The organism is Xanthomonas euvesicatoria, from assembly GCF_013112235.1.
Classification (GTDB): domain Bacteria; phylum Pseudomonadota; class Gammaproteobacteria; order Xanthomonadales; family Xanthomonadaceae; genus Xanthomonas; species Xanthomonas euvesicatoria.
In genome coordinates, this window is the sequence record NZ_JABFFS010000001.1 from 3,495,168 (window position 1) to 3,552,838 (window position 57,671).

Annotated in this window: 43 protein-coding genes, 1 other RNA gene and 1 pseudogene (2 of these 45 cut by a window edge); 30 read left to right on the top strand and 15 right to left on the bottom strand. The window is 65.9% G+C overall.

Annotation, left to right across the window (positions count from 1 at the left end):
* On the top strand, positions 1 to 3,120 hold the final stretch of the coding sequence (locus tag HLH45_RS15035) for an autotransporter-associated beta strand repeat-containing protein (RefSeq protein ID WP_046931943.1). Its footprint begins 7,074 nt before the window's first position; 3,120 of the gene's 10,194 nt are visible here — the last part of the coding sequence; the start codon falls outside the window, past its left edge; its stop codon occupies positions 3,118 to 3,120.
* Between the two features lie 299 nt (positions 3,121 to 3,419).
* On the opposite strand, the gene HLH45_RS15040 is transcribed toward HLH45_RS15035, so the two are convergent.
* The 6 genes from HLH45_RS15040 to HLH45_RS15065 form a co-directional block, all read right to left on the bottom strand.
* On the bottom strand, positions 3,420 to 4,031 hold the full coding sequence (locus HLH45_RS15040) for a response regulator transcription factor (protein ID WP_008571961.1): 612 nt from the start codon (positions 4,029 to 4,031) through the stop codon (positions 3,420 to 3,422).
* The gene (locus tag HLH45_RS15045; protein WP_046931953.1) at positions 4,028 to 5,050 is read right to left on the bottom strand and encodes a sensor histidine kinase; all 1,023 of its coding nucleotides are present in this window, start codon (positions 5,048 to 5,050) and stop codon (positions 4,028 to 4,030) included. Before HLH45_RS15045 ends, HLH45_RS15040 begins: the two co-directional genes overlap by 4 nt.
* A gap of 118 nt (positions 5,051 to 5,168) precedes the next feature.
* Positions 5,169 to 6,653 (bottom strand): efflux transporter outer membrane subunit, encoded by a 1,485-nt coding sequence (locus HLH45_RS15050; RefSeq protein ID WP_033478596.1) that lies wholly within the window; start codon positions 6,651 to 6,653, stop codon positions 5,169 to 5,171.
* Positions 6,650 to 9,742: an efflux RND transporter permease subunit gene (locus HLH45_RS15055; RefSeq protein ID WP_008571964.1), complete on the bottom strand. Its 3,093-nt coding sequence runs from the start codon at positions 9,740 to 9,742 to the stop codon at positions 6,650 to 6,652. The genes HLH45_RS15050 and HLH45_RS15055 overlap by 4 nt, the downstream gene beginning before the upstream one ends.
* Positions 9,735 to 10,850 (bottom strand): efflux RND transporter periplasmic adaptor subunit, encoded by a 1,116-nt coding sequence (locus HLH45_RS15060; protein WP_046931942.1) that lies wholly within the window; start codon positions 10,848 to 10,850, stop codon positions 9,735 to 9,737. The genes HLH45_RS15055 and HLH45_RS15060 overlap by 8 nt, the downstream gene beginning before the upstream one ends.
* A 487-nt stretch (positions 10,851 to 11,337) precedes the next feature.
* The gene (locus tag HLH45_RS15065) at positions 11,338 to 14,073 is read right to left on the bottom strand and encodes a S8 family serine peptidase (protein ID WP_008571929.1); all 2,736 of its coding nucleotides are present in this window, start codon (positions 14,071 to 14,073) and stop codon (positions 11,338 to 11,340) included.
* Between the two features lie 1,103 nt (positions 14,074 to 15,176).
* Here HLH45_RS15065 and HLH45_RS15070 point away from each other — a divergent pair.
* From HLH45_RS15070 to HLH45_RS15080, 3 genes are all read left to right on the top strand, one after another.
* Positions 15,177 to 15,452, top strand: a complete 276-nt coding sequence (locus HLH45_RS15070; RefSeq protein WP_008571932.1) for a hypothetical protein — start codon at positions 15,177 to 15,179, stop codon at positions 15,450 to 15,452.
* Positions 15,453 to 15,648: 196 nt separating this feature from the next.
* Positions 15,649 to 16,638, top strand: coding sequence for a sensor histidine kinase (locus tag HLH45_RS15075; RefSeq protein ID WP_223866276.1), 990 nt, complete (start codon positions 15,649 to 15,651; stop codon positions 16,636 to 16,638).
* Between the two features lie 139 nt (positions 16,639 to 16,777).
* A complete protein-coding gene (locus HLH45_RS15080) occupies positions 16,778 to 17,386 on the top strand; it encodes a LytR/AlgR family response regulator transcription factor (protein WP_008571934.1) in 609 nt (202 codons plus the stop codon).
* A 144-nt stretch (positions 17,387 to 17,530) separates the two neighbouring features.
* Here the strand turns inward: HLH45_RS15080 and HLH45_RS15085 are convergent, their stop codons facing one another.
* Positions 17,531 to 18,904 (bottom strand): serine hydrolase domain-containing protein, encoded by a 1,374-nt coding sequence (locus HLH45_RS15085; RefSeq protein WP_008571935.1) that lies wholly within the window; start codon positions 18,902 to 18,904, stop codon positions 17,531 to 17,533.
* Positions 18,905 to 19,299: 395 nt separating this feature from the next.
* Here HLH45_RS15085 and HLH45_RS15090 point away from each other — a divergent pair, with 395 nt between their 5' ends.
* The 3 genes from HLH45_RS15090 to HLH45_RS15100 all read left to right on the top strand — a co-directional run bounded on the left by HLH45_RS15090 (position 19,300) and on the right by HLH45_RS15100 (position 22,303).
* The gene (locus HLH45_RS15090; protein WP_011347345.1) at positions 19,300 to 19,716 is read left to right on the top strand and encodes a hypothetical protein; all 417 of its coding nucleotides are present in this window, start codon (positions 19,300 to 19,302) and stop codon (positions 19,714 to 19,716) included.
* Positions 19,713 to 21,026, top strand: coding sequence for a PQQ-dependent sugar dehydrogenase (locus HLH45_RS15095; RefSeq protein WP_008571937.1), 1,314 nt, complete (start codon positions 19,713 to 19,715; stop codon positions 21,024 to 21,026). Before HLH45_RS15090 ends, HLH45_RS15095 begins: the two co-directional genes overlap by 4 nt.
* Before the next feature lie 242 nt (positions 21,027 to 21,268).
* Positions 21,269 to 22,303 carry a Gfo/Idh/MocA family protein gene (locus HLH45_RS15100; protein ID WP_008571938.1) on the top strand — a complete coding sequence of 345 codons (1,035 nt, stop codon included), beginning with the start codon at positions 21,269 to 21,271 and terminating at the stop codon, positions 22,301 to 22,303.
* Between the two features lie 316 nt (positions 22,304 to 22,619).
* Here the strand turns inward: HLH45_RS15100 and HLH45_RS15105 are convergent, their stop codons facing one another.
* The 3 genes and pseudogenes from HLH45_RS15105 to HLH45_RS15115 form a co-directional block, all read right to left on the bottom strand.
* Positions 22,620 to 22,898 carry a hypothetical protein gene (locus tag HLH45_RS15105; protein ID WP_008571939.1) on the bottom strand — a complete coding sequence of 93 codons (279 nt, stop codon included), beginning with the start codon at positions 22,896 to 22,898 and terminating at the stop codon, positions 22,620 to 22,622.
* Between the two features lie 134 nt (positions 22,899 to 23,032).
* A pseudogene (locus HLH45_RS15110) lies at positions 23,033 to 23,200 on the bottom strand (DedA family protein); the annotation flags it as partial.
* 27 nt (positions 23,201 to 23,227) lie between these two features.
* Positions 23,228 to 24,190 (bottom strand): hypothetical protein, encoded by a 963-nt coding sequence (locus HLH45_RS15115; protein WP_033478586.1) that lies wholly within the window; start codon positions 24,188 to 24,190, stop codon positions 23,228 to 23,230.
* Positions 24,191 to 24,873: 683 nt separating this feature from the next.
* Here HLH45_RS15115 and tssB point away from each other — a divergent pair.
* From tssB to HLH45_RS15230, 23 genes are all read left to right on the top strand, one after another.
* The gene (tssB, locus tag HLH45_RS15120; protein WP_033478592.1) at positions 24,874 to 25,380 is read left to right on the top strand and encodes a type VI secretion system contractile sheath small subunit; all 507 of its coding nucleotides are present in this window, start codon (positions 24,874 to 24,876) and stop codon (positions 25,378 to 25,380) included.
* On the top strand, positions 25,373 to 26,890 hold the full coding sequence (gene tssC / locus HLH45_RS15125; protein WP_033478588.1) for a type VI secretion system contractile sheath large subunit: 1,518 nt from the start codon (positions 25,373 to 25,375) through the stop codon (positions 26,888 to 26,890). The genes tssB and tssC overlap by 8 nt, the downstream gene beginning before the upstream one ends.
* Positions 26,891 to 26,989: 99 nt before the next feature.
* Positions 26,990 to 27,493, top strand: a complete 504-nt coding sequence (locus tag HLH45_RS15130) for an Hcp family type VI secretion system effector (protein ID WP_008571946.1) — start codon at positions 26,990 to 26,992, stop codon at positions 27,491 to 27,493.
* A 32-nt stretch (positions 27,494 to 27,525) separates the two neighbouring features.
* Complete coding sequence (locus HLH45_RS15135; RefSeq protein ID WP_033478590.1) at positions 27,526 to 28,359, top strand: type VI secretion system accessory protein TagJ; 834 nt, start codon at positions 27,526 to 27,528, stop codon at positions 28,357 to 28,359.
* Complete coding sequence (gene tssE, locus HLH45_RS15140; RefSeq protein ID WP_008571949.1) at positions 28,347 to 28,850, top strand: type VI secretion system baseplate subunit TssE; 504 nt, start codon at positions 28,347 to 28,349, stop codon at positions 28,848 to 28,850. Before HLH45_RS15135 ends, tssE begins: the two co-directional genes overlap by 13 nt.
* A 2-nt stretch (positions 28,851 to 28,852) precedes the next feature.
* Complete coding sequence (gene tssF, locus HLH45_RS15145; RefSeq protein WP_008571950.1) at positions 28,853 to 30,730, top strand: type VI secretion system baseplate subunit TssF; 1,878 nt, start codon at positions 28,853 to 28,855, stop codon at positions 30,728 to 30,730.
* Positions 30,694 to 31,704 (top strand): type VI secretion system baseplate subunit TssG, encoded by a 1,011-nt coding sequence (tssG, locus tag HLH45_RS15150; protein WP_008571951.1) that lies wholly within the window; start codon positions 30,694 to 30,696, stop codon positions 31,702 to 31,704. Before tssF ends, tssG begins: the two co-directional genes overlap by 37 nt.
* A 32-nt stretch (positions 31,705 to 31,736) precedes the next feature.
* Positions 31,737 to 34,439 carry a type VI secretion system ATPase TssH gene (gene tssH, locus HLH45_RS15155; RefSeq protein WP_046933272.1) on the top strand — a complete coding sequence of 901 codons (2,703 nt, stop codon included), beginning with the start codon at positions 31,737 to 31,739 and terminating at the stop codon, positions 34,437 to 34,439.
* An 11-nt stretch (positions 34,440 to 34,450) separates the two neighbouring features.
* Positions 34,451 to 34,900, top strand: coding sequence for a hypothetical protein (locus HLH45_RS15160; protein ID WP_008577830.1), 450 nt, complete (start codon positions 34,451 to 34,453; stop codon positions 34,898 to 34,900).
* Positions 34,901 to 35,091: 191 nt separating this feature from the next.
* Complete coding sequence (locus HLH45_RS15165) at positions 35,092 to 35,640, top strand: hypothetical protein (RefSeq protein WP_008577831.1); 549 nt, start codon at positions 35,092 to 35,094, stop codon at positions 35,638 to 35,640.
* A gap of 206 nt (positions 35,641 to 35,846) precedes the next feature.
* Positions 35,847 to 36,389 (top strand): hypothetical protein, encoded by a 543-nt coding sequence (locus tag HLH45_RS15170; RefSeq protein ID WP_008577832.1) that lies wholly within the window; start codon positions 35,847 to 35,849, stop codon positions 36,387 to 36,389.
* A 164-nt stretch (positions 36,390 to 36,553) separates the two neighbouring features.
* On the top strand, positions 36,554 to 36,727 hold the full coding sequence (locus tag HLH45_RS15175; RefSeq protein ID WP_008577833.1) for a hypothetical protein: 174 nt from the start codon (positions 36,554 to 36,556) through the stop codon (positions 36,725 to 36,727).
* A gap of 210 nt (positions 36,728 to 36,937) precedes the next feature.
* Positions 36,938 to 37,477 carry a toll/interleukin-1 receptor domain-containing protein gene (locus HLH45_RS15180; protein WP_223866238.1) on the top strand — a complete coding sequence of 180 codons (540 nt, stop codon included), beginning with the start codon at positions 36,938 to 36,940 and terminating at the stop codon, positions 37,475 to 37,477.
* 175 nt (positions 37,478 to 37,652) lie between these two features.
* The gene (locus HLH45_RS15185) at positions 37,653 to 39,590 is read left to right on the top strand and encodes a type VI secretion system Vgr family protein (RefSeq protein ID WP_008577835.1); all 1,938 of its coding nucleotides are present in this window, start codon (positions 37,653 to 37,655) and stop codon (positions 39,588 to 39,590) included.
* 8 nt (positions 39,591 to 39,598) lie between these two features.
* Positions 39,599 to 40,138: a DUF6931 family protein gene (locus HLH45_RS15190; RefSeq protein ID WP_008577836.1), complete on the top strand. Its 540-nt coding sequence runs from the start codon at positions 39,599 to 39,601 to the stop codon at positions 40,136 to 40,138.
* On the top strand, positions 40,135 to 41,520 hold the full coding sequence (gene tagH, locus HLH45_RS15195; RefSeq protein WP_008577837.1) for a type VI secretion system-associated FHA domain protein TagH: 1,386 nt from the start codon (positions 40,135 to 40,137) through the stop codon (positions 41,518 to 41,520). Before HLH45_RS15190 ends, tagH begins: the two co-directional genes overlap by 4 nt.
* Positions 41,517 to 42,854 (top strand): type VI secretion system baseplate subunit TssK, encoded by a 1,338-nt coding sequence (tssK, locus tag HLH45_RS15200; RefSeq protein ID WP_008577838.1) that lies wholly within the window; start codon positions 41,517 to 41,519, stop codon positions 42,852 to 42,854. Before tagH ends, tssK begins: the two co-directional genes overlap by 4 nt.
* A 1-nt stretch (position 42,855) precedes the next feature.
* Positions 42,856 to 44,172, top strand: a complete 1,317-nt coding sequence (gene icmH / locus HLH45_RS15205; RefSeq protein ID WP_046932557.1) for a type IVB secretion system protein IcmH/DotU — start codon at positions 42,856 to 42,858, stop codon at positions 44,170 to 44,172.
* Positions 44,173 to 44,175: 3 nt separating this feature from the next.
* Complete coding sequence (gene tssM, locus HLH45_RS15210; RefSeq protein WP_008575763.1) at positions 44,176 to 47,634, top strand: type VI secretion system membrane subunit TssM; 3,459 nt, start codon at positions 44,176 to 44,178, stop codon at positions 47,632 to 47,634.
* Positions 47,631 to 48,284, top strand: a complete 654-nt coding sequence (gene tagF, locus HLH45_RS15215) for a type VI secretion system-associated protein TagF (protein WP_008575762.1) — start codon at positions 47,631 to 47,633, stop codon at positions 48,282 to 48,284. The genes tssM and tagF overlap by 4 nt, the downstream gene beginning before the upstream one ends.
* A complete protein-coding gene (locus tag HLH45_RS15220; protein ID WP_008575760.1) occupies positions 48,281 to 49,003 on the top strand; it encodes a PP2C family protein-serine/threonine phosphatase in 723 nt (240 codons plus the stop codon). The genes tagF and HLH45_RS15220 overlap by 4 nt, the downstream gene beginning before the upstream one ends.
* Positions 49,000 to 51,903 (top strand): bifunctional serine/threonine-protein kinase/formylglycine-generating enzyme family protein, encoded by a 2,904-nt coding sequence (locus tag HLH45_RS15225; RefSeq protein WP_008575758.1) that lies wholly within the window; start codon positions 49,000 to 49,002, stop codon positions 51,901 to 51,903. Before HLH45_RS15220 ends, HLH45_RS15225 begins: the two co-directional genes overlap by 4 nt.
* A complete protein-coding gene (locus HLH45_RS15230; protein ID WP_008575757.1) occupies positions 51,900 to 52,226 on the top strand; it encodes a hypothetical protein in 327 nt (108 codons plus the stop codon). Before HLH45_RS15225 ends, HLH45_RS15230 begins: the two co-directional genes overlap by 4 nt.
* 25 nt (positions 52,227 to 52,251) lie before the next feature.
* On the opposite strand, the gene HLH45_RS15235 is transcribed toward HLH45_RS15230, so the two are convergent.
* The 5 genes from HLH45_RS15235 to HLH45_RS15255 all read right to left on the bottom strand — a co-directional run.
* A non-coding RNA gene (locus HLH45_RS15235) (sX9 sRNA) lies at positions 52,252 to 52,336 on the bottom strand.
* Between the two features lie 58 nt (positions 52,337 to 52,394).
* Positions 52,395 to 53,423, bottom strand: a complete 1,029-nt coding sequence (tssA, locus tag HLH45_RS15240) for a type VI secretion system protein TssA (RefSeq protein ID WP_033479012.1) — start codon at positions 53,421 to 53,423, stop codon at positions 52,395 to 52,397.
* A gap of 8 nt (positions 53,424 to 53,431) precedes the next feature.
* Positions 53,432 to 54,415: a LysR family transcriptional regulator gene (locus tag HLH45_RS15245; RefSeq protein ID WP_008575755.1), complete on the bottom strand. Its 984-nt coding sequence runs from the start codon at positions 54,413 to 54,415 to the stop codon at positions 53,432 to 53,434.
* A 113-nt stretch (positions 54,416 to 54,528) separates the two neighbouring features.
* Complete coding sequence (locus HLH45_RS15250; protein ID WP_008575752.1) at positions 54,529 to 56,988, bottom strand: two-component system VirA-like sensor kinase; 2,460 nt, start codon at positions 56,986 to 56,988, stop codon at positions 54,529 to 54,531.
* Positions 56,985 to 57,671 carry the 3' portion of a cytochrome-c peroxidase gene (locus HLH45_RS15255; RefSeq protein WP_033479007.1) on the bottom strand. The gene runs 306 nt beyond the window's last position, so only the last 687 of its 993 coding nucleotides appear in the window; its start codon lies off the right edge, out of view; the stop codon is at positions 56,985 to 56,987. The genes HLH45_RS15250 and HLH45_RS15255 overlap by 4 nt, the downstream gene beginning before the upstream one ends.

Consider the following 57,671-nt stretch of genomic DNA (forward strand, 5'->3'; position numbering starts at 1 on the left):
CCCGGCGTGACCGGCACCATCGACGTCGCCATCGGCGGCAGCGGCACGCTGCAAAAGCTCGACACCGGCACGCTGGTCCTGACTGGTGCCAACACCTATACCGGCGGCACCGCGCTCGGCGGCGGCAGCCTGGTGCTGGGCAATGCGCAAGCGCTGGGCACCGGCACGCTGACTGCCGCAGCGGGCACCACGCTCGATACCGATCAAGCATTGGCGCTGGCCAATGCGGTGGTGCTCGACGGCGCGCTGACGCTGCCGGGCAGCAACGACCTGGCATTGACCGGTGCAATCAGCGGTGCAGGCAGTTTGATCAAGAACGGCACCTCCACGCTCACGCTCAGCGGCAACAACAGCTATGCCGGCGGCACGACGCTCAGCGATGGCACGCTGGCGGTGGCCAGCAACACCGCCCTGGGGAGCGGCACCTTGTCGGTCACCGGCGATGCGGTGCTGAGCAATGCCATTGCCGCGGCATTGGGCAACGCGGTCACGCTGGGTGCGGCGCTGACCGTCGACAACCCGGCCGACCTCACCCTTGCCGGCAACATCAGCGGCAGCGGTGCGTTGATCAAGACAAACACCGGCACCCTCACGCTGGACGGCAGCAATACCTACAGCGGTGGCACGACGCTCACTGCGGGTACGCTGGTGGGCGACAGCGCAAGCCTGCAAGGCGCCATCGTCGATAACGCAACATTGGCGTTCAACCAAGTAGCCGATGGTGTGTTCAACGGCTCGATCACCGGCACCGGCACCGTGGTCAAGGATGGTGCCGGCGCGTTGTTGCTCAACGGTGCCAATGGCTACACGGGCGGCACCAGCATTGTGGCCGGCACCCTGATCGGCGACACCGCCAGCGTGCAGGGCGATATCACCAACAATGCAGCATTGGTGTTCAACCAGACCACCGGTGGCGTGTATGCCGGCGCGGTCAGCGGGACTGGCTCGCTGGAAAAGACCGGCAGCGGCGTGCTGCAATTGCTTGGTGCCAATACGTATACCGGCGGCACCGTCATCAGCGCCGGCAGCTTGGTCGGCAATACCACCAGCTTGCAGGGCGATGTGGTCGACAACGCGACGTTGATCTTCGATCAGGCCAGCGACGGCGTGTTCGCCGGCGCGGTCAGCGGCACCGGTAGCGTGATCAAGCAAGGTGCCGGCGCGTTGACCTTGGTGGCGCCCAACACCTACAGCGGCGGCACCACTATTGCCAGTGGCAGCCTGATCGGCACCACCGACAGCCTGCAGGGCAACATTGTCGACAACGCAGTGCTGGTGTTCGACCAGGCGACCGATGGGACCTACGCCGGCAACGTCACCGGCAGCGGCGTGCTGGTGAAGAACGGCACCGGTACGCTCACCCTGGACGGCGTCAACGGTTACCTGGGCGGTACGACCGTCAACGCGGGCACGCTGGTTGGCAACACCGCCAGCCTGCAGGGCGACATCACCAACAACAGCACGCTGACCTTCCTGCAAAACAGTGCCGGCAGCTATGCAGGCAGGTTGTTCGGGGTCGGTCGCTTCATCAAGCTGGGGACCGGCACGCTGTTGCTCACCGCCAACAGCAGCACCTTCACCGGCCCGACCGAGGTCAACGCCGGCACCCTGAGTGTCGGCAACCTGGCCAACCCGGGCGCGGCGCTGGGCGGGCCGGTCACGGTGGGTCCGGGCGGCACGCTCGCCGGCAGCGGCAGTGTCGGCAGCCTGGTGTCATCGGGCACGGTCGCCATCGGCGGTGCCGGTGGCACCATCAGCGTCGGCGGCAATGCCACGTTTGCACCAGGCTCCACGTTGCAGGTGACGCCCGGCGACGGCGGTGTCGTCACGCCGGTGGCGGTGGGCGGCGCAGCCAGCGTGGCAACCGGCACCACGCTGGCGCTGGTGCGGGCGACCGACTTGCCGCTGTTTACGGAAATTCCGGTGATCAGCGCCGGCGGCGGCCTCACCGGGCAGTTCACCAACGTCATTTCCGACTACGCGTTTATCGAGCCGGATGTCAGCACCACCGCGACCGGATTGTCGGTGACGTTCGGGCGCAATACGGTGGGCATGGTGGACGCGGTCACCACGCCGAACCAGCAGTCCACGGCGGCGGCCGTGGACGGCTTGCCGAACACCAGCCCGATCTATCAGGCCGTGGTGCGTTTGCCCGACGACCCGGAGGCGGTGCGCACCGCGTTTGCCTCGCTGTCGGGCGAAAGCCATGCCAGCACTGCGACCGCCTTGCTGGACAGCCGTTTCCTCAACAGCGGCATCGCCAACCATCTGCGTGGCGACAGCCAGGACACGTTGGTCGGCGACACCATGGTGTGGATCACCGGGCGCAGCCTGCCCACCCGTGTCGATGGCGATGCCAATGCGGTGTCGGTACGTCGCGAGGACAACGGCGTGATGGCCGGTGCGGAACGCCGCTTCGGCGAACGCAGCGTGGTGGGCATTGCGGTCGGCAACCAGGATATCGAGAGCTGGTCGCGCGAATGGGGCGACCGTGCCGATGTGGATGGCACGCATGCCGGCGTGTATGGCCGGGCCGATTGGTCTGCGTTCTCGCTGCAGGGTGCGGTGGACTACGCCAGCTATCGCGTCGACAGCACGCGCCGGGTGATGTTGCCCGGCGTGCTCGAAGAGCGCATGGACAGCCGCTACGACGCCACCGCCGTAACGGTGTCGCTGGAAGCGGCCTGGAATCTGCGCACCGAAGGTGCGGTGTACAGCCCGTTCATTGCGGCCGATTACACCCGCCTGAAGACCGACGGGTTCACCGAACGCGGCGGCATCTCCGCGCTGTCGGTGGACAGTGCCAGCGACACCTTCAGTACCGCCACGCTGGGCGTACGTGGTGATTGGGACCTCGGCCAGAAGGCGGCGTTGTATGCGTCGGCAGGCTGGCGGCATGCCTTCGGCGACCGTTCCGTGCAGCGCTCGGCCGGCTTCGTCGGCACCGCCTCGGAGTTCTCGGTGCAAAGCGTCACCCTGGCCAAGAATGCGGCCATCGGCGAGCTGGGCGTGAGCCTGGTCACCTCGCCACGCAGCCGGCTGGCACTGTCGCTGCAAGGGCTCAGCGGCGACGGGCAGACGGCGTACGGTGGTCAGGTGACCTGGGGAGTGAGCTTCTGAAGTCTTGTCTTGCGGCATGCCTGACACCGGAAACAAAAACGCCCCGGATACCGGGGCGTTCTTTTGCCCGCATTCCCGTGTCTGTCGCGCGCGTCGCAAGATACGCACCGGAGCGTCAGGTGCGTTGCGGTGACCAGGTCAATGCATGACATCGAGAGCCGAAAAAGCGCTGCGTGGGTGCTGCGTCATGGCGCTGTCATCCTGGAGCACGCAGGCCGTCACGGCGGCTGGATGCCCGCCGATGGCGCGTGCGCGGGCAGCTAGCACAGCACGCCCGCGCACCGGTCACACAGCGTGCATCACAGCCCGATGCGTTCGGCCAGGCGCACCAGTTCGGCCAGCGAGCCAGCCTGCATCTTGCGCATGGCCTGGCCACGCCGCACTTTCACGGTGATCTCGCTCAGGTGCAGGCGCGCGGCGATCTGCTTGTTCAACAGACCTTGCACCACCAATCGCGTGACATCCTGCTCGCCGCTACTCAGCGACTCCCAACGTGCACGCAATTGCGCGGCCACCGCCTCGCTCTGGCGGCGCGCACGGTCACGCCGGATGCCGTCCTGAATCGCATCCAGCAGGGCCTGATCGCGGAACGGTTTGGTCAGGAATTCGATCGCGCCGTTCTTCATCGCCTCCACGCTCATCGCGATATCGCCATGGCCGGTAATGAAGATGGTGGGCAGGGCAACGCCGGATTCGACCATGCGCCGATGGAACTCCATCCCGCTCTGGCCCGGCATGCGAATGTCCAGCACCAGGCAGGCGGGTGCCTCGTGCAACCGGTGCGCGAGGAATTGATCGGTGGAACCGAACGCGTAGACCTGCAAGCCGACCGAGGCGAACAGATCCTCCAGTGCAGCGCGCATCGAGGCATCGTCGTCGATGAGATACACCACCGGGGCCGGCTCGCTCATGGCCTGCGCTCCGTTTTGACCAGGGGCAGACGCAGGCCGAAGCGCGCGCCGCGTACACCGGCCGGCTCGGCCCAGATCTGCCCGCCGTTGGCTTCCATGATGGTGCGGCTGATGCTCAAGCCAATGCCCATGCCATCGTCCTTGGTGCTCCAGAATGCTTCGAATACATGCGCCAGTGCGTCATCGGACAGGCCTGGGCCGGTGTCGTCGATGCACAGGCATGCCCACCCACCATCGGTGTGCGAGCGTACATGGATGCTGCGCGCCTCGTCCGGCAAGGTCGCCAGTGCCTCCACGGCGTTGAGCAACAGATTGCCGATGACCTGCTGGATCTGTACGCCATCGGCCAGCACCGCGGGCAGGGCAGGGTCCAGCTCCAGCGACAGCGCGATGCCATGGCGCTCGGTTTCGCCACGGGTGAGGGCAATCATGTCGAGCACGGTGCGGTTCAAATCCAGCGGCTGGCGTTGGCTGGCTTCGCCACGCGCCAATGCACGCATGCGCGCGATGATGGCGCTGGCGCGGCCGGCGTCGGCGAGCATGCGCTCCAGTGCTGCATCGGCCTTGGCCAGGTTGGGCGGTTGCTGCGCCAGCCAGCGCTGGCAGGCATTGCCACTGGTCACGATGGCGGCCAAGGGTTGATTGACTTCGTGGGCGATCGATGCGGCTAGCCCGCCCATGCTGCCGCTGCGGGTGAGCCGCAACAGCCGTGCCTGTGCGGCATGTGCGCTCGCCTTGGCCGCTTCCATCTGCACCGCCAGATAGGTGGTGACCGCCACCACCACCGCACTGATGCAGGAGTTGATCACGCCCACGCGGTAGCTGCCGGCCGGGGTGAGATGGAAGCTGAGCACGATCAGCGCCAGGCAGGTGGCCGCCAGCAGCACTACGCCCGTGCGCGTCAGCAGGCGTACCGACAGCAGCACCACCAACGTATAGAACAAGGCTGCCGCCACCGCATAGTCGGTGAAGGTATCGGCCACGAAGATCGCTGCCATGCCCGCCACCAGCCCGACCATGCTGAGCAGGTCGGTACGCGTGGGTGGCGAGCGGAAGAGAGAGGTCATGCGCATGGCGGCGATTGTCTCAGCTGGCGGCGCCGCCGTTACACAACCGGCGCTGGCTGCGGTGCGTGATTCATGGAGCCGCGGGCTTGGGCGTCTGGGCCGCTGGCGACCACCACGGCCCGCCACCCAGGGCCTGATACAGCGCCACGGTGTCGGTGTAGCGGGCGGCTTGTGCCTGGACCGTGGCGGCCTGCGTGCTTTGGTAGGCCTGCTGCGCCTGCAGCAGATCCGCCATGCCCACCGCACCGACCGTCTGTTGACGTTGCGCCAGCGCCAGCGTGCGCTCCGCCAGGGCCTGCGCATCGGCACAGGCGCGCAGGCTCTGCGCATCGCTCTGCAGCGCGGTGAGCGCGTTGGAAACCTCGCCAAATGCGTTCAGCACCACGCTGCGGTATTGCGCCATGGCCTGCGCGTAGCCAGCTTCGGCCGCCCGTTGCTGATGCGCGAGCGCGCCGCCATGGAACAGCGGTTGCAGCAGGCTGCCGGCCACCGACCATTGCGTATTGCCGGCCGCGAACATGCGTCCGACACTGGATGCAGAGCCGCCGCCGGCCACACTCAAGGTAATGGATGGCAAGCGCGCAGCGGCCGCCACGCCGATCAACGCGCTGGCAGCATGCGCCTGCGCTTCGGCGGCGCGGATGTCCGGGCGGCGATCGACCAACCGCGAGGGCAGCGATAACGGCAATTGCGCCGGTAATTTCAGCGTGTCCAGCGTAAACGGCGCACCCGCAGCGTCGCCAGGCAACTGCCCGCCCAGAATCGCGAGCAGGGTCCGTTGCTGTTCCAGCTGTTTTTCCAGCCCCGGCACCGCGGCCTGTGCCTGTGCCAGCGCAGTGCGTTGGGCCAGCACCTGCGCTGCACCGAGCGCGCCAAGCGTCTGCTGGCGTTCGGTGAGCGTGCAGAGCTGCTCGGCGATGGCGACCTGCGCGCGCGCAGCCTCCAGTTGCGCGCGCACGGCCGCCTCGCCAATGGCCGCGTTCACCACGTTGGCGGTGAGGCTCAGGTACGCCGCATCGCGCTGATCGCGCTGGGCCTGTGCCTGCGCGCCGGCCGCTTCCACTTGCCGCCGCGTACCGCCAAAGACGTCCAGCGTGTAGCTGACGCTGAGTTGGGCGGTGCGTAGCGCATACGGTGTGTCGATGCCGGCATCTGGCGCCGGCACCACCGAATCGCGTTGCCGGCTGGCATCCACATGCAGATCCGCTTGCGGTAGCCAGGCGCCGCGTTGTGCGGCCAGCGTCTGCTGCGCCTGCCGGAGCGCTGCGTCGGCGGCCTGCAGGTCTGGATTGGCACGTAAGGCCCGCTCCACCACAGCATTGAGTTGCGGCGAGCCGAAGGCGCGCCACCAGGCGGCCGGCACGTCCTGCCCGGGCTCGAACTGCTGCGCACCACCATGTGCTGCGTCGGCGGCCACGGTCGTTGCCGGTAACGCATTGGCGGTATAGCGATCGGCAGCAGGTGGAGCGGGGCGCTGAAAGTCCGGTCCCACTGCGCAGGCGGCGAGCGATACCGCCACGGCACTGGCGAGCAATGCATTGCGAACGTCGGTCATGCGGTCGTCTCCGGGCGGCCCTGGCGCGTTGCGACGAAGGCTTCCATCAGGTAGTAAAGCGATGGCAACAACACCAAGGTGAGCACCGTGGCGGTGACCAAGCCGCCAACCACCACGGTGGCCAACGGGCGCTGCACATCGCTGCCCAGGCCAGTGGCGAGCATTGCCGGTGCCAGGCCAAGCGCTGCCACCGTCGCGGTCATCAGTACCGGACGCATGCGGCTCACCGCACCGGCCACCACCGCCTCGCGCAAGGACATGCCCACGTCCTGGCGCAGCCGGTTGATCTGCGCGAGCATCAGCACCGCGTTCAGGACCGCCACCCCGAACAGGGCGATGAAACCTACCGCGCTGGAGACATTGAGCGTCATCCCGCGCAGGTGCAATGCAGCCAACCCGCCGATCATGGCCAGCGGCACGGCGGCAAGCACCAATGTCGGCTGGCGCAGGTTGCCGAATGCGCCAAACAGCAGCACGAACATGATGCACAACGTGGTTGGCAGCACCACCAGCAAGCGCGCCTGGGCACGCTGCAGGTTCTCGAACTGGCCACCCCACACCAGCTGCATGTGCTGCGGGTCGAGGTGCACTTGCCGCGCGAGCGTGGCCTGCGCATCGCTCAGGAAACTGGACAGGTCGCGGCCGCGCACGTTGAGCCGCACGATGATGTTGCGCCGGCCCATCTCGCGCACGATCACGCTCTGGCCACTGGTGGTGGTGATGCTGGCCACCGCCGAGAGCGGTATCTCGGCGCCGGCAGCGGTGCGCAGGCGCAACGCGCCGATGGCCTGCGGATCGTTGCGATACCGTTGCGGAAAGCGCACGGTGAGGTCGTAGCTCTTCTCGCCGATGTACATCTGCCCGATCGGGTTGCCGCCGATGCCGGTGGAAATCAGATCCGACACATCGGCCGCATTGATGCCATAGCGTGCTGCCGCCGCGCGGTCGAAACGTACCTGCAGGTTGGGCAGGGGCGGCTCTACATCCACGGCGATGTCCGCAGCGCCCGGCACCTTGTGCAAGGTTGCAGCCACCTGGTCGGCAACGCCGCGAACCTGCTGCAGATCGTCGCCGAACACCTTCACGGTCAGATCGCTGTGCGCGCCGGAGAGCTTGTCCTGCACGCCGTCGATCATCGGCTGCATCATGCTCACCGTGTAACCGGGCATCCGTGCATAACGTGCGCCGAGCGCAGCGATCAATGCCTGCTTGTCCATGCCGGCCGGCCAGTCTTTGTAGGGACGCAGGCCAACGCTCGCTTCGATATGCGAAGGCGTCCAGTAGTCGGTGCCATCGTCGTTGCGCCCGGTCTGGGTCACCACGTACGAAACCTCGGGAAATTCCAGCGTGGCCTTGCGCAAGGCATTGGCCATGGTGGCGGCCTTGTCCAGAGTGATGCCTGGCGGCATCTGCACCTGCAGCCACAGCGATCCTTCGTCGATATACGGCAGGAAGTCGCGGCCGATGCTGCCCCCCAACACCGCCAGCACGCACAGGGCCAGCGCCGCGCAAGCCAGCAGCCAGCCGCGTCGGCCCACGCTGCGTTCCAGCAATGCGCGGTAGCGCTGTCCCAGTGTTTCCAGTACGCGGTTGTGCATCATCTTGCGCGGCTTGCGAAACGCCAGCCACGCCAGGCCAGGAATCAGTGTCAGCGCCACCAGCAGCGCACCGATCAAGGCCGCGCCCACCGCATAGGCCATCGGCGAAAACAGCTTGTATTCGATGCGTTCGAACGCCAGCAGCGGCAGGTACGCACAGCCGATCACGGCCATGCCGAAAAAGATCGGCCGCGCCACCTGCAGGGTGGCGTCGATCGCATCGCGCGCCGTCAATGCACGCTGGCTGTTTTCTTCGCGCAGGCGCAAGACGTTTTCCACCAGCACCACCGCGCCATCGACCAGGATGCCGAAGTCGATCGCGCCCAACGACAGCAGATTGGCCGGAATCTTGAGGTGGTGCATGAAGATGAAGGCGATCAGCAACGACAGCGGGATGGTCAGCGACACGATCGCCGCCGCACGCGGGCTACCCAGGAAGATCAACAGCACCACGCACACCAGCAGCATGCCTTCGGTCAGCGTGGCGCTCACCGTATGCAGCGTGGCGTCGATCAACGCGGTCCGATCCAGGTACGGCACCACCTTGACGTCCCTGGGCAGCACGCCGTTGTTGAGCTCCTCCACGGCGCTGTGGATGCCTTGCAAGGCCACCGACGGGTTGCTGTCCTTGAGCAGCAACGCGATGCCTTCGATCGTGTCCGGGTTGCCGTCCTTGCCCAGAATGCCGCGTCGCTCGACATTGTCGTAGCGCACCTGGCCCAGGTCCTTGACCAGGACCGGTACGCCATTGCTGCTGCTCACCACCACATTGCCGATGTCCTGCAACGAATGCAGCAGGCCGATGCCGCGGATCACGTAACTTTGTTCGCCACGATCCATCACGCTGCCGCCGCCATCGGCGTTGTTGCTGGTGATGGCGCTCTTGACCTGCTGCAACGACACCCCGTACCGGGTCAGGCGGTCCGGCTCCAGCGCCAGCGAAAACTGCGTGGTGAGGCCGCCGAAATTGGTCACATCGGCCACGCCTGGCACTTTCTGCAGGCGCGGAATCACCGTCCAGAATTGCAGGTCCGACAGCTCGCGCAGGCTGCGTGTTTTCGATTCCAGCGTATAGCGATAAATCTCGCCGGTGGGCGAGGTGTATGGGTCGAGCCCGGGAATTGCGCCATAGGGCAGGGTGACCGCCTGGATGCGTTCCAGCACACGCTGGCGCGCGAAGTAGCCTTCGGTCCCATCGTCGAAGACCAGCGTGATCAAGGAAAGGGCGAACAGGCTGCGCGAGCGCAACACATGCAGGCCGGGCGTGCCCATCAACGCACGTTCCAGCGGCACGGTGATCTGCTGTTCCACTTCTTCTGCACCCAGGCCCGGGACCTGCGTGACCACCTGCGAGGTGACATCGGCGATGTCCGGGTAAGCCTCCACCGGCAGCTGCGTCCAGCTCCATGTGCCGTATAACGCAATGAGTACGAAGACCAGCCAGACGATGCCGCGACGCTGGAAGCAGGTGGTGATGATCGCCTCAATCATTGAGCAAGGCTCCGTCCTTGATCACCACACGCTCGCCGGCCTTCAAGCCGGACAGGATTTCGGTATAGCCCTCCATTGCGCGGCCGGTGGCCACGATGCGCGAGCGATAAGCGAACGGCGCGGTTTCGACAAACACCCGCGTGTACAGTCCCATCTGCAAGAGCGCGCTATCGGGCACCACCAATGCCTGCTGCGGGCGCGACTGGAAGTGGGCGCGCGCAAACATGCCCGGCTTGAGCAGGCCGTCGCGGTTATTCAGGGCCACCCTGACTTTCAACGTGCGGGTGGCGGGGTCGAGCAAATCGTCCAGGTGTTGCACGTGGCCGACGAAGCGTTGGCCAGGATAGGCATCCAGGCTGGCAGTGACCGGCTGACCTTCGAAGACCTGGCCAATCTCGCGTTCCGGCACGCTGGCGGTGAGCCACACCTGCGAGATATCGGCCACCGTCATCAGTGACGCCGACGTGTCGTTCCAGAAGCCGCCCAGCGCAGCGCTCAGCTCCGCCACGCGGCCGGCAATGGGCGCACGCACGACATAGCGCCGGTGCGATCTCGCCTGCGTAGCCACACCCAGCTGGGCCAGGCGATCGCTGGCCGCCCGTGCATCGTTCTGCGCGCTGTCGAAGGCCTGCTGCGCCGCCTGCAGATCGCGTGCAGCGGAAATGCTGTCCGCTGCCAGCGCCTTCTGCCGGGCCAGTTCCAGGCGCGCCTGTTCCAGCGTGGCGCGCGTCTTGCCGGCATCGCTGTAGGCACTGGCGAGTTCGGCAGAATCCAGCACGCACAGCACATCGCCCGCATGCACGGTGTCGCCCAGGGTCTTGGGCAGTGCGACCACGCGCCCGGCCAACGGCGGCACGACGCGCACCAGGCGCTCGGGCAGCACGTCGATCACCGCCGGCATCTGCAGCAGCGGGGCGATGGGTTGGCTGCGCACCGCCTGCACGCGCAGGCTGGCACGCAGGGGCGAGTGCGCCGGCACCATCACCTGCGTGTTGGTGTGGATCAGCAGCGGCGAGGGAGCAGCCGGCGGCGGCGTGGCTCCGCAGCCGGCCAGCAAGCTGCACACACAGGCAGCTGCCAGCGTAGAACGCAGGAAGGGGGACGACATGCGATGACTCGTACGGGGAGAGGGAAGGCGTTGCACCCGCAGCCTGCGATGCGCGAACGCAGGCCGCGGTTGCATCGGCGATGGATCTACGCGCGCTGCCGGCAGCGGCGTACATCGGCATCGCCTGGCACCCATGGCGCATCGCCACAGGTGTGAGTTGCGCGCCAGCCATCCGGGCCGGCGCAGTTGCAACGCGTGCTGCAGCCGCGTCGATGGCGTGCATGGTGCCAGCCGTCAGCGCGCGAAACCAGGGGTTTTCGGGCGTTTTCGCCAGTCCATGGACATCGCATCGATATACTTTCGTATCGTCTGCGCGGGGCCGGCACGCAAGACGCCGTGTCAGCCAAGCGCTTGGCGGTTTCGCCATTGGCACGCGGCCGTCAACGAAAAGGCCCCGGACATGCCGGGGCCTTCTTTTATCTGTCACGCAGCAGTGTGCGTGACATCGTCACGTGCATCGCCTGCAGCACCGCTGCATCGGCTGCAATCAGAACTGCCAGCGCAGACCGATGTTGGCGTTGATGCTGTTGGTGTCCGAACGAGCGCGCTCGGCACCCACGTTGCCGTAGATGGAGAACGCATCGTTGAGCTGGTAACGCAGGCCAACCGAGGCGCGCAGCGACTGCTTGGACACCGGCTCGCCGGCGACAGTGAAACGCGCTTCCGGCAGGCCGGTGAACCACGCCGAGAAGTCGGCATCCGGGTTGCCCAGCAGCGAGCGATACGCCACCAGACCATCGAAGCTCCAGTTGCCGCGCGCCAGATGGCCACGCACACCCACCTCGCCGTACCCTGCGCGCAGGGTGTCGCTGTTCGCGCTCAGGCCCAGGCCCGTCACCGAGGCTTCGCTGAAGGCATCCTGGGTCTGGCTCACCACACCGGCGGCCACGAACGGCGACAACCCGGCATGCGGCATCAGGCCGATTTCCGCGCGCGCCGACCAGTTGGTGTCGTGGCGACGGTCCTGCAAGCGCTCGCCGATGCTGCCGGCCTGCACGTTGCGTTCGGTCTGGACGTTGCTCATGCCGTACGAACCGATCGCCGACAGATACGCCTGGCCGATCGGCTGGTACAGGTACGCGGTCATCGCATACCGGTCCGAGCGCAGACGGCTCGAAGACGCGGCGATGTGCGCACGGTCCTGACCGGAGGTCACGGCCGCACCGACGATGGTGCCGCCGCTGCCCATCGGCAGATCCACGCCGAAGGTGGTGGCCTGCTGGGTGTAATCGGCCGAAGCGAAACCGCTACGGCCCAGATTGCCGTCCAGGTAGCTGCCCTGCATCCAGGTGGTCAACGTGGTGGTGTCGGCCAGGTAGGGCAGGCGGTCGGCGGCCACACGTGCGTCGTTGAGCGCGGACTGGAAGCCCAGCGTGCGCTCGATGCCGTGTACCTGGCCGGTCAGGGTCGGCAGCGACGCGGCAACCTGCGCATCGGATGCTGCAATCAGCGAACCGGTGGCGCTGATCAGGCCACCCAGGTTGTCGGTGTCGCCCGAGGCGACCCGGGTATCGAGCACCTTGACCAGCGCGTCGGCCTGGTTGGCACCGTTGACCACCGACTGCGGTGCACCGGCCGCCTGTGCGCTGGCCGCGGAGGCATTGCGGGTCAGGGTTGCGGTGACGGTGGTCGGGTCGTAGGACAGTGCCGCGGTCCAGAAGAAATTGTTGGCGTACTGCACGCGGTCGAACGTGCCTTGCAGGACGCCGGCCTTGACGATCTTCTCGGTGCTGCCGACGGTGTAACCGGCCGCTTCCGGTAGCAACAGCAGATTGCCCTTCAAGCTGGCCCGGCCGGTGACGGTGAGGCCCCTGCCCAACTCGAGCGCGGTGGTGCCGGTGTTGTTGACCAGGCTGTAGTTGCCGTTGATCACACCGCCGCGCGATTCGAACGTGGCCGAGTTCAACACGATCACATCCGAACGCAGGCTGCCGGACAGTGTGAGCACGCCGTCGCTAATGCTGGTGCCGCCGGTATAGCTGTTATTGCCGCTCAGGGTGAGCTTGCCGGCCCCGTTCTTGGTCAGGCTGCCCGCGCCGGAGATGTCGTTGCTGAAGGTGCTGTCGTAGCCAGCGGTCACATTGGCCGCCCAGTTGCTTGCGAACTGGCCCGGGCCCTTGATCGCCTTGGCCGCATTGACCAGGCCCCAGCCGTACAGCGCGTCCACGCCCGGGTCGCCCAGGTCGGTGGCGGTGGTCAGCAGGGTTTGCTGCAGGTTGGAAGCGCTCATCCACGGATACACGCCCAGCACCTGCGCGGCGACACCGCTGACGGCGGCGGTGGAGAACGAGGTGCCGGCAATCTGGCCCTGCAATTCGGTGCCGGCCAGGGCCGGGGCGGTGTAGCTGCCCGGCGCGACCAGGCACCACTGCGCGGCGGCGCCGCAGTGATTGGAATAGCTGGTCAAGCCGGCGGCGTTGCCGGCGCTATCGATGTTGATCGCACCGACGGCCAGCCAGTTGTTGCGCACACTGGCTTCCTGCACCGGCGTTGCCGCCGGGTAGGAAGCTTCTGCCGCGCCTTCATTGCCGGTGGATGCCACGATCAGCGCATCGGCCTGCACCAACGGGGTCAGTGCGTATTTCCAGGCCAGCGCAGCGTTGGCACTGGAGGCGGCATCGGGGTAGGAGGCACCGATGGAGAGATTGGCGATCCGCACGCCAGCCGCGGCCAGGTCCACCGCCGCACGACGGGTCTGCTGCGTGCCGCAGGAATTTTCGGCGCAGATGCGCGCATAGAACAGGTCTGCATCCGGCGCGACACCACCGGCGAAGCCGTCCTGCGCGGAGCCCAGCACCAGCGCAGACACAATCGTTCCGTGGCCGCGCAAGGCATTGGCCGACGACTCGGGCGTGCCTGGGCTGGCGGTGTAATCGTTGAAGCTGTCGACCTTGCCGCTGATCGGTGCGTAGCTGGGCACCAGGTTGTCGTCCAGCACGGCCAGCTTCACGCCCTGGCCCCGCGCGCCCGCCTGCTGCGCCAGATCCGCGTTGGTCGGCACCAGCAGATTGCTGCCCACGCCCTGATAGCGTGGCGGGGCCGGCGTCGGCGCGGGCGTGGTCTTGGGCAGCGGGTCCGCTGCCGGCGGCGGGGTCGTCGGTGTCGGCGCGATCACCGTGGTCTGCGGTGCGTCGCTACGCACGTTGCCGCCACCGCCACCGCCGCCACAGGCGGTCAGGACGAGGCAGGAGGCGATGGTGGTTGCCAGTAGCGAGCGATTCATTGGTTGGTCGGTTCCAGTTATTGAGTGCGCCGCTACTGCTGGTGATTCAAATTTGGCGCAGAAGGACCCCGCGCCGGCGATCGCCAGCGAAGGCATTAATTTCACGCGTTATTCATTTCTCGACCGCTGCGCCTCTTCCCCACGAGTGCGCCCGCGGAGCATCTGAAAAATACGTTTCGTATTACTCAGTGCTTGCGAGATTGTTTAACGGCGCTATCTGAGATCTCTGAAATCTGAATGGACAGTTGCTATTCAGAGAAAAATCGCCTAAATAGGATTTGCCGATTTAATCCATAGCCAAAACGAATTAGAGGCGCATAGCAGGTGAGCCTGCAGATTATTGTCGGAGCGTACTCAACAATAATGCGTCACAAATCTCGCGGGGCGACAATCCTAAATGCGACTGCGTTCTTCGTGAATCAGGGAATCGCATCCGCCTTGTCGGTGAAATCACTACGCTGGGTAGCGAATTCAAGCGCGAGTTAGCGGATCTAACGGGCTCTAGCGCAGGGCGTTCGTGGCCGGACTGATACGGGCAAAATTATACTAATTTGCTCATTCACTCTTGCCGATTCGTCGAATATATTTACGGGAATATAATAAGCAAGGTCAGGCGCAAACCCCCATTGTGCGTAATCCAGCACTTCAGGTGGGTCAAATTCACCAGTTCGCCACCTTGCTTGAACACCGGGCAGCAATTTCGAATAAATCTCGCAGCCTCAGGTCGTTGATCTTTCAGACGGGGGCGCAGCTGAATGGCGCGTGTTTTTTTCCTGTGTGTGGATTTAAATTCCGACACGCGCAGCTGCATTCCCCGACGGCAGGCCGGGTCAAACGCCAGCGATGACGCTTACCGTCATGGGCGGGAAGCGCATCGCCTGCCGCTGCGCGGCTGCGTCCGGTGTCGCCGTTCGGCGCACGCTGGTGGCCAGGTTCTGCCAGGCCCCATCGCGGTTCCACATCACACAAGGCCGATCGCCGCGCAACACCACCTGTGCGGGCGACAGGTTTGGCGATGCTCGCTGCAGCGCAGACTGCGGTCGCGTAAACGGTTCAAGGTGTGCTGCTGCCGCGCTGACCGATCGTCGCTATGCTCGCTGGGGATGAGCACCACATCGCCCGAGGATCTGCTGACGATGGAAGGCACGCTGCATGGCATTGCCTATGCCGTGGTGGCCCGTCAGCTAGAGCGCCAGCGCGTGGTACTGGACACCTTGCAGGTAGGCGGGCAGTCGGTGCCGTTGACGGGCTCTCCCACCTTCGGTTCGCTGCAGGCTGCAGTGGACATCGGCAGCAAACTGGCCCGGCAATACATCGGCGAACTGCTGAAGAAGCAAACGCGCCCGCGCTCGACCCCGCCCGGCAACGCACAGGGCTAGCGCGCAGACGCCAGCACACGGCCACTGCGTTGTCGCCCGGTGCGATCAGCGATGCAGCGAGAAAGCATCGGCGGTCATCCACATCGTGCAATCGCCTTCACTCGGCCCTATTCTCTGCCCGGGCATCGGTGGCAACGCGTCGCTGGCATGCCGGACGGAGATGAGGCTGCGTGACAGAGGCAAGGAAAGACCCGGCATGCGCGGAGTAGGGCGCATGTTCTGGCTGATGCAGGCATTGGGCTGGTCGCTGTTCCTGGCGATTGCCTACGTGGCTCGGCCTAGCGAGGAAGCGGTGCCCGATGGGCTGCAGTTGGCCGCAGTGGCTGGCTTCAGCGTGGGCGGGTTGCTGGGCAGCCTGCTGCTGCGCCGGCTCTATCGAACACTGCAAGCCGATGGCTACGGCGAAGTGCGTTGGCTGGGCCTGTTGCTGGTCGCCAGCCTGCTGGCGGCGCTGGGCGTGGATGTGGCGGTCCACGGCTTACTGCTGGGCTTGCGCGGCTTCTCCCCGGGGTTGATGGCGCTGTCCGAGGCGCAGCCGATGATCGCGGGCACGGCCCTGCTATGGCCGGCCTACATTGCCTGGAGCCTGCTCTACCTGTCGATCAGCAGACAGACGCGGCTAGCCGAAGCGACTCGCCACCAGAACGATCTGCGGCTGGCGCTCAAGGAGGCGCAGTTGCAACGTCTGCTCGGCCATATCAGCCCGCATTTCACCTTCAACACGCTCAACAATATTCGAGCGCTCATCCTCATCGATCCAGAGCTGGCACGCGAACAGATCACCCGCTTCGCCAGCACGCTGCGCTACCAGTTCACCGGCGGCGAAGAAGCCCTGGTGACCGTGGACGAAGAAATGGCGGTCGTGCGCGACTATCTGGGCTTGGTCGGCATGCAACTCGGCAAGCGCCTGCGCTATGCCGAACACGTGGATGCAGCCGCATTGCTGCGACGGGTACCACGATTCTGCGTGCAGCTGCTGGTGGAAAACGCGATCAAGCACGGTCTGGGGCTCAGCAGCAGCGTCGGCGATCTGCAGGTAGGCATTGCCGTGCAGGATGATGCGCTGCATATCCATGTGCGTAACAGCGGGCAATTGCAAGCCGGCGGCAGCGGCGGCACGGGCCTGGCGAACCTGCGGCAACGCCTGCAACTCTCGTTCGGATCATGCCGGCCTGCAATTACATGAAGAAGGCACGTGTGTGGTGGCACATGTATGGATTGGAGAGGGCGCGTGATTGAAGCGGTGATCGTGGAAGATTCGGAGCTGGCCCGCTTCGAACTGGAGCATCAGCTCAAGGGTTACCCGCAGCTGCGTGTGCTGGGCCATGCCGATGATGTGGACAGTGCAGCAGTTGATCGAATCGGCTACGCCGGACGTGGTCTTTCTGGATATCGACCTTCCCGGTGGCAACGCGTTCGATGTGCTGGAGCGCCTGAGTCGGGTACCGCGCATCATCTTCACCACCGCCTTCGACGCGCATGCGCTCAAGGCGTTCGGCTACAACACGGTGGACTACCTGCTCAAGCCAATCGAACCGCAGCGGCTTGCCCAGGCGATCGAGAAACTAGGCGACGCGGTTGCCGCCCCACCGGTGCGGCGTGCGATGGACAGCGCCATCTTCATCAAGGACGGCGAGCACTGCTTCCTGGTCAAGCCGCGCGATGTGCGGTTGATCGAGGCGGTCGGCAACTACAGCCGGGTGTACTTCCAGAACCACGCGCCACTGCTGTATCGGCCGCTCGGGGCGATTGAAACGCAGCTGGCGCCGGACAAATTCTTCCGCGCCAGCCGCAAGTACATCGTCAATCTGGACTTCGTGGAGCAGGTTGCACCGTGGAGCAACGGCGGCCTGATGCTGACCCTGCGCGGTGGGCTGGAAGTGGAAGTGTCCCGCCGCCAGAGCGCACGCTTCAGAGAGCTGCTCAGCCTTTAGCTTTCGGCGGTTTCTGGGTGGCTGGCAACGTGGGGGCAATTTGCCAGATCAGTGCCGATGGCGCACGCGAGCCACGGGGCATGCGTGTGGCATATGCCCACTCTGTGCACCGATTCCGCCGGAGGGCAGCCGCGCAGCCGCTTGTCAGTTGTCCCCGGTCGGTTCGCGGGTGCCGCTGCTGTCACCCATCAAGCGATCGTGCATGGTCATGACTGCGTTGCCATTGCCGTCGTTGTTGAAGCTCAACGCATCCAGGCTCTCGTCCAGGTAGTAACGGCCGTCGGCATGCGGCAGCACGGCAACCGGGTCTTCTCCCTCGCGCTGCAGTTGCAGCGCGCCGTCCACTTCCGCAAGCACGCGTACATCATCTGCAGCAAAGCGATAACGGCCCAGCCATGCGCGGTCCTGGCTGCGCAGCGCGACCGTCGCCGCATAGGCATGCCCGGCGGCGATGGCGGCCAGACGCACGCTCAGGTTGGTCGGATCCAGGAACTCGGCATTGGTCAACACGGTCACGAAGACGTCCGGCTGCGTCACCCGCACCACATAGCTGTTGAAGCCGTTGATGAAGCCGCCATGCTCCACGTCGGCCATGCCGTTTACCTGGCCGATGATCCAGCCGAAGCCGTAGGGCGAGGCGCTGCCATCGGCCAACGTGGTCGTGCGCATCGCCTGCGCCAGCAGCGATGCCGACACCGGCAAGCCGTCGCGCAATGCGCGGTGCCAGATCGCCAGATCGTCCACCGTGCTGATCAGACCGCCCGCGCCTTGCGGCTGCGACATGCTGATGAAGTCGGCGTTCTGCAACTGGCCCTGAGCGCGGCGATAGCCGTGCGCGCGTTTGGCGATCACGGTGAGATGGTCATCGTAGCGGGTATGCAGCATGCCCAGCGGCTGGAACAGCGACTGCTGCATATAGACCGGGTAGGGCTGAGCGGTGATGCGTTCGATCAGATAGGTCAGCACGATGTAGTTGGAGTTGCTGTAGCGAAAGCGCGTGCCCGCAGCAAACTCCAGCGGCAGGTCCTTGAAATAGTTCATCAGGCTCCGCGCATCGGTGTCTTCCCGTCGCGCGGCGCGCGAGGCAGCGATGCTGCTGACATTCTTGATGCCGGAGGTATGCGTGAGCAGTTGCTGCACGGTGACCTTGGCGAGCGGGCCGCTCAGCGCCGGGTCCACTGACTCCAGGCAGGTATCCAGTTGCAGCTTGCCCGCCTGCACCAGTTGCAGTACCGCCATGGCGGTGAACTGCTTGCTGACCGAAGCCAGCCGCATTGCCGCGTCCGGTTGCATGGCCACGCCATTTTCGATGTCCGCCATGCCGTAGGCCCGGCGCAGCAGCACCTGATCGCCGCGCGTCACCAGCACCACGCCGCCCGGCTGGCTGTCCTTGAAAAACGCAGCGGCCTCGCGCGCCAATTCGGCCGTGGCTGACGCCGGCGGTGTGGTTCCCGTCGCGCGGGCCGTGCCGGCCATGCTCAGCGCGGTAGCCAGCAGCATCATCGCAATTGTCTTCATACACCTGCTCCTTCAGTGGATGGAGCGCAGCTTGGAAGCGGAGCCGTGCATCGCCCAGCGATGCATGACGTGCGGTCGAGACAGGCATCGAACGGTCGACGGAGCGGATGAGCGGGAGCCGTAAGTGACGGTCTGCGCTGCACGTGGCCCGGCATCGCGTGGGGTCAGGGCGTGGGCGCTATGGACATGCGGTGGCACTTCCCAGGCAGCCCGGCAGCAGGCTGCCCAGGCATCGAACGCGACAATAGATGCAGCCTGCGTGCGTTCGAAAGGCACTAGGCAGCGCCAGCTTCGGTTATCTGCACGGGCACGAATTGCGCGAATATCACGCTGCTCATCACATGCAAGCTGTCAGCATCGGGGCACGTTTCGCCATTGCCCCCAATGAGTCCGCTATGAATTCAACGACCGTTCCGGCCCGTCCATGGGCCGTCCACCCGTTCCACGCAGCCGTGCTCGGCGGTGTGTGGCCGCTGTTTCTCGGCGCCTTGCTCAGCGATTACGCCTACTGGAGCAGCTACCAGATCCAGTGGAGCAACTTCGCATCCTGGCTGCTGGTAGGCGCGATGGTGTTGACCACGATTGCGCTGGTGTGCGCCATCGTCGCGTTGGTGCGCGGAAGCCGTAACCTGATCTACATCATTGCGCTCATTGCTACGTGGATCGTGGGCTTTTTCGACGCCTTGCATCATGCCCGCGACGCATGGGCCGTCATGCCGGCAGCCCTGGCGCTGTCTGCGATTGCGACGTTGTTCGCATTGGTTGCGACCTGGGCAGGATTGTCCGGTCTGCGCGTAGGAGGTGCACGATGAAGCGTCAGACCACCAGTCTCATCACCGTCTCCATTCTTGCTGCAGCGCTGGCCGCATGCGGCAAGGCACCGGAGGTCAGTCAGCGCGGCGCAACCCCGGAACTGCCGGAGCCGGATCGCGGCTTGCTGCCCGACATGAAGATTGCCGAGCCAACCGCCTGGAACGAGCGCAAGCCCACCGTGCCGGCAGGCTATCGCATCACCGCGATCGCCAAGGATCTTGGCATTCCGCGCCAGACACTGGTGCTGCCCAATGGCGACATCCTGGTGGCAGAAGGCCGTGGTGGCGGCGCGCCAAACCTCAAGCCAAAGGATGTCATTGCCGGCGCGATCAAGGCCAAGGGCACCTCCAAGGCCAAGAGCGGCAATCGCCTGACCTTGTTGCGCGATGCTGATGGCGATGGCACCTACGAACTGAAAACGGTGTTTGCCGACAAACTCAACGCGCCCTACGGGCTGGCGCTGATTGGCGAGGCGCTGTACGTAGCGAACCAGGATGCGTTGGTACGCTTCGAGTATCGGCAGGGCCAGACCCAGGCGAGCGGGGCGCCCACCAAGGTGACCGACCTGCCGTCGGCCATCAATCATCATTGGACCAAGGCGCTCACAGCCAGCGCGGATGGCCGCTATCTGTATGTGGCCATCGGCTCCAACAGCAACATCACCGAACGTGGCATGGCCGTCGAGCTCGACCGTGCGCAGATCTGGCAGGTGGATGCCGCAACCGGCGCGCACAAACCGTACGCGACCGGTATCCGCAATCCCACGGCGCTGGCCATCCAGCCGGGTAGCGGTGCGTTGTGGGCAGTGGTCAACGAGCGCGATGAAATCGGCCCCAACCTGGTGCCGGACTACCTCACCTCGGTACGCGAAGGCGGTTTCTACGGTTGGCCTTACAGCTATTGGGGCAAGAACGTGGACGCGCGCGTCATGCCGCAAGATCCGCAGAAGGTGGCATCGGCGATCGTGCCGGACTATGCCCTGGGTTCGCATGTCGCCGCACTTGGCGTTGCGTTTTCTTCCAGCGCAATGGGCGCCAAGTTCGCCGATGGCGTCTTCGTCGGCGAGCACGGTAGCTGGAACCGAAATCCGCCGGTTGGCTACAAGGTCGTGTTCGTGCCGTTCCGCAACGGTCGACCAGCAGGCGACCCAATCGACTTCGTGTCCGGCTTCCATGGCGAAGATGGCAAGACCCGCGGCCGGCCGGTGGGTGTCACGGTCGATCCGCGTGGTGCATTGATCGTTGCCGATGATCTGGCCAACATCGTCTGGCGCGTCACACCAGACGCCGCGGCCGCTGCGCCCCAGTAGGCAGGACCAGCCGCGCAGTGACGATCCCGGTGTTGCAGCTCCGGTATCGTCGCTGCAGTCGGCGATGCTGATTGCTGCTTCCAATGGGGCGCGATGTCGATTGCGTGCACTGTCATGCCATGAAGACTTCGCGCTCACTCAGGTGTCGATGCCCTGCAAGCGACGCATCCTGGGGAGCATCGTCGTTGACATCGTCGGCGCTTTGCTAGCATCACCACACCATCGATGCAGAGCACATCCTCATGCTACCGACCACATTCCCGACGCCGGACCTGTTCTTGCCAGGCCAGGGCGAACCGGCATTGCGCTGGGGCGTGCTGGGTCCCGGCAAGATCGCATCCGCATTCGTCGATGCCTTGCGTCGCAATACGCGCCAATGTCCATTCGCGGTGGCCTCGCGCAGCCGCGAACGTGCCCAGACGTTCGCCGAAACCTGGGCGATGGAACACGCCTGTGACAGCTATGAGGCGCTCGTCCATCACCCGGACGTCGACATCGTCTACATTGCGACCCCACACAGCGAACATCTGGAACATGGCCTGCTCGCACTTCGTGCGGGCAAGCATGTCCTGATCGAAAAGCCCATGACCACCTTCGCGCAGGACGCCCGCATCCTGGTGCAGGAAGCGCGTGCGCGCGGACTGTTCCTGATGGAGGCCATGTGGAGCCGTTATCTTCCACACACCTCGGTGGTGCGCAAGCTATTGGCCGATGGAGCGCTGGGCGATGTCCGCCACGTGTTCGCAGACCTGAGTCAGTCGGGGCCTCGCGATCCACTGCATCGGCAACGCAATGCTTCACTCGGGGGCGGGGCGTTGCTCGACCTGGGCGTCTATACCGTGCAGTTCTCCTCGATGGTGTTGGGCGCACCTAGCGCAATCACGGCCGTGGGCGCGCTCACCCAGACCGGCGTCGATGCCTATTCGACCGTGGTGCTGTCGCATGGCGGGCACGCGCAATCCACCCTGGTCAGTTCCATCGTGGCCCGTAGCAGCTCCACCGCCTATGTCACCGGTAGCGCCGGCCGCATCGATCTGGCAGGCGATTTCCATAACCCGACCACGCTGCGTCTGGTCGGCAACGGCGACGCCATCGAACCGTTGCTCTGGACCGACCCCACCGGTGTTGACGGCTATCGCGCGCTCTCCTGGCAAGCCACTGCAGCTGCTCGCTACATCGGCCAGGGATTGATGGAATCGCCGCTGCATCCGCTCGACGAAGTCATTCAGATCATGACGACTTTGGACGTGGCGCGCTCGCAGCTAGGGATGGTGTAGGACCGCGTCACCCGGTACGACGCGCGGGCAGGGCGGCCATCCATCCAGGAAGAATCTGCTTTTGGAGGACTGCAGGCAGAGGATCGCAGCACGTACCTCTGGCCAATGGCCGCGCATTCCCTGCACGCAAGCATTGGCCATTCAGCCAAGAAAAGTGTAGAACGGCCTGTGATTGTCCTGGTGGCGACGAGAAAGCGTCTGGCGCATGTCACGCATTTCAAGATCATGAAAAAGGCGCCCCCACCAACGCAGGGGCGCCAGTCCAGTTGCACGTTGCAGTGAGTCAATATTGCGGTGCAAGCAAATGAAACCGGACTTACTGCGGCAGATCGCACTTGAGTTTGCCGTCGACGTAATACGGCTTGGGAACATCCGGATTCTTGCTGGTCTTCTCGAACACCACTTCAAACGAGCCGAGATCTGGCGTGCCGTTGCGCGATGTGCAGGCGTCCTGCAATTTCTTCTTCACCGCCGCGATGCCTGCATCGCGATTGGCGCCTTCGGCGCTGTTGGTCAGGTTGGCAACTTCGGCGTAGGCCATCGAGCTTAGCCCCATCAGGCAACCAGCCAGGATCATCGTCTGTAGCTGCTTCATACAATCTCCTTTGTCGTGTCGCTCATGCGCTGCAGCTACCCTGCAGCGCCGACAGCATAGGCGGTTCGCGTTAAGCGCTCGTGGGCACTGGAATCTGGCGCTTTCGGGTCAGCAGCATCAGCAACGGCAGGCAGTCATCGCGCAACCGCAAGCGTCGCCCATGCAACCACGGCATAGCGTGCGGTCTTGGCAATGACCAGCAGAGGCACCACCGCACGCAGCGACTCGCGCATGACCCCAGCGGCGAGCGTGAACGGGTCGCCGATGACCGGCATCCAGCTCAGCAGCAGCGGCCATTTGCCATCTCCTAAGTTAGATGGGTCAAAGCCTCACGGCCGCTCTAACTTCATGAGGAGCGCATTTGCCTCGGCCATGCGCGCTTGGACCGATGTCGAGGCGAGTGGGTCGAACCGCGCAACGACATTGCCGGAGCTGTCGCGTATCCAGATCGTTAATCCGACACCGAAACTCTGCGATAGCTCGCGCCAGGCGATAAGCTCCGCAAAGTCTTCGCCTGCCGAAGCGGTGGAGTACAACGACACAAATGGAGATTCGGCCAGAGCCCGATAAAGCATCGGTGCCTGTGACAGGGGCTGAGCTGGTTTGCGCCGGTAGACGGAGGACGCAAGCGGGCCGCGATCGAGTGGAGCGGCCAAGCTGCGGTAGTCGGTCCATATCTCGCGGAAAGGGCCGCCGTCGGCGGTGATCTTCAAGGTGCTGTCGACGACGTGAGTTGCTTCGTGCAGCAGCAGATACTCCAGAGCAGGAACCGCACCTGCATCCAGTTGAATGCGATATCCCGACGCGTCTGTAGTGAAGAGGCGGGCATCCTTGCCGGTCAGAAAGTCGCTGAGCGAGGTATCGAGGACATCTCCACGCACGGTAATCTCGAAGAGCGGTTTGCCATCGGCGCCGTCGTACTCGCGTGTCAATGCCGTACCCGGGCTCCAGGGCGCATCAACGAAGCTCAGTCGCGCCAGACGCTGTTGCAGGATCTGACGGTGCAACGCAGGCAATGCGTCAATCGCGCGTTCGACCAAGGCCCACTCGCGGTCGCTTAGCTGATGCGCCTGTGCGCGCTGATCGGTACCAGAGAAGGCGTTCAGGCTGTCTTCGTGTGCAGGCTGGACCCGCGCGCGCAAGGACGTGCTGGACAGATCGACGTCCGCCTTCGGTGGCGTACCCGAGACCGGCGAGGGTGCGCCAGCCCAACCGACATTCGCACACATCAATAAAGACGCCAACAGGCAACCTGCCAATGGGCCAGACGTGTAGTTCGGCAAATCAGACATGAGAGGCACCCGACAGAGACGGTGTTGCATCCGTATGTAGCGGACAAGTGATGTAGTGCCCGTGGATCGTAGCCTAGGCGGCACGAGGTGAGGTCGTATGGCACCTATGCACGCATCCGATTGAAGCTATCTGCCCCGCAATAGTGCACTGATCATCTTGATGCCCAGTTCCATGTCCGCGTGCCTGCATGCAGGCAAGCGGACATTGCGCAGCGTGATCAGCGTCTTCGCCGCCATGCCATGACGCATGCTCGCATCGTGCCGCCTGCTCGCACGGTCCAACCATGGCGCGTGCCACGCGTGTCCATCTCGGAAATATGCCAGCGATTCGCTGTGCGCAAGATCCGACTCCCATCGAAGGCTGCGCGGACTGCGATTACCTGAACGAATGCGTGGCCGTGGGGATTGCCTCGCCGCTTGACGCAATGGGCAGCGGCTAGCCAGCGATTGGATGCCGCACGGAAGAAGCCAGCGCATTCGAGTGCTCCGCCGGCGTGCGCTGTGGTTGTCATTGGATCCTGCGGGAAAGCCCATCACGCACACCCATACCTGCCATCCCGGCGTTCGATTTCATTCCGCCGACGGCAACGCACACGATGCACATCCGGTGCAAGGGATACGCCTTTGCCACACGGCCGCTGCAACCGCAGCGTCCAGCAACCACGCAGATCATCGGAGGCCGCATGTCCGTTCGCAGCAGCAGTCAGAAGTTCATTGCCAGGAATCGCGCGCCTCGCGTGCAGATCGAATACGACGTCGAGATCTACGGCTCGCAGAAGAAGGTGCAGGTTCCGTTCGTCATGGGTGTGTTGTCGGACCTGTCCGGCGCCAATACAGAAAACCTGCCGGCGCTGGAAGCACGCGATGCAGTGGAAATCGATATCGACAATTTCGACAGCCGGCTGCGTGCCATGCAACCGCGGGTGGCAATGAGCGTTTCCAACACCCTCACCGGCAGCGGCGAATTACCTGTCGATATCACCTTCGACAGCCTGGACGATTTTTCGCCCACCGCCGTGGTGAAAAAGGTGGCACCGCTGGCCGAGCTGCTGGAAGCGCGTACCCAACTGGCCAATCTGGGCACGTATCTCGACGGAAAGGCCGGCGCCGAGCGCTTGATCGCCGATGCGATCAAGGATCCCACCTTGCTGCGCTCGCTGGTCGCGGCCCCCAAGTCGACGGATGAGTAACCCCATGGCGACCCAGAATTCTTCCGCTACCCAAGACCTTGCCGATGCCCAGCCGCTAACCAGTCAATCCGACGACTTTGCGGCGCTGCTGACCCGCGAATTCCGTCCACGCAGCGAACGCGCCGGCGAAGAAGTGCGGTTGGCTGTGCGCACCCTGGCCGAACAGGTGCTGGAACGCAGCGACATCATCAGCGACGACCTCGCGCAGACCATCAATGCGTATGTTGCCGAGATCGACCGCAAGATCACCGAGCAACTCAACCTCATCCTGCACGCACCGCAGTTCCAGGCGCTGGAGGGTGCATGGCGCGGCCTGCATTATCTGGTGAGCAATACCGAATCGGACACGCAGTTGAAGATCCGCGTGCTCAACGTGTCCAAGAAGGAGCTCGCCAAGAACCTCAAGCGCTTCAAGGGCACCGCCTGGGACCAAAGCCCGGTGTTCAAGAAGATCTACGAAGCCGAGTATGGTCAGCTGGGTGGCGAACCGTATGGCTGCCTGATCGGCGATTACCACTTCGACCACAGCCCGCAGGATGTCGACACGTTGCGCGGCATCAGCCAGATTGCGGCCGCTTCGCATGCGCCCTTCATCGCCGCTGCGGGTCCCGGACTGATGGGGATGGAAAGCTGGAGCGAGCTCTCCAACCCGCGCGATCTGGCCAAGATTTTTTCCACCCCCGATTACGCGGCATGGCGGTCGTTGCGCCAGAGCGAGGATGCCAAATACCTGGCGCTGGCCATGCCACGCACGCTGGCACGGCTGCCGTACGGCGCCAAGACCGATCCGGTGGAAGCGTTCGACTTCGAAGAAGACACTCAGGGCGCCGATTCGTCGCGCTACACCTGGCAAAACGCAGCCTACGCAATGGCGGTCAACATCAACCGCTCATTCAAGCAGTACGGTTGGTGCACGCGCATTCGCGGCGTGGAGTCGGGTGGGGCGGTGGAAGGCCTGCCGACGCATACCTTCCCGGCCGACGATGGCGGTGTGGACATGAAGTGCCCGACCGAGGTCGCCATCACCGACCGCCGTTCGGCGGAACTGGACAAGATGGGCCTGATGCCGCTGGTGCATCGCAAGAACACCGACATGGCCGCCTTCATCGGTGCACAGTCGCTGGGCAAGCCCGAGGAGTACGACGACCCGGATGCCACCGCCAACGCAGCGCTGAGCGCACGGCTGCCGTATATGTTCGCCTGCTGCCGTTTCGCCCACTACCTCAAGTGCATCGTGCGCGACAAGATCGGCTCGTTCAGCACGCGCCAGCAAATGCAGAGCTGGTTGACCGATTGGGTGATGAACTACGTCGACGGCGACCCGGCCAATTCCAGCGAAGAAACCAAGGCACGCAAGCCCTTGGCCGCCGCCGAAGTGGTGGTCGAAGAGGTCGAGGGTAACCCCGGTTACTACACCTCCAAATTCTACCTGCGCCCGCATTACCAGCTCGAAGGCCTGACGGTATCGCTACGCCTGGTCTCGCGCTTGCCATCGGCGCAAGCCGCCTGACCGCTTTCAGGCTTGGCTTTCAACACTAACGACCTGCGGCTGGCATAGCCGCCGGGTCGGCTCTCCCTTTCCTGCACCACCCACCACTGGAGAAGTTCCATGGCTTTCGATATGCATCTCAAATTCGGCTCGGGCGACGTCGAGATCAAGGGCGCGTCCAACCATTCCAAGCACAAGGACGAAGTGCCGATCATTGCCTGGTCGTGGGGTACCAGCAACACCGGCAACCTGCACACCGGCGCTGGCTATGCGGCCGGCGGCAAGGCCAACGTGCAGGATATTTCCGTCACCAAGTACGTCGACAGCTGCTCCAACGCCTTGCTCAATGCCTGCTGCACGGGTGCGCGTGTGGATTCGGCCACGCTGTACGTGACCAACGCCACCGGCGAGCAGACCGACTACGTCACCATCGAGCTGAGCGAGGGCGTGATGATCACCTCGGTGTCCACCGGCGGCAGCGGTGGCGAAGATCGTCTGACCGAAAACGTGACGCTGCATTTCGGCAAGTTCAAGTACTCGTTCCAGCCGCAGGACGACAAGGGCAAGAAGCAGGGCGGCACCAAGGACTTCACCTTCAACATGCAGGAAGTGAAGAAGTCCTGAGCCAACGCAGTCCGACCGGAGCGCCAATGTCGATGTCCATCATCCATCCCGAACATGCCTGCGCCCGCCTGATCAAGGCAGACAATCCCGAGGCCTCGTTGGCGACCGCCAAGGAGTGGGTGCGGCAATGCCCGGCCGATGCCCAAGCGCGCATCGGCTTGTTCCAGCTGCTGGCCGTGGTGGGCGACTGGGAGCGGGCGCGGCAGCAGTTGCTGCTGGCGGCAGACCTGGATCAGGCCTGGATCGGCGTGGCTGGCGCGTATGCGCGCATCCTCGACGCCGAACTTGAGCGCGAGCAGGTGCTGGCCGGTCGGATGATGCCACTGATGCCTGGTCAGGTACCGCAGTGGCAACACGATCTGCTGCAGGCATTGCAACACGATCGCGACGGCGAGCCAGCGCAGGCCGCACGACGGCGTGCGCTGGCGCTGACTCAAGCCGATGCCATCGCGGGGCACGTCGATGGCGAACGTTTCGACTGGTTGGCGGACGCCGATCCACGGTTTGGGCCTTGCCTGGAGGTCATCCTCGAAGCGGGCTACGCCTGGCTGCCGTTCGCCCAACTGCGCAGCCTGCGTTTCGAGGTGCCTGGCAGTCTGCGCGACATGCTGTGGCAATCGGTGGAAATTCAATGGCGCGACGGCACGCACAGCCGTGGCGTGGTGCCTTGTCGTTACCCCGGCAGCCACCACAGCGACGACGGCGCGATCCGTCTCGGCAAGCGCACCACCTGGCAGGGCGAAGACCTGTCTGCCTGCGGTCTGGGGCAACGCCTGCTGGCCGGCAGCGAAGACGACTACCCCTTGCTCGATATTCGCCATATTGCATTCGACACCGCCGCGGTGGCAGCGCCATGGCCGAACTGACCCAACAAGAGCGGCTGCAGCCCTCGCTGCTGGACCGTTTGATCGACGACCGTCGGCATGAGCTGGCCGAGAGCCGCGACGCGCGCGCGATCGGTCCGGCCAAGCTGCGCGACTGCGTCATGCGCGACCTGACCTGGTTGCTCAACTGCACCCGCCATTGGCATGAGGACGCGCTGCAAGCGTATCCGCATGTCGCCACCTCGGTGCTCAATTACGGCATTCCCGATCTGGCCGGCGCGCGCCTGGCCGGACTGGACGTGGTCGAGCTGCAGAACCGCATCCACGCCGCCATCGTGGCGTTCGAGCCGCGGCTCGCTGCGGCCAGCCTGCAGGTCACCGCCAAGGTCGATACCGGGCGCATGGACCGCATGTCGCTGTCCTTCGTCATCGACTCCGAACTCTGGGCGCAGCCATTGCCATTGGCGCTGTATCTGCGCACCGATCTCGACCTGGAAACCGGTCGCTTCAGTCTGTCGTCCGGAGCGCACTGAGCATGGATCCGCGTCTGCTCCACCACTACAACCGCGAGTTGCAGCATGTGCGCGAGATGGGCGCGGAGTTCGCGCAGGCGTATCCGAAGGTGGCCGGCCGGCTCGGCATGAGCGGTATCGAGTGCGCCGACCCGTATGTCGAACGCCTGCTGGAAGGGTTCGCGTTTCTGTCCGCGCGCGTGCAACTCGAATTGGAGGCACAGCAACCGGTATTCGCCCAGCACCTGATGGACATGCTGTATCCGCACTTCCTGTCGCCGGTGCCGTCGATGGCCGTGGTGGAGCTGCAACCGGAGCAGGGCGAGGGCATCGGTCCGGCGGGGCATCTTGTGCCGCGTGGCAGCGCGCTGCGCTCGTTGATCGGGCACGGCGACCGCACGGCCTGCGAGTATCGTACGGCGCATGCGGTGACGCTGTGGCCGCTGCGTCTGACCGCCGCCAGCTACCTGGCCTCGCCGGCGGCGCTGGCCACGCTTGGCGTGCCGGTCGAGTCGCGCGCGCGCGCCGGCCTGCGGTTGGTTTTCACTGTGAATGCCGGGCTGCGTCTGGACATGCTGGCGCTGGACACACTGCCGATCTTCATCACCGGCGCCGACGGACTGGCCGGCAGCCTCTATGAGCAACTGCATGCCAATGCGTTGGGATTCGTGGTGCGTGCCCGCGCCGCGGATGGGCAGGTGCTCAGTCGCAACTTCGGCCCCGAGCATCTGCAGCCACAGGGCTTCGACGATGAGCAGGCATTGCTGCCGCGCAGTGAGCGCTCCTTCAGCGGCTATCGTCTGTTGCAGGAATACTTCGCCTGCCCGGAGCGCTTCCTGTTCGCCGCCTTCGATGGCCTGGCACAGGTGCTGCCGCGCGCGGCCTGCACCGAGTTCGAGATTGTGGTGTGGTTCGATCGTGCCGTCGAACGGCTCGACAATGCCGTGGATGCGAGCAATTTCCGCCTGCATTGCACCCCGGCCATCAACCTGTTCCCCAGGCGCGGCGATCGCATCCATCTGCAGCCCGGCATCTGCGAGCATCATGTGCTGGCCGACCGCACGCGGCCGATGGACTTCGAGATCCATGGCGTGGAGCAGGTCGAGGGCTTCGGCGATGGCAATACGCCGATGCAGCGTTTCGAGCCGTTCTATGGCGCGCAGCCGCGTAGCTGGCATGAGCGGCGCTCGGCGTTTTATGCGCTGCGGCGTCAGCCGCGGCGGCTGTCGACCGGGCAACGCCGCACCGGGCCGCGCTCGAGCTACGTCGGCAGCGAAGTGTTCCTGTCGCTGGTCGATGGCGATCAGGCGCCGTATCCGCATCAGCTGCGGCAATTGGGCATGCAGCTGTGGTGCAGCAACCGCGATCTGCCGCTGCATATGCCGGTGGGCAAATCCAGCACCGACTTCGTGCTGGACGATGGCGGCCCGGTGGCGGCGATCCGCTGCGTGGCCGGTCCAACGCGACCGCGCTCGGGCGTGACCGCCGGCGATACCCGCTGGCGCCTGATCAGCCATCTTCAGTTGAACTATCTCTCGCTGCTGGAGGCCGGCGACGACGGCGCCACCGCAGTGCGCGAGATGCTCACGCTCTACCACGACCCGCACGATGCCGCGGCGCGGCGCCAGGTCGAGGGCGTGCGCCGCATTGCCTCACGCCCGATCGTGCGCCGCATTCCGGTGCCGGGCCCGGCCACCTATGGCCGCGGGCTGGAGATCACCTTGACCTGCGACGACGCCGCGTTCGAAGGGCAGGGCGTCTACCTGCTCGCCTCGGTGCTGCGGCATGTCTTCGCCCGCCAGGCATCGCTGAATTCCTTTACCGAAACCGTGCTGTGCACGCTCGAACGTAACGAGGTCGTCCGATGGCCAGCCCATCTCGGCAATCGGCCGATCCTCTAGCGTTGCTGGCGCACCTGGAGGCGCAGCCGCAGGACTTCGAGTTGTTCGAAGCGTTGCGGCGGCTGGAGTGCGAGCATCCGGCGCAACCGCGTCTGGGCCAGGCAGCACGGCCGTTGGAGGAGCCGGTGCGCTTGGGGCAGCGCGCCTCGCTGGAGTTCCCGCCGCGCGATATCGACAGCCTGCAACCGGGCCCGGACGGTCTTCCGCCGACGCTGCGGACGCTGGCCTTGGGTTTGTTCGGCCCGCATGGCGCGCTGCCGCTGCATCTGACCGAACACGCGATCGAACGCGAAGGGGCTGGTGACCCGACCTTCGCCGCCTTCGCCGACATCTTCCACCACCGCATGATCGCGCTGTGGTACCGCGCCTGGGCCGATGCGCGCCCGACCGTGCAGATGGATCGTCCGGGCGAGGACCGCTTTGGCGCGCGGCTGGATGCGCTGACCGGCGTGGACCAACCCGCGCTGCGCGGCCGCGATGCGATGCCGTTGGCCGCACGCCGGCACTTCGCTGGCCGCTTCGTCGCCCAGGCACGCAATGCCGAAGGCCTGCGTGCGGTGCTGATCGGCCTGTTCGATGTCGCCGTGCAGGTGCAGGAATTCGTTGCCAACTGGTTGCCGTTACCCGAAGAAGGACGGCTGCGGATGGGACGTGCTGCTGCGCGCATGGGGCGTGACGCCACGCTCGGCGCATCGGCGCGCAACGCCCAACACCGCTTTCGCCTGCGGATCGGTCCCTTGGAGATCGCCCGTTACCGCGAGTTCCTGCCGGGCGGCCAGGCCCTGGAAGTACTGACCGCCGCAGTACGCGGCTACGTCGGCGACGAGCAGGCCTGGGACCTGCAATTGGTGCTGGCGCGCGAAGACGTCCCGCTGCCGCTGATGGGGCAGGGCCAGCGCATCGGCCTGTCGCTCTGGCTCGGCCACTATCGCCGCCCGCGCGATGCCGACCAGCTTGTACTCGCACCGTCCTGATCGACCTCTGTATCCACTTTTCTGGAGTTCCCATGGCAGACATCAGTCGCGCCGCCTTGTTCGGCAAGCTCAACAAGACCACGTATCGCGGCATCGAATCGGCCACCGCCTTCTGCAGGCTGCGTGGCGACCGCGAGGTGGATCTGCTGCATTGGCTGCATCAGTTGCTGCAGGCGCAAGACGGCGACCTGCATCGCATCGTGCGTCATTTTTCGCTCGATGCGGCGCGACTTGCGCAGGACCTGACCGCAGCGCTCGATCGGCTGCCGCGCGGCGGTGGCGGGCATTTCGATCTGTCGGCCAGCGTGGAAGAAGCAGTGGAACGCGCCTGGGTGCACTGCACGCTGCGCTACGGCCGGCAACGCATCCGCGGCGGCGACCTGCTGGTGGCGATCCTGCATACGCGCAGCCTGCGCAACGGCTTGCTGGCCATGTCCAGCGAGTTCGGCAAGCTGCGCGCAGAGGCGCTGGCCGACGATCTGGACGCCATCGTCGCCGGCTCGCCGGAGGACGATGCCACCGATATTGCGGCGGCCAGCGCTCCCGCCGGACCAACCGCCGCTGGTGGGACTGCTGCGCTCGCGCTGTATACGGTCGATCTCACCGCACAGGCACGCGAGGGCAAGCTGGACCCGATCATCGGCCGCGACGACGAGATCCGCCAGGTCGTCGATATCCTGATGCGCCGCCGCCAGAACAACCCGATCCTGGTTGGCGAGGCCGGTGTCGGCAAGACCGCGGTGGTGGAAGGCTTCGCACAACGCATCGCGCGCGGCGATGTGCCGCCCGCGTTGAAGGACGTGCAGCTGCGCACGCTGGATGTGGGCCTGCTGCAGGCCGGCGCCAGCATGAAGGGCGAATTCGAGCAGCGTCTGCGCGCAGTCATCGACGAAGTGCAGGCCAGCCCCAAGCCGATCATTCTGTTTGTGGATGAAACCCACACCCTGGTCGGCGCCGGTGGCGCGGCCGGTACCGGCGATGCGGCCAACCTGCTCAAGCCGGCACTGGCACGCGGTACCTTGCGCACCGTAGGCGCGACCACGTTTGCCGAGTACAAGAAGTACATCGAAAAAGACCCCGCATTGACGCGGCGCTTCCAGGCCGTGCAGGTAGACGAGCCGGACGAAGCCAAGGCCGTGCGCATGATGCGCGGCGTCGCTTCGATGATGGAACAGCACCACCGTGTGCAGATCCTGGACGAAGCGCTGGAAGCGGCAGTCAAGCTCAGTCACCGCTATATCCCCGCGCGGCAGCTGCCGGACAAATCGGTGAGCCTACTCGACACCGCCTGCGCGCGCGTGGCGGTGAGCCTGCACGCTACGCCTGCGGAAGTGGACGACAGTCGCCGCCGCATCGAATCGCTGGAGACCGAACACGCCATCATCGAACGCGAGCGTGCAATTGGTATCGTGGTGGAGGAGCGTGCTGCCGCTTGCGCCAACCTGCTGGAAAGCGAACATACCCGCCTGCGCGAGCTGGAACAGCGTTGGGTTGCCGAAAAGGCGTTGGTCGATGAGCTGTTGTCGCTGCGCGCCCAACTGCGGGCCGGCAATGCGCCGGTGGAAGGAACTGGCAGTGGGTTGGAAGCGGAGGCCGAACAGAGCGCGCCTGGCGATATCGCCGTGCTCGATGCACCGGTGCAGGTGGATCGCGACACGCTGTTAGCACGCCTGCAACTGGTACAGGCCGAACTGGCCGCACTCCAGGGCGAATCGCCTTTGATCCTGCCAACCGTCGATTACCAGGCTGTGGCCGCCGTGGTCGCCGACTGGACCGGCATTCCGGTCGGGCGCATGGCGCGCAACGAGATCGACACCGTGCTGCGCCTGCCCGACCTGCTGGCCAAGCGCGTGATCGGCCAAGACCATGCCATGGAGATGATCGCCAAGCGTATCCAGACCAGCCGCGCCGGTCTGGACAACCCGGACAAACCGATCGGCGTGTTCCTGCTGGCCGGCACCTCCGGCGTGGGCAAGACCGAAACCGCACTCGCGCTGGCCGAAACCTTGTACGGCGGCGAACAAAACCTGATCACCATCAACATGAGCGAGTACCAGGAAGCGCATACCGTCTCCTCGCTGAAGGGTGCACCGCCGGGCTATGTGGGCTACGGCGAAGGCGGCGTACTGACCGAAGCGGTGCGACGCAAGCCGTACTCGGTCGTGTTGCTGGACGAAGTGGAAAAAGCCCACCCGGACGTGCACGAACTATTCTTCCAGGTCTTCGACAAGGGCTGGATGGAAGACGGCGAAGGCCGCCGCATCGACTTCCGCAACACCTTGATCATCCTGACCAGCAACGCCGGCACCGACCTGATCGCCAGCCTGTGCAAGGACCCGGAACTGATACCCGACCCGGAAGCCATGGCCAAGGCCATCCGCGAGCCGTTGTTGAAGGTGTTTCCGCCGGCATTGCTCGGGCGGCTGGTGGCGATTCCGTATTACCCGCTGAGCAACGACATGCTCGGCCAGATCGTGCGGTTGCAGTTGAATCGCATCAAGAAGCGCATCGAGGAGCGCTACAAGATTCCGTTCGAGTACGACCACTCGGTGGTGGAGCTGGTGGTATCGCGGTGCACTGAAAGCGAGTCGGGCGGACGAATGATTGATGCGATTTTGACTAACTCGATGTTGCCGGAGATCAGTCGGCAGTTTCTCACTCGGGTGATTGAGGGCAAGAAAATCAATCATTCGCGCGCATCGGCCGTGGCGGATGGCTTTTTCTACGAATTCTGAGGGCAGAAAACATGGTGGCCAAGGCGACGGTGTATCTGAATGGTATCGAGTACGGCAGCAGCGATGCCGCCATGGGTGGTGGGAGGCGGGGAGGGCCGGTCAACGATCTCGCCGATCACGCCGAACGCAAAGCCTGGCGAGCGGCATGGCCAAGGATCTGTCGTGAAGTACGGGCGACCGCGGACGGAACGCCATTCGAGATCACCATCGAAGTCAACATGACGATCTGCGCGGACTGCCAGAAATGGATGATTGTTGAAGTTCGTCGCCATCTCGGCCAGTTGGGTCGAGCTTTTACCTTTTATGCCACGGTGGGAAAGGAAAAGCCGGTTGTCGTGGCGCGTGACACGGTATGGAACGCGAAGGTCGGTCAATGCCGACTTTGGAAGGCTGATCGAAGCGATCTGCAGATGGGTCGTGTACGAAGAGACGAGGTGATCTATGAAAAGACGCGAGGATAGATGCGTACTCATTTGATCGCCGGCCGTGCATGCAATTGCAGAAAAGCTGCGATCCGAGGACGTCCGCTGCCAGACCCAATCGCGCAGCGCGCATCTGACGCGAAACGTCGGTTCGCGTCTAGTGATAGTTGGCTGCAGAAGGTGTGCTTCGACGCTTCTCCATCGCTGCATCAACAAGAACGGGATCCGAAATGGTCAATGCAAAGTACATCACGGAAGAAACCGCAGCCCATGGTCGCGTGCTGGCCTTTCCGAACGTCAGTTCATGCGTGGCGGTAGTCGTCGTGTTGCCGGATGAACTCGTCGGTTGGCACGTCACGGTGAAGACGCTCGACTCGATCGACAAGGGCATGGCCGCGCAGGGGGCCGCAAAGTTTCTTGACTATGCCAGAAGCGGGACACCCCGCAGGCTGCTCATCGTGGGTCACGTCACCCACCATGACCCCACGGCGCTGCGCGATTGGGTGCGGGCTCAGCTGGCTGTCGACCTACCCACGCAGTCTTTCGATATCACCAGGCACCGCAAGGCAGAGACGAATGTCGCGTACCACCTCTTCTTTGAGCATAACGGCCACGACATTCCGCAGATCACCTTCAAGAATTCGACGAAGGTGGGAGTAAGCAACGTCACCAATGGCGAGAGCGGAGTGCCGAATGGAGGGCTGCCCGTTCACTACCGCAGTGCGGACTTCACGGTCAGTCGCTGGCACAGGCTGCGGCGTCATTTCGTCGACGTATGACCTCCGGAGCTAGCAAGACAAAGAACGCGCCAGCGGACATGCATCGCATCTTCCCGCCGCAGAGAGAGCGATACCGCAAAGCGCCCTCCGGAAAACTTGGGTCAGAGTGAACTTCCTTTAGCTCGGTGGACGACATTCATTGATAGCTGCCAGGCAGGGCGATACCCCGCGACAAAGAACACATGTGCACATGAGAGGAGGCTTACATGTTGGAAAAGAAGATCAAGGTTGGCGATGACGCCAGCTGGCTTCCTAGAAAAGAAGGGGAGCTAACAGGCAGCGGTGGCTTGATAGAGGTGCCCGGCACGGTACTGGAGGGGTACGCCACGAAGTACCTTCCTTTCATCCCGAATGCCATCAGTGCAGTCCATTCGGGAGGACTGGATGTGATCAGTTACAACTTTAGCGGCTGCTTGATGGCTGCCTACACTGCTCAGGACGGGCGGAGAATGGTTTGCCACGTGTCGACGGGTGAAGGAAATGATTGCAAGAGCGCCTGGGACCAAATTAGGAGTACTTCGACGAACGTCCTTGAGTTTCGTCCATCCGATTACATCGACACCAAGGGGCGTTCCTTGGCCGGGTGCTACGGACTGATCACAAACGATGATCGGAGTCTGGCCATTACCGTGGTTTCAGGTAAAGACCCGAGCTCAAGGTTCATCTCTGCAATTACCGTGGTTTCAGGTAAAGAGCCGAACTCAAGGTTCATCTCTGCGATTAAAAAGATGAGGTTCTGGCGGGATTAATGCGTTCCGCCCCTGGCGTGATGCGCAGAGTGAGGGCGATGCGTGGATCGACAGTTCGCGCAACGACAAGAAGATGCTGCCGTTCGTGGCGCTGAACACGGCACTGTTCAAGATGGCGACACAGACACAAGGATCTGATCACGCAGAGCCAGTACGACGCGGGCATGGCGCAGATGGGACTGCCGAAGGACTTCAGCTCGCGCTATGTCGAGGAGTCCGGCTATGCGCCGAGCAGCGAGGACGGCCTTGTGGAGGAGTGGATCAAACCCGGCCTGCGCGCGGAAGGCAGCGTCTGGCGGCGGCACGTGCTGAATCCGATCGGGGCATTCCTCGGTTGATGCGTTGCACGATTCAACGACTATTACGGAGAACGACATGGACAACGCAGTGACAGGGGCGCACGGCCAAGCCGGCTTGCATTGGGTAGGCCATGTAGGCCATGGACGAGTTGGATTCCGGGAGCACTGTGGAGCAATGCTGCGATCGCGCGTGCAGGATCCTGCAAGGCGGTTAAGCGCATGAGCTGCAGAATCCTCACCAGCTTCGCCATGGCCAACCATGGCTCGACCTTCATGCACTGGCTGCGTAGCGAGTTGATGAAGAGCCTTGGGCTCTACGACATCGATGCGGTGTATGTCGATTCGATCGTGTCGCGGTCGATCGACGATCGTGCCACGGTCGCTCCCGATACCCGCGCGCACATGCGTTCGCCGACGGGCGCAATGCCCATCGGTGCGATGCGCGAGGACTGGAATGCGCTCTATCAGGCGGCGATGCGCCAGGCGCAGTTGATGTTGTTTTGCTACACGGACGAGTTCAGGGACAGCCAGTGGTGCCGGCAGGAATGGGACCAGTTCATCGGTCAGAAGGCGGGGCGTCCTGCAGATCGACCGCTACGCGGGCTGATGCTGGAATTCACCACCGATGCATGCACGCTGCCTGGGAGTCGTGGTGATGGCGTGACCCGGATACCGGTCGCCAAAACCGATGGCGGGCGCTGCGGGCTGGCCTGGGACAAAGGGGACTACATCCTGTCGAGCACGGATTATGCACGGGTGCTCGCCCAGATCCAGCAGCTGATCCGTTGAGAGGGCATGCCGGGCATCGAGGCGATGCCATGGCGTGGGCGGGAAGACCTACTCGTCGCCGGTATGTGTGGCATCGCGATTTTCGATTTCCTGCGAGCCAGCGCGGCCGGCAAAGTCATCGCATGCCATCGACCTCCGCGCCGATGTACCGCAAGACCACTCCGGGAGCCTGATCATGGCCCACGCCATCACCCTGCAGTCGCCGCTGGGCAAGACGCTGCGCTTTGTGCGGATGAGTGCGCACGAGGCGCTGGGGCGCCCGTATGCGTTCGCCTTGCATGGCATCAGCCGCGATGTGGCGATCGACCTGCGCGCTCTGCTGGGCAAGCCGATGGCGGTCAAGGTCACTTCGCCTCAGGGCTATGTGCGGCACTATCACGGCATTGTCGCCGAAGCCGAGCAGACCGGTTTCGAGCAGATCGAGGGGCTGCGCTACGCCACCTATGCCTTCTCGCTGGTGCCCAAGCTGTGGTTGCTCGGGCAGCGCCGCGATTGCCGGATCTACAAGAACAAGAGCGTGCCGGAGCTGGTGCGCGCATTGCTGGCCGACGTTGGCTGCACCGACGTCAAGTTGCGCCTGAGCGCGAGCTACCGGCCGCGCGAATATTGCGTGCAGTACCGCGAGAGCGGGCTGGACTTCGTCAGCCGGCTGATGGAGCAGGAGGGCATCTACTACTACTTCGAACACAGCGCCAGCACGCATACGCTGGTGCTGGCCGATAGCCTTGGCGGCCACGAGGCGGTGGCGCCGTTCGCGCAGATTCCGTACTGCCCGCCCGGACAGAAGGGCAGCCGGATGAAGGACGCAATCACCGACTGGTCGCTGGCGCGCAGCGCGCACAGCACGCGCGTGCGGTTGGACGACTACGACTATCTCAAGCCCAAGGCGTCGCTGCGGGTGAACGAGACCCCGGCCGAGTCCTCCGGACCGGCGTTGGGTGAGCTGGAGGTGTTCGACTATCCCGGCGAGCATCTCGATGTCGCCGCCGGCCGCCGCCACGCACAGGTGCGTGCCGAAGCACTCAACGTGGCGCAGGCGCAGTACCAGGGCTGGACCGATGCCTGCGGTTTGCAGGTGGGCGCGTTGTTCAAGCTACGCGACTTCCCGCTGGCCGAGCACAACCAGGAATACCTGGTGACCAGCGCGAACACCGAATTGGTCGAAGTGGATTATGTGTCCGGTGGCGAAACGGTTGCCGAGCCGTTTGCGTCCACGTTCCGTGCGCTGCGCAGCCGGCAGCCTTACCGCAGCCCGCAGACCACACCGCGTCCCAGCATCGCCGGATTGCAGACCGCGGTGGTCGACGGCAAGACGCCCGAGGACATCGCGGTCGACCAGCACGGCCGCGTCCAGGTGAATTTCTTCTGGAGCCCGCCGGGAACGCCGAACGCCGACTGTTCGTGCCCGGTACGTGTGGCGCAGGCGTGGGCGGGCAAACGCTGGGGCGCGCAGCACATTCCGCGTGTTGGCCAGGAGGTGGTGGTGAGCTTTCTGGAAGGCAATCCGGATCGTCCGCTGATCATCGGCAGCGTCTACAACGCCGACCAGATGCCGCCGTATGCACTGCCCGAGCACCGCACCCGCAGCGGAGTGAAGAGCCGCAGCTTGTTGGGCGGCGCCGAGGACTACAACGAGATCCGTTTCGACGACAAGAAGGGCAACGAGGAGCTGCTGCTGCATGCGCAGCGCGATCTGCGCCACGAAGTGGAGAACGACCATTTCGTCACTGTCGACCGCAACGAGACCGCGGAGGTCAAACGCGAACGCAGCCACACCGTGGGCGGCAACGACCGTCTGGAGGTGGGCAAGGCGCTGCGCATCCAGGCCGGCAGCGAGATCGAGCTGGTGACCGGCATGGCCCGCCTGCAGCTGAAGGCCAGCGGCGAGATCGTGCTCAGCGGCACCCGGCTCACGCTCGATGGACGCGTCAGCGTCGGCATCCAGGGCGGCGTCAGTGTCGATGTCAGCGCGATGGCCAACCTGACCCTGCGCTCGAATGCGTCGGTGCTATTGCAATCCAACGCCGTGACCACCGCGCGCGCCAACGCGGCGCTGCTGTTGCAGTCGTCCGGTCCGGCCGTGCTCAAGGGCACTCCGCCCATCATCGCCTGAGGACCGCCATGTTGCAGATTCTTCCCGCCGCGCGGCAGATGCGGCTCTCTCCCTGCGCGCATGCCGCCCTGGCGCCGGACATGGCGCCGGAGACTGCCGTGCGCGAATTGCTGGCGCGCGGGCTTGCCCAGGACGCGTTGCCGTTGGCGTTGCGCTTGTTGCCCAGGCCGTATGCGGTGGCGTGGTTGTGCCAGTGCATGCGCGCGCAAACGCTCAGCGGCCACGACAGCGAAGGTCTGCGGTTGGCGCAGGCGTGGGTGCAGCAGCCGGGCCCCAGCCAGCGCGAGAGCGCACGTGCATTCGCCGCCGACGACGACTATCAATCGGTCGGCGCCTGGCTGGCGGCGGCCGCGGCCTGGAGTGATGGCAGCCTGAGCGAGGAGGACGGCCCGCCGGTGGCCGATCACCTGACTGCGGCGGCGGCAGTGGCGGCGTTGCTGCATCTGGCTGGGCGCGAGCCTGCAACCTTCGAAGCGCAATTGGTGCGCTGGAGCGAAGATGCCGCACGGCTGCTGTCCGGATTGCGCGTGCGCGAGCGTACGCCATGAGCGCGGCGTCGCCCAGACTGACGCTGACGGTGCGCGATGCGCAGGCGGTGTCGGGCAGCAGGCCGCCGCAGGCCAGCTTCGCGGCAGAAGGCGGGCGCATCGGCCGCGACGCCTCCTGCGACTGGGTGCTGGAAGGCGAAGGCGTATCGCGTCTGCATGCCAGCGTGCGCTATCTCGACGGCGTGTATTTCATCGAGGATCACAGCACCAACGGTGTCCTGCATAACGGCGTGCCGCTGCGTGCCGGCTTCCCGGTGCCGCTGCATGCCGGCGACGCCTTGCGCATCGATGCCTTCGAGATCGACGTGGCGGTGGAAGGCGCAGGCGTCACCGCTGTTCCGGCGGCCACGCAGACCTGGAATCACGCCGAGCCGTGGACACTGTCGCCGACGCCACCACCGCAGCCATCCCAGCAACCGCCGCTGGAGCGCGAGCGCGATGTGTTTGCCGAACTTGGGGCAGCGTCGACGCAACCGGCCGACACCGACCCGCTGGCCTTGTTCGCCACTTCGTTCACGCTGGCCGGCAGCCAGGGCGATGCGGCGGCGTTCGGGCTGGGGCATGCGCCGGCAACGGCTGACGCCTACCGTGCCCCCGTGGCCGTGTCGGCTGCCGCTGGCGTCGTGTTGCCCGAGCATTGGGATCTGACACGCAGCGAATTCGCGCTGCCGCCGGCTATCGATGCAATCGCGGCCGTGCCAACGCCGTTGCAGCCCGCGCCAGTTTCCATCGTCGCCGCGGCGCCAGCACCGACACCGACACCAATGCCAATGCCGGCCTCGGCAAGCGAAGTCGCGCCGGCATCGACGTCCACCACGGTCCCCACCGCGGCGCAGCCGGTCGTCGCACAGTCGCCGGATGCACCCGAACTGCCTGCGCTGTTCGCCGCCATGACCGCAGGCCTGATGGATGTATTGCGCGCACGCGCCGAGCTGAAGAACAGCCTGCGCCTGCCGGTCACGCTGATCCAGCGCACGGAGAACAATCCCCTCAAGTTCGCCGCCACCGTGGACGAAGCGGTCGCTCGCCTGTTGGCGCCAGCAGGCCCCGGCTATCTGACCGGTGCGGCTGCGATCGACGAAGCCATGGAAGACATCGGGCGTCACCAGGTGGCCTTGCTGGCCGGCATGCGTGCGGCCTTCGAGCATGTGTTCACCCAGTTCGATCCGGCGCGCTTCGAGGCAGACGCCGCCGGCCATTCCGCGCTCGCCGCCTGGGGCAATCGGCCCTGGCGACGCTACGCGCAGCACTACCGCGAGCTGCTCGGCGATCCTGACGAGCGCTTCCGCCGCCTGTTCGGCGAAGAGTTCGCCCGCGCCTACGAACAACAGCTGGCCCGCGCCAAGACGCAGGCCCAACCCGCAGACGGCGACCGAGCATGACCCCCTACAACAAGGTGATCTGGAGCGAGGGCCTGTTCCTGCGCCCGCAGCACATGCAACAACAGGAGCGCTATCTCGAGCGCTACATGGAACTGCAGGCGGGTGCGCTGCGGCCGCATGCGTGGGGATTCAGCCAATTGGAGCTGGAGCCGGAACTGCTGGCCATCGGCAAGCTCGGCATCCGTCGCGCCCGCGGTTGCTTTCCCGATGGCACGCCGTTTTCCATTCCCGATCGCGATCCGGCGCCGCCAGCCTTGGACGTGCCGGCCAACTGCCGCGACCAGGTGGTGAGCCTGGCGCTGCCGCTGCGCGCAACCGCCCAACCCGATAGCGCCTGGCCTGATGGCGATGGCAGTCGGCTGGCGCGCTATCGCGTGGGCGAAGCGGAAGTCGGCGATGCCTCCGGCAGCATCGCCGGTACCGTGGTGCTGGAAGTGGGCGTGTTGGCCAGTCGCCTGCGCCTGCAGTCCGAACCGGGCGAAGGGCTGGTGGAGGTGCCGATGGCGCGCATCGTCGAATGCCGCGCCGATCGACGGGTGATTCTCGATGACGCCTTCATCCCGACCGCCAGCCGGATCGAAGGCGCAGCGCGCCTGTCTACGCTGCTGGCCGAGTTGCTGGGACTATTGCACCAGCGCGGCCAGGCGCTGGCCGAACGCGTGGCCGGCAGCGACCGGGGTGGCGTGGCGGAAATCGCCGACGTGCTGATGCTGCAGGTGATCAACCGCTACCAACCGCTGGTGGCGCATTGGGCGAGCGCGCCGCTGGAGCATCCCGAAGCGCTGTACTGCGTGCTGCTGGGGATGGCCGGCGAACTGGCGACCTTCACCCGTGCCAGCAAACGCAGCGGGCCATTCCCGCCGTATGCACACGATGCGTTGCAGGCGAGCTTCGAGCCGGTGGTGGCGTCCTTGCGCGAAAGCCTGAGCGCGGTGCTCGAACAGTCGGCGATTGCCGTGCCCTTGCAGCAACGCAAGTACGGCGTATGGGTGGGCATGGTGCCCGATCCGGCCTTGCTGGACTCGGCGGCGTTCGTGCTGGCGGTCAAGGCGGATCTGCGCGCCGAAGACTTGCGCAAGCGGCTGCCCACCGAATCGAAGATCGGCCCGGTGGAGAAGATCCGCGACCTGGTGAACCTGCAATTGCCAGGGGTGGCCGTGAGCGCGCTGGCGATGGCGCCGCGGCAGGTGCCGTATCACGCCGGTTGCGCCTACTTCGAACTCGATCGGCAATCGTCGCTGTGGAAGACGCTGCGCACCTCCGGTGGCGTGGCGCTGCATTTCGGCAGTGGTTTTCCCGGCCTGGAACTGGAGCTGTGGGCGGTGAGGAATTGAGATGAGCAATACGGTCGACCAACACGACGGCGATGCCACCGTGGTCCGCAGCGCGACGCCGGCGCCGCGGGCCGCTGCCGCCACGCTGGCTCGCCAGGCGACGACGCGCACCGTGCCACCGCCCGACCTGGATGCCGCAATGCGTGCGGCGCCGGGCGCGATGCAGGGCAATGCGGTGGTGCGCGCCGCCACGCCGCTGCTGTTGCTGGCGGTGCAGTTGCGACACTCCACGCAGACGCCGGACATCGCCACCTTGCGCGAACACTGCAGCACGCGCCTGCAGCGCTTCGAGCAGGAGCTGCGGCAACAGGGCATCGACGACAAGACCGGCATCGCCGCGCGCTATGTGCTGTGCACGCTGCTGGACGAAGCCGTGCTGGCCGCGCCGTGGGGCGAGGGCAGCGGCTGGTCGCAGCGCACCTTGCTGGTGACCTTCCACGGCGAGACCTATGGCGGCGCCAAGGTCTTCGACCTGCTCGATCGGCTGGCGCGCGATCCGGCGCGGCACCTGGACCTGCTGGAGCTGCTGTATCTGGCCTTGGCGCTCGGCTTTGGCGGTCGCTATCGGGTGGAACAGGGCGGGCGCGCGCGGCTGGCCGATCGCCAGGCCGAGCTGTACCAACTCATCCAGCGCCAGCGCCTGCCGGCGCCCGCCGAGCTGTCGCCCAACTGGCAAGGCGCGCAGGCACCGTTGCTGCGCAATACGGCGGCCACGCCGCTGTGGATCGCGACGCTGGCCTCGCTGTGCATCGTGCTGCTGGCGTTCGTGTGGTTGCAGGCACGCCTCAATGCGCTGACCGCGCCGATCAGCGCGCAGCTGGCGCGCATCGGCCTGGAGCGGGTGACGTTGCCGATCCCGGCGGCGGCCACACCCGCAACCGCCGCAGCGCTTGCACCGCTGCTGGCCGCCGAGCAACGCGCAGGGTGGCTGACCGTCCAGACCGAGGGCGATGGTCGCAGCACCGTGCGCCTGGCCAGTGCGTCCATGTTCCCCAGCGGGAGCGCGGAGTTGGATGCCGATCAGACCCGCCTGCTCGAACGCGTTGCTGCGGCGCTGGAACAGGTGCCGGGGCGGGTGGTGGTGGTGGGACATACCGACGACCAACCGGTGCGCTCGCTGCGCTTCAAGGACAACTTCGCCTTGTCGGCGCGCCGCGCCCAGAGCGTGGGCGCCGTGTTGGCGGCCGGCTTGCGCGACCCGCGCCGCGTCCAGACCAGCGGCGCGGGCGATTCCCAGCCCATTGCGTTACCGCCGCAGCTGCCCGGCAACCGTGCGCGCAATCGGCGCGTCGAAATCCTGTTGATTCCCGAGACCTGACCCATGCGCCTTGTGCTTGATTTCCTGCGCACCCGCTACGTCGCCAGTGCTGCCGTCCTCGCTTTATTGGCCATGCTCGTCTGGGTCGGCGGCCCCTATCTCAGCGTGGGCCGCATGCAGCCGCTGGCCAGCGTGAGCGGCCGCCTGCTGGCCGTGGCCGTGCTGCTGCTGGTGTGGGCGGGGTGGCGCTACCTGCGTTGGCGCCACGACAACGCCAAGCAGCAGCGCATGGCCGGCGAACTGGTCGGGCAGGGCGCCAGCGCCGAGGACGCCAGCGGCAACGACAGCCGCGCACGTGCAGCGCAGGAACAGGTCCGCCTGCGTGCGCGTTTTGCCGAGGCGATGGCGGTGCTGCGGCGGCGCCGTCGCAACGGTCCCGGCCTGCATGTGCTGCCCTGGTATCTGCTGATCGGCGCGCCCGGTTCCGGTAAGAGCACCTTGCTGCAGTCTTCGGGCCTGGAGTTTCCACTCAAGGAACATGGCAACCACGCCGCGCTGGAAGGGGTTGGCGGTACGCGCAACTGCGATTGGTGGTTCGCCGACCAGGCTGTGTTCCTCGACAGCGCCGGGCGCTATACCACCCAGGATTCTGACGCCATCGCCGATGCCGGTGCGTGGCACGGCTTTCTGGACCTGCTGCGGCGGCACCGCCGGCAGCCGTTGAATGGCGTCATCGTGACCGTGAGCGTGGCCGAGCTGCTGGAGCTCGATGGCGATGCCGGTCTGTCGCATGCGCGCGCGGTGCGTCATCGGCTGGACGAACTGGTCGACAAACTGCGCGCCCGCGTGCCGGTCTACCTGGTCGTGACCAAATGCGACCTGGTGTCGGGCTTTGCCGAATTTTTCGCCGATCTGGATGCCGCCGGCCGCGCGCAGGTGTGGGGAGTGTCGTTCCCACAGGCGCAGCCTGCCGATGACACCGATCCGTTGACGCGATTCCCCACCGAGCTCGAACGCCTGCTGGAGCGGATCGATCAGCGCGTGCTGGAGCGCCTGCATCGGGCGCGCGATGCACGCGAGCGTGCCGCGGTGCTGTCCTTCCCGCAGCAGTTGCGGTTGCTGCAGCCGACGCTGATGGAGTTCGTGCAGACCGCGTTCGGCCGCCATGGCTATGCCGGCCAGCCGTGGCTGCGTGGTGTCTATCTGAGCTCGGGGACGCAGCAAGGCCATCCGATCGACCGCGTCATCTCGGCAGTGGCGCGACACTTCGGCGTCGCCGCTGCCGGCCTGCCGCCGGCCATCAGCGCGCCACGCAGTTACTTCCTGCCACGCCTGCTCAACGACGTCGTCTTCGCCGAGGCGGGCCTGGCCGGCAGCCAACCCGGCAGCGCGCAGCGCCGTCGGTTGCTGCAGCTGGCCTGCTGGGCTGTGCTGACCGCCACCACCCTGGGCGTGCTGTCGGGCATGGCCGGCAGTTACGCCCGCAACGTGCAACTGATCGGGCAGGTGCGCGATGCGCTCGACGCCTATCCTGCCGGCGCGCTGCCTGCCGATGCCGGCGAGGCCGCCTTCTATGCCAAGGCCTTGCAGCGTTTCGACGCGCTGGCGCGCGCGCGCGATGTGGCACTGCCGCCGGGTCAGTCGATCCCGTGGTCGCGACGCTTCGGTCTGCACCAGGGCAGGGCCTTGGCGCGCGATGTGCAGGACGCCTATCTGCGCGACCTCAACGGCGCGCTGCTGCCGGCATTGGCGCAATCGCTGCGACGCAAGCTGGAGCAGGCCAGCAACGATCCGCAACGCTTGTATCCGCTGCTGAAGGGCTACCTGATGCTGGGCGACCCTGCGCGCCGCGACGTCCTGCATCTGGCCACGCTGGCAGGCACGGTCTGGCGGCAGATATTTCCCGACGATGCGTCGGTGCGTGCGGGATTGAACCGGCATCTGCGCGCCCTGCTGGGTCCGGTGGACGGTGCCCGCGCGCTCGCGCTGGATCGGCAGCAGATCGAGCAGACACGGGCGAGCCTGCGAACCGCCGAACTGCCGGCATTGGTCTACGGTGGCCTCAAGCTGACGCAACCCGGCGTCGATGCCGGCCAGGCGCCACGCCTGGATCGCCGCCTGGGCCTGTTGGGCGGTGTCTTCGAACGCCGCAGTGGCCTGCCCTTGTCTGCGCCATTGCCGCCGCTGTTTACCCGCCAGGCGTTCCAGGCACAGACCGGTGGCGGCATCGCGCGTGGTGTGCAGCAGTTCCTCGCCGACGATTGGGTACTGGGCACGGCACCGCTGGACCCGCTGGCGCGTTCGCAGCTGGAGCGCCAGGTATTGGCGCTGTATCAGCGCGATTACATCGCTGCCTGGGACAGCCTGCTGGCCGACCTGGTGCTGCGGCCGGTCGCCCAGACCGGGCAGGCGAGTGCGGTGGCCGCCAAGCTGGGCGGGCCGGCATCGCCGTTGAAGGCCTTGCTGGTGCTGCTGCGCGAACACACCCACGCACTGGGGCGCACGCCACCGGCCAAGGGCGGTGCGGGTGCTGCAGCGGGTGGAGAGGCCACCGCCGCGGCCGAGCCCGATGTGGCGGCCGACCCGATCGAACGCCATTTCGAGCCGCTCAACCGCTTGCTCGATGGCGGCCCGGGCGCCAGCGCGCTGGACGAAACCCTGGCCGCGCTGACCCAGATGAGCCGTACGCTGTTGGGCGCTGCTGCCGGCGTTGCCGCCGACCAGAACGATCCGGCGTTGCTGATCGCCGCGCAACAGGCCGAACAATTGCCGCCGCCGCTGGGAAACTGGATGGCGACCCTATCCGGCCGCGGCCGCGCATTGACTGCCAGCAGCGCCGGCGAGGCGCTACGCAACGCGCAGCGGCAGACGGCCGGACGCGAGTGCGCGCTGCTGGTGAGCGGGCGCTTTCCGTTCGTGCCGGGCAGCCGCAACGACATCCCGTTGCGCGACTTCGCCGAACTGTTCGGACCCGGCGGGCGCATGGACCGCTTTGCGCAGCAGTCCCTGCTCGGCAAGGTCGATACCAGCGGGCGCCGCTGGCAATGGAATCCGGGCATGGTGGCGGTCGGTGCCGACGACGTGCTGGAGCGCGCGCAACTGGCCGACGAGATCAAGCAAGCGTTCTTCGCGGGCGGCGGCGCGCAGCCGCAGGTCGCCTTCACTGTCTCCATCCCACCGCAAGCGGCAATCAGCCGGCTGCAACTGGAGGTGGATGGGCAAACCCTGGAGGTGCGCGAGGGCGCGCGTGCCAGCCAGTCGATGACCTGGCCCGGACCAACCCCGGGCCTGGTGCGTGTCGCCGCGTGGGACGCCAGCGGACAGGCCTTGCCGGTGCTCGAATACCGCGGTCCCTGGGCCTGGTTTCGGGCGCTGCAGGCCGGGCGGCTGCGCCGCAGCGGCGATCTGGACTACACCGCCAGCCTCGCGCTGGGCAGCGCCACGGTGCGGATGGACGTCCAGCCGGCGAGCCTGCGGCATCCTTTCACGGCGTCGGCCGTGCAGCGGTTCAGTTGCCCATGAGCGCCATGCAACGCCCGCCGGGTTTCTACGGCAAGCTGCCCGCGGTCGGCGATTTCGTGCATCGGCGCTTGCCGGAGAGCTTTGTCGACCCATGGCACGCGGCGATGCAGGGCGTGCTGTCTGCCGCCGGGGCAGTGAGCAGGGCGCGTGCGGGCCAGGCGCCGGTGTGGCGCTTCTTGCTGCCGCCGGGCCTCGCTGGGACGGCCGCATGGGCCGGGGCGATGCGTGCGAGCGTCGATCGCGTCGGTCGCGCCTTTCCCCTGGTCATCGTCGCACCGCTGCCTGCAGGCGATGCCGATGGCACGACGGGTGCGGTCATGCCGACCTATCTGCATCTGCCAACGTGGCTGGATGCTGCCGACACAGTGTTGTGCAACATCGGTGCAGAGCGACAGCAGGACGGTGCCTGGTTGGACCGCGCCTGCGTGACACTCGCGCAGCAGGCGCACGACGAGACAACCATGTCGGCGTCGCCGCCGTTGTCTGCCGGCGCAATCACCGCTGGCAGCAGCCTGTGGTGGACGGCCATGACAGCATCTGCGCCGGGTGCCTGGATGCAGTTCGCCGGCTGGCCTGCGGCCTGCCATGCACACGCCCTGCTTGGCGCATTGCAAACAGCGAACGCATGCGTTGCAGAGGACATGCAATGAGCGCCTGTTACGTGTCCGCCGGGCGTACCGAGCAAGGCAATGTCAGGCGCCAGAACGAGGATGCGATCCTGCTGCGCGACGATCTCGGCCTGTGGGCAGTGGCCGATGGGCTGGGCGGCCACAGCGCCGGCGATCTCGCCAGTCGCATGGTCGTCGATGCACTGGCCGCATTGCGGCGCGACGGCGACCTGGCCAGCTTCGTCGATGCCATCGATGCGCAACTGGGCCAGGTCAACCAGCAACTGCGTGCATTGGCGCGCGCGCGGCGGGTGGACGTGATCGCCAGCACCGTGGTGGTGCTGGTGCACGACCACGACCTGCTGCTGTGCGGCTGGGTGGGCGACAGCCGTGCCTATGTCTTCGAGGACGGCCGGCTGCAATTGCTGACCCGCGACCATGTGGCCGGCGACAAGGACGAGTTGACGCAGGTGGGACGAGCGCAGCCGGCCGGCGGTGCGCTCACCCGCGCGATCGGCGCCGACGATGCGCTGTACGTGGACTGGATGGTGCGCGCGCGCCGGCCGGGGCAGCACTACCTGCTGTGCTCGGATGGCATCAACAAGGAACTCAGCGACGATGAGATCGCCGCCCACTGCCGGCGCGAGCAGCAGCCCGCTGCGCTGGTGGCGCGCCTGTTCGATACCGCGCTCGGCCGTGCCGGGCGCGACAACGTCTCGGCCGTGGCCCTGCGCCTGGCCCCACGGAATGCTCTGCCATGACCACCCGCGATCACGACACGACCGGCCGCACCTCGCCGCCGGACGACGACCGTACCCGCGTACGACCGGCCCGCGACCTTGCCGATACGCCACCACAGCCGCCGGCTGTGGATGACGATGTCACCCGCATCGCACCGCTGACCCAGCAGCGCGCCGCGCAGGCGTCGGCGGACGCGGCGACCCGGGTCAACCCGCCAACGCACAGCGATGACAGTGCCGGCGCATCGAGCTGGCGGCGGGTCGCGCAATTGCAGGGCGAGGCCCAGGTGGGCGTGGGCATGCTGCTGAAGGCACGCTTTCTGCTGGTGCGCGAAATCGGCCGTGGCGGCATGGGCGTGGTTTACCTGGCGCGCGACGAACGCAAGGTGGAGGCACGTGACCGCCATCCCTATATCGCGGTGAAAGTGCTCAACGACGATTTTCGCCGTCATCCGGATTCGCTGATCGCACTGCAGCGCGAATCGCGTCGCGCGCAGAGCCTGGCCCACGACCATATTGTGCGCGTGTACGACTTCGACAAGGACGGCGCCATCGTGTTCATGACGATGGAGTACATCGAGGGCGACGACCTACGCGGGCTGATCCGCAGCCGGCTGGGCGAGGGCATGCCGCTGGCCGAGGCATGGCCGCTGATCGAAGGCATGGGGCGCGCCCTGCAACGCGCGCATGCGGCCGGCATCGTGCATTCGGATTTCAAGCCGGGCAACGTCATGGTCGGGACCGGAAACGTGGCCAAGGTGTTCGACTTCGGTATCGCCCGCGCCGCGAAATTGGCCGGCGCCGAGTCCGGCGATGACCACACGCTGTTCGACGCGTCCACGCTGGGCGCGTTGACTCCTGCCTACGCCAGCCTGGAAATGTTGCGCGGCGACGAGCCGGCGTTCGCCGACGACGTCTACGCGTTCGGTTGCGTGGTGTACGAGCTGCTGTCGGGCCGCCACCCGTTCGGCAAGCAATCGGCGACGCAGGCGCAGGCGCAGCAGCTGCGCGTGGCGCCGTTGTCGACGCTGAGCCGCCGGCAGAATCGCGCACTGCGCAGCAGCCTGGCGTTCGCGGCCGCGGCACGGCCGACGATGACGGTCTTGCTGGAGCAACTGCGCCCACGTAGCCGCAGCGAGCGTGTGTTGCCGTACCTGCTGGCGGGCGTGCTGTTGCTGGCCGGCGGCGCCGGTGCGGCGGTGTGGCTGCAGGTGCATGCGCAGCGGGAGAAGGTGGCCGGGGTGCTCGAGCGCTTCTCGCCACAAGCGCCGAACCGGTTCGTGCACGAGGCGCATGCACGGGCGGCATTGTGGGCGCTGGGAGAGGACGACCGCCGGCGCTTGATCCTGGACCGCAGCAGCACCATCGAGGCCTTCCTGTTGAGGCGGCTGGATCACTATTGGCAGCCGGCACGCGGCCGCGAAGACTATGTGGGCGCGCAGCGTATTTTGATCCTGCGCGACCAGTGGAAGCTGTTTTCGCCACGCCTGGATGCGCGTCGCAGTGCCATGGAGCAGGAGCGCGATCGCCTGCTCAATGGTCTGGACACCGCGTTGACCGGCGCAATCGACGCCGGTGCCCTGTTCGAGGATCAACCCGGCAACGTGGTCGCGCTGCTCGACCGCGTGCGCCGCCTGGCACCGGACAGCGGCCTGCTGCGGCATGCCGAACTCGAATTGCGCTACCGGCGTGGATGCGCCGATGCGCTCAGCGCAGGTCGCGTTGATGAAGCACGCCGCTGGCTCGCGACCGGGCGCCGCGTGTTCCCGCACTCCACGCTGCTGCAGGAGTGCGCACACGAGCTCGACGCGGCAACCGTCACCGCATCGATCGCGCCGTCTATCCCGCCAGCGCCGCTGGTGGACGATGCGCAGGCCCAGCGTGCGGCGCAGATCGCCGCGCGCATCGAGTCGGTGCGCACCGCAGCGGCCGCCAACGACGTCGTGAAGGTGAAGAATCAACTGGCGCAGATCGCCGCCAGCAGCCCGGATCATCCGTTTCTGCGCAGCGAGGGCGCGCAACGGCTGACCGATGCCTATCTGGGGCTGGCACGCGGGCTCTGCCGCGAGGGACGCTGGAAAGACGCCAGCGCCGTCGTTGGGCAGGGACTGGACGCACAGGACGCCCCGCGCCTGCGTCAGGCGTTGGCGCGTTACCAGTTTGCGCTGGAGCTGGAACAGCTCGGCACCGCACTGCCTGCGCCGGCAGTGCTGCAGCGTCTGCGCGAGCGCAGGATGGCGCTGCAAGCGCAGGACGCCGACGGCTTCCGCGCCTTCCAGAGCGATGTCGCCAAGGCGGGCCGACAACGCGCGTCCTACACCGCAACACTGCTGCCGAAGCTCGAGCCGGTGGCGGCTGCGCCTGCAACGCCGACGAAGCCGGAAGATCCCTGTCGGGTCACGGCACCGCCTGGCGGTGCGGCCCTCTGCAGCGACGACCTGGGCAAGCACGGCCGTGGCCCTGAGCTGGTGGTGCTGCCCAAGCCCGGGCGGGCGCTGGCGATGATGCGGCGGGAAATCAGCGTGGCCGACTTCGCGGTGTTCTGCGCCGACACCAAGCGCTGCAGCGTCTCGCGCTGGACACGCAGGTCGGCGCCGGTGGACGACGTGCGCTTTGCGCTGATCGGTGATTACGCCGCCTGGCTGAGCAGCGCCAGCGGCCGCAAATACCGACTGCCGCGCGATGCCGAGTGGTTGCGTGCGGCACGCGCCGGCGAGCGCGCCTGCACGGCGACCGTCTCCAACAGCTGGGGGCTGCTCGACATGGCCGGCGGCATCGCCGAGTGGGTCCAGGATGGAGACGGCGTGGCCGTGCGCGGCAGCCAGCGCGGTGCGGCTGCCTGTATCGGCCCCGGTGCGGTGAGCTCCGACGGCGAGGCTGCGCGCGGGATCGGTGCACGCCTGGTGAGAGAGCTGGAATGAACGACTGGGAAACCCGGGCCAACCTGGTCCTGCAGGACTTGAACGCGGCGCAGGCGGAGCGCCGCCTGGACCCAGCCGAGTATCGGCGGCGGCGCCTGCAATTGCTGCAATCGATCGTGCGCTCGGCAGGCCAACCGACCGAGCGCCGCCGGCGTGTCGCAGCGCCGCGCAACTTGCCGACCCCAATCGTGACGGTACGACGCGATCGCCAGCCGCCGAACGCCCTGCAGGCGGCGTTGCGCTCGTGGAAACTGCGCTTATGGGCGGCGGTGATGCTGCTGGGCGCGGCCTGGGTGTACTGGCATGGCCTTTCTACGTTGTGACGCCCGCCATGCAGGCCGGCAACGCGGCTAGCGCGACTGACCGACAGCCGCGAGCAGCCGCCAGGCGAGCGTGGATGGCGCACAAAAACCGGAGTGCAGACGTACTGCATCAGGATCCACAGCGTCGTCCACGCCCGCCCGGCGGCGGTGCGGTGGTTCTGTCAGCCGCTAATCGGAATGGTCCTGGCCCGACACCACCTGCAGCTCGTCGATCCCGCGTGGCGCCAGGTCGCGCATCAGCGCGGCAAAATCCAGGCCGACCAGCCGTTGCGCGCGCCGCAACAACAACGGCACCGGGCTGGAAGGCTCGCGCCGCGCGTAGTAATCGCACAGTTGATCGAGCATGCGGCGAACGTCGTCCGGATGCTCCAGGGCCTGCGCCCGCGGTGCGGGTACATTGGCGACGTCGGCGACGGATGCTGCATGCTCGGCTGGGTCGGCCGTGGAGCCGGAACGCTCGGCGACATAAGGCCGCAGGAACGCGCGCAACTCGCCCAGCTCGTGCGTCAACGGCGCCAGCTCCGGGCCGTATCCGGGGGTGCGCTCGGCGAATACGCCGGCAATGGCGGCGATATCGTCCTGCGCAGCGGCCAGGGCCGCATCCAGATCCAGCAATGCCTCCAGTGGACAGTCGCGTAGGCAGGCATCGATGGCGGCCGGCTCTGGCGCTTCGCTGGGGTCGTCCGCAGCGCGCTTGAGCGTGCCCTGCACGATGCGCAGATCGCGCAGCGAAAAGTGCACAGGATGCAGTCCCTTGAACAGGCGGACGTTGCGCAGCTGCGTCAGCGTGCGCTCGCTGTCGGCCAGCGCCGCGATGGCGTTGACGCGTTCGGTCGGGTCGTTGTCCTCATCGGCATCCAGACCAGGATGGACGTCGTCCCAGAACCGCTCCAGCAGGTGCCGGAGCAGGCTGACGCCGCTGGACCAGCCCACCAGCCCGTCCTGGTGCAGGCGGGCAATGCTCAGCAAGATGCCCAGCCGCAAGTCCTTGGAGCGCAGCAACAAGTGCTCGGCGCTGTCGGCGACCTGACGCCATTCCGGCGCCTCGGGCACCAGCACGCCCGCGCCCAGTGCGCGTTCCTGACGCGGGCGCGCCAGTTCTTCCAGGCTCTGGAACTCCGGGGTGTATTCCAGGTTTGGACCGGACGGCGCCTGTGCGTCGACCGGCTGCAGTAGCTGTTCGCTGTCGATCTGCATGGCGCCGCTCACGAGACGGACAGCATGAGGTCGCCACGGCCGGCGGTGCGTCGCGCTGCCGGCGGCGCTACCGGCGCGGCGGGCGTTTCTGGAACCAGCAGTTCCAGCACGCGCTCGCGCAACCAGCGATGCGCGGCATGGCCATCGTTGCGGCGGTGCCAGGCCATTGCCAGCGCCATGTCCGGCAGCGGGAAGGGCAGGTCGAAACAGTCCAGCGGTGCATGCCCGCTCTCCGCCGCCAGCGTGGCCGGCACCGTGGCGACCATGTCGGTGCCGAGCACGATGTCGCGCGCGGTCGCGCACTGCGACACGGTCACCGCGATCTGGCGGGTGTGGCCCAACTGCTGCAGTTGCGCATCGATGGCGAGGTTGCAGGCCTGTGCGTGTGCCACCTGCACATGCGACAGCCGGCTGTAACTTGCCGCGCTCAGCGCTGCGGTACCGCGCGGATGGCCACGGCGCTGCACCAGCACGTAACGTTCGTCGCGCAGGCGGCGCAGACGCAGCGCGGAAGGAACTGCCTGCGCATGATCGATCAGCAGATCCAGCTCGCCGCTTTCGAAGGCGTCCAGGCTGGTGTCGGCACCGATCTGCACGAACTCCAGGCGCATCTTCGGATTGCCCTGGGCCTGGATCGATCCCGCCAACCCCGCACCCAGCGTGCCGATCGCATCGGCGGCGGCGGCAATGCGGAAACTCGCCGAAGACGTCGACGGATCGAACGCACTGTCCTTGCCGAGCAGACTCAGTTTGCCGATGGCTTCGCGCAGTGGCGATGCCAGTTGATCCGCACGCGGCGTGGCCACCATGCCGCGCCCGGTGTCCGAGGGCATCAGCAAGGGATCCTTGAACAGCACGCGCAACCGTGCCAGTTGCGAAGACAGTGCCGGTTGGCTCATGTGCAATCGCTGCGCTGCGTGGGTGACGTTCTTCAGCTCGAGCAATGCGTCGAGGGACACCAGAAGAGGTAAGTCGCTTGGTCGGATATTCATGTCGTGGATCGCTCGTAGTGGAATGCAGGCGGTCTGCTGCGCCTGGGCATCCGCTACGCTAGGCAGCCCGCGCTACGTTCCGGTGTCGATCCGCAGCGACTGTGTTTCATTTGTCACAGAGCAGGGGTGCCTTCATCCTGCGTTGTAACTTCTAGCGTGCGACCTAGTGCACGTTCCAGCGCCATGGCCAGCGCGCCAAGATCGAACGGCTGCGCAATGATCTCGGCGATGGCGCCGCCCAAACCCTTGCGTGTCGCCAGGCTCGTCGCACGTGTGGCGAGGATCAGCGGCAGCGTGGGTGCCGCGGCGTGCAGCGCGCCGATGGCCTGTTCGGCATCGCCGGCGCGATCGCGTTTGAGCAACACGCCATCGAAGCGCGCCGGATTGGCAGCCGCCATCGCGACGGCGGCCGGCAGCTCCAACATGCCGACCGGTTCGTGCCCGAGTGCGGCCAGCATTTCTTCCAGACGGTCGAGCTCGGCCGCGTCGTCGCACAACAACAGCAAGCTCGCATGGCGCGAGCGCGTCTTCGGCAGGGGAGCGGCCTGGGGCGCGGCTGTGATGCCCGTGCGCAGCGGCAGCTCGACCACGAAGGTCGTGCCGACACCGAGTGCGCTGTCCACGTCGATCCGCCCGTCGTGGTTATCGATGATCTTGCGAACCGTTGCCAACCCCAACCCGGTGCCGCCGCTGCGGGTAGTGAAGAACAGATCGAAGATGCGATCCAGTTGGTCGGGCGGGATGCCGATGCCGTGATCGCTCACACGCAATTGCGCGATGCGCCGGGGCGTGCCGTCGGTTGCAGTGCCTTTTCCGGCGGACAGTTGGATCGTGACCGTGCCGCGCATGTCCATCGCCTGCGCGGCGTTGCTGGCCAGATTCAGAATGATCTGCTGCAGTTGTGCCGGATTGCCCAACGCGTGCAGCGGCTCCTGCTCCTGCTGCAGGTCGATGGCCGCCGTCGAGGGCAGCGAGACCGACAGCAGCGAGACCGCGCCCTGCAGCAAGGCGTTCAATTCGACCGGCTGCACGTTGTAGTTCTGCACGCGGCCGAAGCTGAGGATGGATTCGATCAGATCGTAGGCGTGGGCGGTGGTCTGGCTGATCTCGAGCAGGTGCTCCGAGGCCGGCGAGTGCGGGTCCAGTTTGGACAGTGCGATCTCGGCATTACCGCGGATCGCGCCGACGATGTTGTTGAAGTTGTGCGAGATACCGCTGGCCATGGTCCCCAGCGTTTCCATCCGTCGGGCCAGTTCCAGGCGATGTTCCAGCGCCAGCGCTTCGTCTTCGAGTCGTCGCCGCTCCAGCGCATCGAACAGGGTGTCGAGCGCGATATGCAGCTGCGGCAACAGTTCGGCCACTGTCGCCAGGCCGCGATCGCGGCGCGGGGCGCGTGGCGGCAGCCGCAAGCACAGCAGCGCAACCGTCCCGGCGTCTGCGTGTTGCCGCAGGCACAGCCACTGCGCGTCGCGCACGCGTTCGGGCCTGCCCAACACGGCGACGGTGCCGTTGGCGTCGACGACCAGCACATCGCTGGCGGCGATCGGTTGGGTGGACGCCATCGCGGCAAGCATCGCGCGGAAGGTGTCGTCCTGCGGATCGGGCCAGATCCGCGCGTCGCTGCCGACCGGGACCAGACCCAGGCGAACGCTTGGCAGCTTGGCCCACTTCGCCAACCGCACCAGTCCGGCCTCGATGCCGGCGTCCAGCTGATGGCGATCGTTGGCCACCAGGCGGCGCGACACCGCGACCATCAAGCGATCGAATTCCGCGCGTCGACGTAACACCCGCGCGCGTTGCCGCAGCAGCTTGCCCAGGTACAGCAAGGCGCCCAACATGACCACGGCCAATGCCAGCAACAGGAAGCGAACCTGGCGTGCAGTGGCCTGCTGGCTGGCATGCTGCTGTTGCAGATACGTCTTGAGCTGTCCATACGAGGCCAGCGAAGCGATCGGACGCATGCGGCGGATGGTGGTGTCTGTCTCCGGCAGCAGCTTCAGCAGCATGCGTCCATGCGGGAGCAGTGGCGCGCTGGTTGTGCGTTGTGCCGCTTCGTCCAGGCGTCGGCGTGCCAGTGCCACTGCATCACCGGTCGTGTCCAGGCTCAGGCGTTGTACCGCGCTCGCCAGCATGCTCGCTGCGCGCGCCTCAGCGGGATCTTCGCCTTGCCGGATCTGCGCGCTGCTCTCGCTCCAGAAGTAGGCCAGCGAATTGGACAGCAGCGAGTTCTGCGATTTGAACAGTTCCCGCTGCAGCGATTTCTCGTTGTAGTCGGCGTCCAGCGCCGCGATTGCCCGGAACAACGCAGGGTCGTGATCGGCCAGGTGGCGCAAGTGCTGCAAGATGTCGCGTGCGCGGGCATCGCCGCTCACCAGCGAATCGTAGTCGCGCAACAGGCCAATGCGTGCCTTCAGCACGTCGTTGTCCAGATTGGTATCGACCATGTCCAGCGCGTCCAATGCGTCCAACGCATGACCGTAACGCTGCGTGTCGCGATCCAGCGCCGCCATGCACAGGCTGAAGAAGATCAGCCCCGCCAGCAGCACGGCGCTGAAGATCGTCGCCCACCTCACGGCGCCGGCGCCGTCAACTGCCGGCCTTGGTGCTTGCCGGTCAATGTCTGCAGAAATGCGGCAATGTCGGCCACATCCGCCGGGCTCAGTGTGACGCCCAGTTGCGCCGTACCCATGGCCTTGATTGCCTGGGGCAGGGTGGTCGCGCTGCCGTCGTGGAAGTAGGGCGCGGTGGTCGCGACATTGCGCAGGCTGGGAACCCGCAGGATCGGGGTGCCATGCCGTGCGGCGGGAGCGAAGATGCCGCTGCGCTGGAACAGGTTGCCGCCCACGTTGACGCCCTGGTGGCAGGAGATGCAGCCGATCGACTTGAAGGTGGTGTAGCCGCGCAACTCCTGCGCGTTGAGCGCAGCGTCGCTGCCTTGCAGCCAGAGATCGAAGCGACTGCCCGGCGTGACCAGCGAGCGTTCGTAGGCGGCGATGGCATCGAACAGCGCGGCCCGATCCGGTGGCCTGCCATAGGCCGCGCGAAAGCGCTGATTGAGCACCGTGTCTTGTTGCAGTCGTCCTACCACCGTCGCGATATCGGCGCGCATGACGCTGGGGTTTTCCAGCAACGACGCCGTTTGCGCTTCCGGGCTGCGGAAATTGCCGCGCCAGCCCAGGCGAAAATTTGCGGTGGCATTGAAGACGGTCGGTGTGTTGAACGCTGGCGTCGCGCGCCCGGGCATTCGGGTCATCGC

Bases quoted from the DNA above. Each gene is read 5' to 3' on its own strand.
- HLH45_RS15040 (WP_008571961.1), bottom strand. From the start codon at position 4,031: ATGAGCGAGCCGGCCCCGGTGGTGTATCTCATCGACGACGATGCCTCG.
- HLH45_RS15045 (WP_046931953.1), bottom strand. From the start codon at position 5,050: ATGGTCGGGCTGGTGGCGGGCATGGCAGCGATCTTCGTGGCCGATACC.
- HLH45_RS15050 (WP_033478596.1), bottom strand. From the start codon at position 6,653: ATGACCGACGTTCGCAATGCATTGCTCGCCAGTGCCGTGGCGGTATCG.
- HLH45_RS15055 (WP_008571964.1), bottom strand. From the start codon at position 9,742: ATGATTGAGGCGATCATCACCACCTGCTTCCAGCGTCGCGGCATCGTC.
- HLH45_RS15060 (WP_046931942.1), bottom strand. From the start codon at position 10,850: ATGTCGTCCCCCTTCCTGCGTTCTACGCTGGCAGCTGCCTGTGTGTGC.
- HLH45_RS15065 (WP_008571929.1), bottom strand. From the start codon at position 14,073: ATGAATCGCTCGCTACTGGCAACCACCATCGCCTCCTGCCTCGTCCTG.
- HLH45_RS15070 (WP_008571932.1), top strand. From the start codon at position 15,177: ATGAGCACCACATCGCCCGAGGATCTGCTGACGATGGAAGGCACGCTG.
- HLH45_RS15075 (WP_223866276.1), top strand. From the start codon at position 15,649: ATGCGCGGAGTAGGGCGCATGTTCTGGCTGATGCAGGCATTGGGCTGG.
- HLH45_RS15080 (WP_008571934.1), top strand. From the start codon at position 16,778: ATGCCGATGATGTGGACAGTGCAGCAGTTGATCGAATCGGCTACGCCG.
- HLH45_RS15085 (WP_008571935.1), bottom strand. From the start codon at position 18,904: ATGAAGACAATTGCGATGATGCTGCTGGCTACCGCGCTGAGCATGGCC.
- HLH45_RS15090 (WP_011347345.1), top strand. From the start codon at position 19,300: ATGAATTCAACGACCGTTCCGGCCCGTCCATGGGCCGTCCACCCGTTC.
- HLH45_RS15095 (WP_008571937.1), top strand. From the start codon at position 19,713: ATGAAGCGTCAGACCACCAGTCTCATCACCGTCTCCATTCTTGCTGCA.
- HLH45_RS15100 (WP_008571938.1), top strand. From the start codon at position 21,269: ATGCTACCGACCACATTCCCGACGCCGGACCTGTTCTTGCCAGGCCAG.
- HLH45_RS15105 (WP_008571939.1), bottom strand. From the start codon at position 22,898: ATGAAGCAGCTACAGACGATGATCCTGGCTGGTTGCCTGATGGGGCTA.
- HLH45_RS15115 (WP_033478586.1), bottom strand. From the start codon at position 24,190: ATGTCTGATTTGCCGAACTACACGTCTGGCCCATTGGCAGGTTGCCTG.
- tssB (WP_033478592.1), top strand. From the start codon at position 24,874: ATGTCCGTTCGCAGCAGCAGTCAGAAGTTCATTGCCAGGAATCGCGCG.
- tssC (WP_033478588.1), top strand. From the start codon at position 25,373: ATGAGTAACCCCATGGCGACCCAGAATTCTTCCGCTACCCAAGACCTT.
- HLH45_RS15130 (WP_008571946.1), top strand. From the start codon at position 26,990: ATGGCTTTCGATATGCATCTCAAATTCGGCTCGGGCGACGTCGAGATC.
- HLH45_RS15135 (WP_033478590.1), top strand. From the start codon at position 27,526: ATGTCCATCATCCATCCCGAACATGCCTGCGCCCGCCTGATCAAGGCA.
- tssE (WP_008571949.1), top strand. From the start codon at position 28,347: ATGGCCGAACTGACCCAACAAGAGCGGCTGCAGCCCTCGCTGCTGGAC.
- tssF (WP_008571950.1), top strand. From the start codon at position 28,853: ATGGATCCGCGTCTGCTCCACCACTACAACCGCGAGTTGCAGCATGTG.
- tssG (WP_008571951.1), top strand. From the start codon at position 30,694: ATGGCCAGCCCATCTCGGCAATCGGCCGATCCTCTAGCGTTGCTGGCG.
- tssH (WP_046933272.1), top strand. From the start codon at position 31,737: ATGGCAGACATCAGTCGCGCCGCCTTGTTCGGCAAGCTCAACAAGACC.
- HLH45_RS15160 (WP_008577830.1), top strand. From the start codon at position 34,451: ATGGTGGCCAAGGCGACGGTGTATCTGAATGGTATCGAGTACGGCAGC.
- HLH45_RS15165 (WP_008577831.1), top strand. From the start codon at position 35,092: ATGGTCAATGCAAAGTACATCACGGAAGAAACCGCAGCCCATGGTCGC.
- HLH45_RS15170 (WP_008577832.1), top strand. From the start codon at position 35,847: ATGTTGGAAAAGAAGATCAAGGTTGGCGATGACGCCAGCTGGCTTCCT.
- HLH45_RS15175 (WP_008577833.1), top strand. From the start codon at position 36,554: ATGGCGCAGATGGGACTGCCGAAGGACTTCAGCTCGCGCTATGTCGAG.
- HLH45_RS15180 (WP_223866238.1), top strand. From the start codon at position 36,938: ATGGCCAACCATGGCTCGACCTTCATGCACTGGCTGCGTAGCGAGTTG.
- HLH45_RS15185 (WP_008577835.1), top strand. From the start codon at position 37,653: ATGGCCCACGCCATCACCCTGCAGTCGCCGCTGGGCAAGACGCTGCGC.
- HLH45_RS15190 (WP_008577836.1), top strand. From the start codon at position 39,599: ATGTTGCAGATTCTTCCCGCCGCGCGGCAGATGCGGCTCTCTCCCTGC.
- tagH (WP_008577837.1), top strand. From the start codon at position 40,135: ATGAGCGCGGCGTCGCCCAGACTGACGCTGACGGTGCGCGATGCGCAG.
- tssK (WP_008577838.1), top strand. From the start codon at position 41,517: ATGACCCCCTACAACAAGGTGATCTGGAGCGAGGGCCTGTTCCTGCGC.
- icmH (WP_046932557.1), top strand. From the start codon at position 42,856: ATGAGCAATACGGTCGACCAACACGACGGCGATGCCACCGTGGTCCGC.
- tssM (WP_008575763.1), top strand. From the start codon at position 44,176: ATGCGCCTTGTGCTTGATTTCCTGCGCACCCGCTACGTCGCCAGTGCT.
- tagF (WP_008575762.1), top strand. From the start codon at position 47,631: ATGAGCGCCATGCAACGCCCGCCGGGTTTCTACGGCAAGCTGCCCGCG.
- HLH45_RS15220 (WP_008575760.1), top strand. From the start codon at position 48,281: ATGAGCGCCTGTTACGTGTCCGCCGGGCGTACCGAGCAAGGCAATGTC.
- HLH45_RS15225 (WP_008575758.1), top strand. From the start codon at position 49,000: ATGACCACCCGCGATCACGACACGACCGGCCGCACCTCGCCGCCGGAC.
- HLH45_RS15230 (WP_008575757.1), top strand. From the start codon at position 51,900: ATGAACGACTGGGAAACCCGGGCCAACCTGGTCCTGCAGGACTTGAAC.
- tssA (WP_033479012.1), bottom strand. From the start codon at position 53,423: ATGCAGATCGACAGCGAACAGCTACTGCAGCCGGTCGACGCACAGGCG.
- HLH45_RS15245 (WP_008575755.1), bottom strand. From the start codon at position 54,415: ATGAATATCCGACCAAGCGACTTACCTCTTCTGGTGTCCCTCGACGCA.